Below are 57,671 nucleotides of genomic sequence, written 5' to 3' on the forward strand. Positions count from 1 at the left end.
CAAACTTCAATCCAAGCATCATAAGGATCGAGATCTGGAAACCAAGCATCTCCATTAAAAGATTCATACACCTGAGTCAAGTAAATACGCTGAGCTTTAGGCAGTGTTTGCCGATAAAGAGAAGCGCCCCCAATGATCATCATTTCTTCAGCTTCTTTAGCTACCTCTAACCCGCTTTCCAATGTATGTACTACTGTACATCCCGATGCCTGATAGTGAGGATTGCGAGTAATCACAATATTATCTCGTCCTGGTAAAACACGCCCAATGGATTCATGAGTACAACGCCCCATTAAAATAGGCTTTCCCATCGTAAGACGACGAAAGTTTTTCAGATCTGCGGGTAGATGCCAAGGCAGCTGATTATTACAACCTATAAGCTGGTTTTTATCTACAGCAGCAATTAGCGAGATAATCACATTTACAGTTTACACTGAAACTGCTGCTTTAATTACAGAATGAGGGGTATATCCTATAACTTCTAAGTCTTCATAAGCATAATCAAATAGAGAAGACGGTTTACGTTTAATGTGAAGCTGCGGTAATGGGCGAGGTTTTCTAAGCAGCTGTAGCCGTGCTAGCTCTAAGTGATTTCGATAAAGATGAACATCTCCTCCCGTCCAAATAAACTCCCCCACGCCTAAATCACATTGCTGAGCGACTAGATGAGTTAAAAGGCTATAGGAGGCAATATTAAAAGGAACACCCAAGAAAACATCGGCACTACGCTGATAGAGCTGACAGGATAAATTACCTTTGGCCACATAAAATTGAAATAAAACATGGCAAGGCGGCAACGCCATTTTATCGATCACTGCAGGGTTATAAGCCACTACGATATGGCGGCGACTATTAGGATTAGATTGTATTTGTTTAACCACCTCTGAGATCTGATCTAGAGACTTTCCATTGGGTAATGGCCAAGAGCGCCACTGATAACCATAAATGGGACCCAAATCCCCATGCTCATTAGCCCATTCATCCCAAATAGTCACCCCATGATCATGAAGATATTGGATATGAGTATCGCCTCTTAAAAACCATAACAATTCCACAAAAATAGAACGGATATGAAGTTTTTTAGTCGTGATTAAAGGGAACCCTTGCTGTAAATCAAATCGCATCTGGTAGCCAAAAATGGATACTGTTCCAGTACCAGTTCGATCTTCCCGCTCAGTTCCAATATCAAGTATCTTTTGCATCAAATCAAGATACTGTTTCATTGTTTATCTACTCACTGGTTACTCAGATAACCCCTTTATAGCTTCCTATTAACGTTTCCAATAAGCCCACCCTAAAAAACCTATACCCGCTATAATCATAGGTAAGCTTAAGATTTGACCCATAGTAACCCAGCCTAAAGTAAGATAGCCCAGTTGAGGATCAGGTACACGTACAAACTCTATAGCAAAACGAAACAAGCCATAACAGATAAGAAATAAACCTGATACCGCCATAGGGGGTCGATTTCGATTAGAAAAAAACCATAAAATAAGGAAAAAAACCACTCCTTCTAAAGCAAACTCATAGAGCTGTGAAGGATGTCGAGGAATATCACCCGCTCTAGGGTCATGAAATATCATTCCCCAAGGTAGATCCGTTGCCTTACCCCACAGTTCACCATTGATAAAATTACCCATTCGACCTGCCCCTAATCCAACAGGGATAAGTGGGGCAATAAAATCAGTGACTTGAAAAAAACTTCTACCCGTTTTACGGGCATAGATTCCCATTGCTATTAATACGCCTAGTAATCCTCCATGAAAGGACATTCCTCCTTGCCAAACTTTAAAAATACTACCAGGATTAGTGATGAGATAATCAAAACCATAAAAAAACACATAACCTAACCGGCCCCCTAATACCACTCCCAAGGCGCAATAAAATAGAAGATCATCAATTTGTTCTGGTTTCCAGCCTGACAATGGACGCTGAGCTCGAATCCGTCCCAGCCACCAGCCCCCAATAAAGCCAATGAGATACATTACGCCATACCAGTGAATTTTAATTGGGCCTAGGGAAAGTGCAACCGGGTCAATATTTGGGTAATTAATCATGTGGGCACTCAACTAAATTAAAAATCGATCATTAGTAGTCACCTTATTATAAGAAATTTATTTATTTTTTTCTTAAGATACAAAGGGCAGCTGAAATACGATCAGCTACCCTTTATCTAGAGAATCAATAGTTTAAGCTAATAACGCTTTTAATTATTAATATTTAAATAGCTACTGCTTACTCACTTCTCTTGGGAAAGGTTTAATTGCGGTTTTACAGGCCTCGTTTTCTAGCCGTTGATAGGTAATCCAGCCAAGCTCGCGAGAGACAATCTGATGAGAAGATGATCTTTTAGCATTATGTTCACTTTGAATCCAGCCATTGGGGGTAACCAAGATGGTATTATTTCGATCTAAATGATCATAGTCAGTTCGATTAAAACCAAAAGGAGCCCCATTATCCCGAAATGGTTTCTCGGCCTGACCGGCATGACACTGCCATTGATTCATCTCCCAAGGAGCGCTGCATTGATAGCGCAACTTGCGGTCTTTATTACCATAGGCCGTACTCCATACTTTTTGCGTCCAAGTCTCTTTATCAGGATTATACTGCCACTCTTCATGAAAATGAGTATTAGGCTCTTGCTTATCATTAAAGGTCACATGCTGTAGGATAAAAGTATCTTCCTCTCCATGCTTGAAACTTATCCATTCTCTGCTAGGTTTATCAACAATCCCTTCTTGATGTTTTTTAGAAAAAAGATCATGCACCCCATCTTCTGCAAAACGATAAGTAACATCGAAACATCCTGACAAATTCTCCACATTCTCTATCCCCTTAGGCAAAGGATCTGCCAAAGCAATATTTACCCCATTCCCAAATATAATTATAAACCCCCATCTTAATAAATAACGATAATTCATTATATTCTGCTCCTAGATATCACTAAATAATTCTGCTACTGCCCATCAGGTAGCACTAGCAGCATCAAGTTTGTCATTGGCGTAACAGTTATTTTTACGTCATTGCATCCTCCAATTAAAAATTAATATGTATCGCTGCACTAAAGTTACGCCCTGGCATACTGAGGCGATCAGCTGGGAGACCCCCAGTGCCCGCATCGTTAAGACCATTACCAGCAACTAAATTGCCCAGCACACCGCCATTTAAGTTACCCCAATCCCAATATTTACGGTCGGTCATATTATTAACCCCAAAATATAAGGTAACGTTTTCAATAGGCTGATAATGAGCAAAAAAATCTAATAAACCATACCCATCGGGAATGAAAGCAGGCACACTCAACTTAGGGTGACGGCGTACTAAGGTGCCTATTAATTGGGCACCCCAAGTTCTCTTATCATAAGCTAAGCCAAGCGACATCTTGGCTGGATCAATAGTGTTAAGAGGAGAATAAAAATTATTACCCGGTTCCATCAGATATCCTCTTGATATCGCACCGGCACCACGAAACGACCAGCCCTGCAAAGCCTTACTGAAAGCATCCAGCTGTAATTGGCCGCTGATCTCTATCCCTTCGATATTGGCATGTGGAGCGTTGACAGATTGGAAAAACACATTGGTAGCCGCCCCTTGTGCAATCTGATATGCCCATGAAGGTACCTGATCAGGCGCTAATGCAAAGCCTGACCAAATAAAATTGTGGTAAGTATTATAATAGGCAGCAACATTAAACCAGCCCGCTTCTCCTTGCCCACGGAAGCCTATCTCAGCGTTGTCGCTGGTTTCAGACTTTAGATTCTCATTAGGTAGAGAAGCAATATTCAAGCCCGGAACGGGTTGCTCATTCCAAGAACCAGAAAGCTCACTATAAAGCGGTGGCCGAAACCCCTGAGCGTAATTACCATAAAAACTCAATTCATCGGTAAAGTGCCACAGCAGGCCAAACTTAGGTGAAATATTATTATCTATAAAATCTCGCTGTACAAAACCGTTATTATAACGCAGATATAAAGCATCTTTCTCTGGCAAATACTCATAGCGCTGGGCCCGTACTGCAGGCGTGAGGGTTAATCGTCCCCCCAGTAAATCAATTTTATCTTCCCAAAATACGGCATAGCGATGAGTATTACTTTCTGGGATCAGGTGCAGTGGATAAGGGGTGGGCGTAAAAGGTGGACTCATGCCAGTTGCACCAGTAATCTTATCCCTACCATAACCATTGACAAGAGATCGATCATTAGCTCCTGATCCCTCAGCACCGTAAGTCATGGTCTGCTGTACTGAGCCATCACCCCCAAAATGCTTAACCCCAATCCATTTACCCCCTGCTATCCATTCTGCAAGCGGCATATTGTCGTAGAAACGAAATACTTTATTAGTATCAGTTTGAGTATTGGTGTAAGAACTGGCCTGTCGCCAATACAAGCGCCAAGTAAAAGTATCCGCAAATAAAGAATTCAGGTGGGGAAAATTCTGGCCGATACTGGCCTGCAATTGAGTGCTGCTATCCTGAGAATAGTAGAAATTTGGCGTAAAATCTGTATGGGCAACGGGTATTAAATTGGATAAACCATTCGTACGGGTAAACTGGCGGAAGACATTCACTGTAATGCGATCTGTACGACCGCTATCAGCAATATGCACATACTTACTGAGTAGACCATCGACATTATAGCCTAAAGGATCGGGCTTAGTACGCTCTGCACCAATACCGCCAACAGTGCCCATATTGCTGGTTTGGTGGCCGAAACGGTAATTAAGATTAAGCATAAAGCCATTATGTTCATTACCCACAGCAAACGTGCCGGTACTATTGTAACTACCATCTACGCTTTGGTACTGCTCTTTCAGAAAGGTATAAATAGATTTACCGGAATCTAGATAATCAGCTGGATCTTTAGTATTCAGGATCACAGACCCCGCTAAAGCATCCGATCGATATAAAGCAGAGATGGGCCCTCGAATAATTTCAACATTCTTCATAGTTTCAAGATCAATAAAATTTCGACCAGAACGAAAGCTACCTCCAGCCACATCTGCCCCAAATGAATTGATCATGGGCACTCCATCAATTTCCATATAAGTACGGTTACCCGATAAACCTCGAACATTAAAACTATCTAAGCCAAATCGACCGGTAGTACCAATTGCCGACACCCCTGGCTCGTAGCGAACTAGCTCCCTAACATTATTGACCAACTGATGATCCATTTGCTCCCGATCGATGATCGAGGCAGTACCAGGACGATCAAGCTCAAGCTCACCTTGTACTCTAGCAGGGCGATGGCTGTTACCACTTACTTGAATAGTAGGCAGATCTGTCGCTTCAGCACTTGATTTTCTGGAAGATTTTGCTGGCGCCTCTACAGCGAGGGCGGCCCCTCCCCAAAGTGGCACTATAAACATGGCGCAAGCTGCAACCGCAAAAGACCTTGAGCTAAAGGTCATTGAAAAATCTACTACTTTCCTTAAGCCCATATCCATATTTATTTAATACTAAATCTTATTTTATTATTAAACTAAATGATAATTATTTATTTTAATAAATGCAATTAATTATCGTTTAATAAATACTATGAAACTGATAACGACCTAGCAGCTTTAGAGCAGATGGGTAGATCCAATTAAAATAACTTAGCTAAAAGCTACTTTACCTAGGGAAGATGCCTTAAAATCCTCAAACGATTAAATAGGATCTAAGATCTATCCTCTATTTAGAAAGGCTAAGAAAATAATGGTCACTAAAGCAGATTTCCTCAAATATGCTGCCGATCAGGCTATAGATGAAGCTCATCGACAAAACCTAGAACCTGCAGCAATAAAAATACTAATCGCTGAGGCTCAAACAATCATTGAAGATATTTTTCTCTCCATACACTGGGCGACTCAACAAGAAGATGCCACGTATTCTAAAGAAGCGCTATCTGCTTGGAATCATCGATCTTTAGATGAAAGAGAAGCTGATTGGCGCTATCTAAGTTTTACTCAAGATTTAGAACATGCTGTTGAGCGTTATTTGCAAACCCCATGGCTTCATTGCTCCATATTAGACTGGCTAATCATTGACATCTTAATTTATAAAGACTACCTGACCATGCTGGATACTATTCGTGGCCGCACCATGCCTTTAAGTCGTTATCAATCTAAAAAATCAGGCAAAACTACCTTTAGAGTGCTAGCTGAATTATGGAGAACCGGTTTATTCATATTAAAAATTGCTGCTTGGTTTACCATATTTGCTGCCGTTTCCCCCGTCTCGCCTGCGGGGCCGTTGCTTTGGATAGCTCTAACTATCGGCTGGCTAGGGAGAAAATGGGTTATTTGGAAAAAAAATAACGCCATTTTAAAGAGGATGTTTGCTATTTACACCATTTTTAATCCAGCTCACCAAGATTGGCGTAAGCTATGGGAGGAATTAAAGCAAAGCCAAAAATTAGGCGCTCTATGGGATAACCTAGTTTACCAACTGGTCGAAAAGAAAATGAAATCGGTATAACACTCTAAATGTTCAGTTATCGCCATGCCTTTCACGCCGGCAATCATGCCGATGTTCTTAAACATATTATCCTAATACATTTGCTACGCTACCTCTCTCAAAAGGACAAACCCCTTTGGTATATCGATACCCATGCGGGGGCAGCGCTTTATAGACTAGATGAGGGGTACGCTATTAAAAATAAAGAATATGAAAATGGCATTAGCCGGTTATGGACCGATACAAATATAGCCAACGCTCTCCTAATAGACTATCTAGATCAGGTACGAATACACAATTCAAATAATCGCTTATATTGCTACCCAGGTTCCTCTCAGATCGCGACACAAATACTTCGAGAACAAGATCGACTGCGGGTATTTGAACTGCACTCCACTGAGGGGAAACAACTAGAACAGTATTTTTATTCTGCTAGCCCTCGGGTAATTGCGCAAGCTAGCGATGGTTTTAACAGCTTACGATCCTTGCTACCTCCTACCTCCAAACGCGGATTAGTGTTAATTGATCCCTCTTATGAGGATAAACGTGATTATCAACGGGTATTAACAGCACTACAAGAAGGATTAAAGCGCTTTAAAACTGGGGTCTATGTTATTTGGTATCCACAATTACAAAATCGAGAATCCTATAGATTTCCTAGCAAACTTAAGCAGCTACCAAACTCAAGCTGGCTACATGTAACCCTCACGGTAAAATCACCTGAAGCCAGTGGTTTTGGGCTATATGGTAGCGGTATTTTTATTCTAAATCCTTCTTGGAAGCTACCTGAAGCATTGGGTTTAATCATGCCGTATCTAGTTAAAATCTTAAAGCAAGATAACAATGCAGATTTCACCTTAGAGTGGAATCTGAAATAACAATTTATTAATCAATTTCTAGGTTAGGTAACAAGGGTAGGTATCTTTATCATTTTATAACTAAGAGAGAAAATTACTATGAAAACTATCAGCTATTTAATCTTACTTGGGGGAGTCTTATCCCTAGTTTCGATAACTGCTTCGGGTGCAAATTTATCTTCTTCTCAAAACACTTACCCAGCTCTAAAAATGGGGATAAACAAAGATAAAGAAATGCGTAGTGATGAAAGATTTAAAAAAATGGACAAAAATAGGGATGGAAGAATCAGTAAGCAAGAACTTAGAAGCAAAGGAGGCAATAAATTTAAGCGCTTAGACACTAATAAAGACGGTTATGTCAGCAAAGAAGAATTTGAAGCCAATGGTAAAAAACATCAAAGAAGACAAAATAAAAGGCACTCTAAAAAGGAAGGAAGTCAATTTCAAGGACAATATTAATTAAGCCTACTCTACGTTCACCCGGTATTTATTCCTAAAACTGTATTGATCAGATAAAACCATTAGTTGAAATCACCCCTATAGAGTGGCTTAAAACAAGCAATTTTTATAATCTAAGCTATTTTTAGCCTATCATACTTTTCTGAATATACTCTTAATATCAGTCACTTATTGATATTTTTAAATAAATGGCACGGAATTAGCTAGTAATTAATTAAGCTAGTTTAAAATTATGAATAGAGAAAGGAGAATTTATGAAAATTATTAAAATGATGGGTTGTTCAATACTTTTCAGTGGGGCTTTATCGCTAGCTTCAGCGCCTGTTTTCGCTGAAAACCAATCTTCCCTACAAAAAACAAATATAACCAAAAAGCAAGAAATGCACGATAAAAGCTGGTTTCAAGAAATGGATAAAAATGGGGATGGAAAAATCAGCAAGCAAGAGTTTGAGCAAGCGGCAGATAGTAGATTTGCAAGCATGGATACTAATAAAGACACTCATGTGAGCATACAAGAATTTGTAGCTTCTGCTAAGACATGGAAAAAGGAGCATGCAGGGAATTATTCACGGCACGGAAATCACAGCTTGTAGAAGGCATTAATCATAATAAGCAGGCATTATAATAAAAAAACTTATATAGTTAGTAAGGAAGTTTTAATGTATGCCCTGTCTAAGTTGTCTAGTTTGGGGTTAGGCAGGGTTTTTCTTTAAGTGTATTTGTCAGGCTCGTTCTTGGCCTAATTTCCACAGCACCAAATTCCATTCTCTTGCTCTTGATGATAAATGCTTTTATCATTTAGGTGTGTTTACTTACAGTTTTCCAATAATAGCTAGTAAAGAGATAATGTATATACAAGCCACGAATCGATTTAAAGCCCTACGGGCTTTCCTCCTAGGAGGATTTCTATCACTAGTTTTAGCTCCTGCTTTTGGCACTGGAGCTATGCCCTTTCCTGTACACCCTAACTATTGGGGAAAATTAGGGGAGGAATATAAAGAGATAGATAGGAATAAAGATGACCAGATCAGCAAAAGAGAATTTGAGGAGGCAGCAGATGTAGAGTTTGACGAGCTAGATGCTAACCACGATGGTTATATTAGCGAGGAAGAATTTAGTCACTTTGAGTGCCTAGACACTAACCACGATGGCTATATCAGCACAGAGGAATTCAAAGCCAACAGTGGTCGCCCCTGTCGCCGTTTCAGATAATATCTATCTATATTCCACGGGTAGGTTAAGGTTTTTATTTGCCCTTAGCCCTTAATCTACCCGCAGAGGCTTACTTCAATATTCCAATAGTATTTAGCTAATTTTAGCGTTTAATTCTTATTGATTTTCTTTTAGCATCTATACTTAGGTTGCCACCACCATAAGCTGCTAGTAGTAATAGCCCCCCAGCTATAGCCAAATTCTTCATAAACATGATACTTTGAATTTGATCAGTAAAATTAGCATGAAAAAGCATAGCAGCTAATAGGGAAAAAACAGCCAGTACTAAGGCTACCCACCGAGTAAAAAAACCCGCTATTAACGCTAATCCTCCACCAAGCTCAAGAAAAATCACGAGAGGTAGCAACGTTCCTGGGATACCTACTGATGCCATATAAGCCTGAGTACCCGCATATCCAACACCTAATTTAGAGATTCCAGCCATAATAAAAACTGGTGCTAACAAAAGACGGCTAACAAGGTTAAGTACTTGATCCATAAAATTTCCTTTAGATATGAAAAGATGAGTTAACAAATCTTATATTAGTTTATGATTTTCAAGATAGAAAGCTGTTTCAGCTTAGATCCAATATCTGAATTAAGCCATTTCCCAAAGCGGTATTGGCTTGAATAAACTGTCAATATAGCTCCATCCTTATTAGGGAAGCGCCTCATTACTATCCTTACGCTTGAGTTAATAAGCTCAAGCCTCACCGCCCACATGAAGGAGCAGCATAGGCTGCTAGCAATTATTAAACACCTAGTAACCTTTAAAAACAGAAAGGCCCCGATAAACGGGGCCTCTAATTAATAGCTTAAGCTCAGAGGTTACATCATCCCCATATCGCCCATACCACCCATACCACCCATACCACCATGACCGCCACCATGTCCTGGCTCCTCATCCTTAGGGGCTTCAGCGACCATAGCTTCAGTCGTAATCATTAAACCGGCTACACTAGCGGCATGCTGTAGGGCCGTTCTAGCCACCTTAGTGGGATCCAAAATTCCCATTTGAATCATATCACCAAATTCTCCTGTGGCCGCATTGTAACCAAAGTTACCTTCCCCTTCCTTAACTTGATTTACAATAACAGAAGCCTCCGCTCCAGCATTGTTCACGATCTGGCGCAGCGGTTCTTCCATAGCCCGGCAAGCAAGACTAATGCCCATATCCTGATCATGGTTAGCACCTTTAAGGTTTTTAATACCTTTCAAAGCTCGAATTAAAGCCACACCACCACCAGGAACAACGCCTTCCTCTACTGCTGCACGGGTTGCATGTAGGGCATCTTCGACGCGAGCCTTTTTCTCCTTCATCTCCATTTCAGTGGCAGCGCCCACTTTAATGACAGCCACACCGCCTGCTAGCTTAGCTACTCGCTCTTGGAGCTTTTCCTTATCATAATCAGAGGTCGCTTCTTCTATCTGCACCCGAATCTGCTCTACCCGAGCCTTGATATTTGCAGCGCTACCAGCACCATCCACAATAGTGGTATTTTCCTTGCTAGCACTAATCTTCTTAGCCCGCCCTAAATCGTCTAATGAAACCTTATCTAGGGAAAGACCTACTTCCTCAGAGATAACAGTACCACCGGTAAGCACGGCAATATCTTCCAGCATGGCTTTACGTCGATCCCCAAAACCAGGGGCTTTAACCGCACAAACTTTAACAATACCCCGGATGGTATTAACCACTAGTGTAGCCAGTGCTTCGCCTTCTACATCCTCAGCAATGATCAATAGAGGTCTACTTGCCTTAGCAACATTTTCCAATACCGGCAATAGCTCACGGATATTAGAGATTTTTTTATCGTGAACTAAGATATAGGGATCGTCCAGCTCAGCAATCATGGATTGCTGGTTATTGACAAAATAAGGGGAGAGATAGCCCCGATCAAACTGCATACCCTCAACCACTTCTAGATCATTTTCTAGACCCGATCCTTCCTCTACGGTAATCACGCCTTCCTTGCCCACTTTTTGCATCGCTTGGGCAATGATTTTACCGACCGTTTCATCTGAGTTAGCAGAGATAGTGCCTACCTGAGCAATCGCTTTATTATCTTCACAAGGTTTAGAAAGCTTCTTCAGCTCTTCAACAGCGGTATTTACTGCCTTATCAATTCCCCGCTTAAGATCCATGGGGTTCATACCCGCTGCTACTGCTTTCATACCCTCTCGCAGCATACTTTGAGCCAAAACAGTTGCGGTTGTGGTACCATCACCAGCAACATCGGAAGTCTGAGAAGCGACTTCCTTGACCATTTGGGCACCCATGTTTTCAAACCTATCCTTCAGCTCAATCTCTTTAGCGACGCTGACACCGTCCTTAGTAATAGTGGGTGCCCCAAAGCTCTTTTCCAATACTACATTACGTCCCTTAGGACCTAAGGTCACTTTTACCGCATCAGCCAAAATATTTACGCCACGGATCATGCGATGGCGTGCATCTTCGCTAAACCTTACCTCTTTAGCTGCCATATTTACTCCAATCCTCTATTGATGAATTAATTTTATTTAAAACTATACTATGATCGGTGTTTTAACCCTGAAATACTGCCATGATGTCATCTTCACGCATCACCAGTAATTCCTCGCCATCAACCTTAACCTCAGTGCCGGAATATTTGCCAAAGAGCACTTTATCCCCAGCCTTAAGATCAAGGGCGCGAACTTGTCCGTTCTCTAGGATCTTTCCATTACCAACTGCAACAACTTCACCCCGGATAGGTTTTTCAGCTGCTGTATCTGGAATCACGATGCCGCCAGCAGAGGTTTTCTCCTCTCCCATACGACGAACGATAACCCGATCATGAAGTGGGCGAATCTTCATCAACTTCTCTCCTCGTTATTTTGAGATTTAAATACTTAAATTAAAAAACAATCATATTTGTTATGGGGCTAATATTTTCAGTTTTCAAGGATAATATTAAAAATAATCAGCACTCCAACGTAACGAGTGCTAATAATAACAGTATAAATATACAAGTCAACTAGCAATCTAGAAGATCTTAAAGTGTAAAAAAAATAAACAGGAAATTAAGAGATTTAGATCAAAGATAAACGACTACTCGTCTTCCCGTTTAGCTTGACTCTCAATAATACGAGATTGCTGCTGCTGGTAATCCGAGCTATTTACCTCATGACGATAATATATTGCCCCCCTAAGCTGGTTACTCAATAGGCCATGTTCTATCACCCATAGGGCTAAAAGACGACGTAGGCTAGGGATTAATACTAAAAAAGCCAAAATATCAGTAAGAAACCCCGGGATCATCAGTAATATACCGCAAACAAACAATATCACACCCTCTAACATCTCTAGCGCAGGGACTTCACCACGAGCCATCGCTGCCTGAAGGCTGCTAAGAGTAGAAAATCCTTGCTGGCGTACCAAAATACCCCCTATTACCGCCGTAGAAATGCATAAAAATAGAGTCAAGCCTGCACCAATAATGCTACCTACAAGAATCAGTAGGTAGATTTCAATGAGCGGAAACACCAAGAAAAGAAAAAAAGGCAAACGAATCATCATTTACTAATAGCTATTAATCAATTATTTCAGTATACGCAATCTAATTTGCAATGTCTCCTTGACTTATAATGTCTTAATGGTTTTAATAGCGGCTTAATTGTATTAATATAGCTTATCTATCCGGCCAGGTAGCTCAGTCGGTAGAGCAAGGGACTGAAAATCCCTGTGTCGACAGTTCGATTCTGTCCCTGGCCACCAATGAAGCGCCCTCCAGCTATTATTAGCAATAAAAATTTTTTTTGAGTAAACCTTGCTAAAAACAGATCCCTCCTATTGCTAAGCCTAGCCTACTTATTAATTAGAATAAAGATCTTATCAAATACTTATTCCTAGTTTTAATCTATCTGTTCTAAGCTACTGTTTTTAAGCAGATATGTAAACCTGTTAAAGGATATAAGCTTAGCTAAGAATTTTCATTTTTAATTTAATGGCTTATACGAAGATAAATAAAAATATAAAGCTTTTACCCAAAAATTGAGCTATAAAGTATATGCGCTTCAAGTATTATTGAATGGAAAGGTCAATCACTTATTACTAGAAGCTAGTAAAGTTTACAAATACAAGAGAGATTTAAAAATGAGTCACGCAAAAACCTTAGCCTTCATCACCCTAATTTTAGCTGCCCCCATAGTCAATGCTCAGCAAGCATGGGGAGACAATGGATACAATCCATGGAATGATAATGTGCCTAATAACTTTGGAGGTTACAATAATTATAATTCTCCTTATGGCAATCAATACTCACCAAATAATCTACAAAATAACCAGATGATGCAGCAACAGCAAATGATGCAGCAACAACCCTATGATAATGATCTAGAAGGTGGTAATAATTATTTAGGAGACATTGATAACAATCAACAGTTGATGTTTGGTAATCCATAATAATTTAGGTAGACCGGCTTACAATTTACAATAAGGATCACCTAATAGTAGGGCTAGATCTTTAATTACATTCTCTGGAAAGCCTGCGGTTTGCCTGTTGCTTTTTATTGCATTATTAGCAGTCTCGGCTAGGTATTTCAATGAATACGCATCTCTAACAAACCCCTCATTTAGTACTTGTTCTATCTGTACTCCAACCTGTTTGCTCAAAGCTAGCAGAGAATCTCTTCAGCTAACTCCGCCCTCATCCTGCTCTGCTGAAGAGATAGCACCCCTAGAAATACATAGCGTATACTTAAAAACGTTGGCACTTCTAACTCAGCAATAGAATAGATCCCAAGGTAAGGAAATACGTCTGTAGTCGGCCTACTAGTTTGGTAACTCACTATCCATGATTATTTAGCTAGCCATTCACGGGCTACCACTTAAAGCTATCGACAACCCGCATGCGGACAGCTTTTTCTGCTTTACGCCGTATTGATGGATCAACTTCATTGGTAAGTAGTTAACGGGCAACCTCTCGTTTTACACGAGCATTAGCTAAGGGTTTTCCTTAAATACTAACGGGCACTAAAAAAGCCAGCTCCCCTATCATTCTTACTAGGGTTTCTGGCTCGTATGGATGGATATCTGGTGGCTATGGGTGGACTCGAACCACCGACCTCAGCATTATGAGTGCCGCGCTCTAACCAGCTGAGCTACATAGCCGTAAAAGATAGGAAACAAATTAAAGAAAATTAATTATACAGTAAAAATTAAAACCAGAAAAATATCCGTAATTATTACTCCCTAGTATTTGTTAACTATTACGGTAATAGGGGCAACCCCAGCGCCTTAAGGAATACGTTGTGCTGCTCGGTAGCCATCTTAATTTTCTTATCCAACAAGACCAGCTTCCCATATTCGTCCTCAACATCAATTTCCACCTCAGTTTCCGCAGTGCTCACATAGCGCGAGATATTTAGGTTGAAATCGTTCTTCTCAATGTCCTCCATAGCCACCCGCCGTGAGTAGCGCGCTTCTTCCTTGCGATATTGATAGGTATCAATAATCTTGTCAATGTGCTCAGGCAACAACTGATTTTGCCGTTTGCCCTTCTCAAAGTGTTCAGCCGCATTGATAAACAGCACATCATCTGGCTTCTTGCATTTTTTCAACACCAAAATACACACGGGAATGCCTGTAGAAAAAAACAAGTTAGCCGGCAGGCCAATCACAGTGTCAATATAGCCATCGTTAAGTAGCTTGGTACGGATGCGCGCCTCAGCACCGCCACGGAACAGCACCCCGTGGGGCAAGATAATAGCCATCACGCCATCGGGCTTTAAAAAATAAAACCCATGCAATAAAAAAGCAAAATCGGCGGCAGATTTAGGCGCTAAGCCGTAGTTTTTAAAACGGGCATCCTCACCCAATACTTCAGTGGGTTCCCAGCGATAGCTAAATGGTGGATTAGCCACCACGGCATCGAATTTTGGTATTTTGGTTGGGTTACTTTCCTTCAGCCACGCCCACTCATTAACTAATGTATCGCCATGGAAGATCTCAAACTCCGAATCCATTACTCCATGCAGCAACATATTCATGCGCGCCAAGTTATAGGTAGTGATATTCTTCTCTTGCCCGATGATCTTGCCGATACCGCGCGATCCCATGCGATGACGTACATTTAACAGCAACGAACCCGAGCCGCAGGCAAAATCTAGTACACTGTCTAGATGCTTGCGCTGGCCAGTTTCTGGCGCTTGGCTATCCAGCGTGACAATCGCCGATAAAATACTGGAAATAGGTTGTGGCGTGTAAAATTCGCCTGCTTTTTTGCCACTACCTGCCGCAAATTGGCCAATCAGATACTCGTAAGCATCCCCCAAGGTATCGCTATCGGTGGAAAAATCGGCCAACCCCTTGGCAATCTCACTGATGATCTTACACAGCTGCGCATTACGCTCGGCATAAGTCTTGCCTAGCTTTTCGGAATTTAAATTAATCTCAGAAAACAGGCCACGAAACGCGCTAGCAAAAGACTCATTTTCAATATAACTCAAGCCTTTTTGCAGCGTATCAAGTAATTCGCCATTCTGCGAACGCGCTAGCTCAGTAATACTGCTCCATAGATATTCCGCCCGAATCACATAATGTACCTTACGGCGCATTTGTTGCTCAAACTCAGCCATATCATCTGGGTTCTGTGCAGACCACACCGCCAGCGGCGCGCGGCGATCCCCTGCATCCAGCTCGGGATAATCCGACCCTAATTCCCTTTTTGCCGCCGCCTCGTAGTTATCCGACAAATAGCGCAAAAACAAAAACGCCAGCATATAATCACGGAAATCATCCGCGTTCATCGCTCCGCGTAGCTGATCAGCTATCGCCCACAAGGTTTTACCTAGTTTTTGTTTTTCAGATTCGGTCACAATATTTCTCTCTTATTCTCATTCGTAGTGACTCCACAGCCGTAGAATTTTGACTACAGGCCCATCTTCCAACACCTGATAAACCAAGCGGTGCTGAATATTAATTCGACGGGAACAGATGCCCGCCAAGTCGCCAACCAGTTTCTCAAACGAAGGCGGTTTTTTATAGGGATCTTCTAAGATTAATGCTAGCAGCTCCTGAGCCTTTGCGCGCAAGCCCCTTGCAATCAGCTTTTTTGCATCTTTCTGAGCCTGCTTACTATAAACTAGCCGCCATATCACCAACCGAGATCCTCATCGCATTCATCAATTGGGGTAGCCATACCCTCACGAATCGACTCTCCCATACCCGGCACAGAAAGCAGGAACAAAGTTTCTTGGATGGCAGCCCAATCTTCTTCAGATACCAAAACAGCCTTGTTTCGCTTGCCCATAATCACGATGGGCTGATGAGACTCAGCGGCTTCATCAATCAACCGATATAGATTGCTACGAGCCTCAGTTACCGTAATTCCGTTCATGTCATACCTCATATTTATTCAATTGATAAGTAATTGTACTTTTAAGGTGATTTTCCCAGCACCATTTGGCCTAGCGATGATGATAATTCGTTTACTCACACTCACGTGCTCATCTCATCCATGACGGGAAACAACTGCTGCATCAAGCCTTTTTTATGGCGTTTAAGGGTGTCGATTTTTTGGCGTTGGGCGGTGATGAGATCATCCAGAGAAGAGAGGCAGGCGGCAATGCGTTGTTGTTCTGGTAACGAAGGGTAGGCAATAAACAAAGCCCTAATTATTTCTGCATTAAGATTAAGTACCCCGCTACCCGCAGCATTATTTAAGAAATAGGACTGACTTGATGGAGAGAAAATTAAATAATAAAGATACTCTTTGCTTACAGATTCATGTAACTCTGTAATGGCAATCCATCCATCGTGAATACATGACTTAATTTTCATTAAATAAGGTCGCCCAAAACTCATTGAATTCGAGAGTATTAAATCGCCAAGGTTCACCTCTCTCGTCTTGCTTAGCGCTTCGGGTCGAACTCTCTCTTCTGTTCTGATGACATATTTTTCCTCTTTATCTACATCGCCAATCTTTAGCCAATTTAACCCATTAGCCTCTATGGTAAGAAAGCTGCTGATTGGGCGTGGGGAACCACCGCGTACAACGGTAGAAAGATCACCAAGATTATTCAATTCCCACTCCCCCGCCTCCTGAAATTCTGGAAAGCGTAGGCGGGGCACAGTTTCCCCTTCACGAGGGAACAGTTGTTGCATTAAGCCTTTTTTGTGGGCTTTGAGAACCTTTAGTTTTTGGGTTTCTGCCGTGATCAGTTCGTCGAGAGAGGACAGGCAGGCGGCAATGCGTTGTTGTTCTTTCAATTTCGGAACGGCAACATCGATTTTAGCTAAATCTGAAGAACTAATAGCCGGATAATTCGAGCCAGTGCATTTTTCTAGAACTCGACCGACGAAATCGTTTGTATGGATCAGCTGATATAAGAACCGCTCAGATTCAAAAGCTCTTAATTGTGCATAGCCAGTTGAGGCAACATAGTCATTTTCATCGAAGGAAAAGAAAAAATTATTTTTCTGATAAGGACGAACAATCTGATAAATAACATCCCCTATTTTCAAGAGTCGCTGCGCTCTGCTAGGTGCCTCTTCTCGCTTTATTATTTTTCTTATTTTCAGCTCTCCAGCTTCTACTGATTCTAAATCTATATATACAAATGTTTCAGGAAGTACTGAACTTGAAGGGTTTACTGTGCAAACACTATCCAACGGTTTTATTTCCCACTCTCCCACCTCCCGAAATTCTGGAAACCTTAGCCGTGGCACCAGCGCCCGCTTTTTGTGGTTCTGCTCATCCATGGCGTTCGTGTCTTTATGGCTCATAGGCGCTCAAGCCTGAGATCTCCCGCCCTTGAGCCAATTTGCGCAGCAATGGCATTAGATCTTCCATCAGCGCCAGTTCTTTTTGCGCGCGCGCTTTCCAGCCGAGATTTAGCGGGGTCATTAGTTCCCTGAGCGCCTCACCGTCGAAAATATAGCGACGTAGGATCTCATTTACAAAAGCTTGCAGCGCTTCAGAGGCTAGATCGTGCTTGCCAGCAATAGCGTTGAGTTCGCGGGTTTTTTTCTCCGCTTTGAAATGGTCATACCCAGTGCGGATTTGCTTTTCATCCAGTGCCCGCCCTAGGGGCAGGCCACGAATGTAGTCGGCGATATCTTCCCGTTCGTCAATGAACTTAGCATCGGATTGGATCAAGCCAATGAGCTGCTCGCGGTTCATCGTCATTTTATCCGGTGGTTGCTGAGTCATGCGGGCAATCAGCGCCATGATGTAGTCATAATCAATTAGCGCTGAAGCAAAAAGCACAAACTCGAAATCCAGATCCTGTACTTCAGGCGAGGGCTGATCGCGGCTCTGCTGTTCCTTAAGCCGTTTGGCTGTTTCCAGATACGCGCTTCTGAAGCCTTGTAACTGCTCAGGCGGTGCGATCTGATCAATTTGCATTTTTTGCTCTTCATTTAGATCCGTGTATTGATCTAGCTGAGTTTTGAGGCGCTGCACTTCTTTGAATAGGTTGATGAACTGGCTGCGGGCGGCATCGCCCTTGAGGTTAGCTACTTCTTCGGGCTTAGATTCTAAGTCTTGGGATTGCATGAAGTTGGTCAGCTGTTGGGTGGCTGCTTGTAAGTTGTCAATGACTTTGGGGGCTGGGTCTACTAGCCAGATTTCCCGCGGGTTGTCGGTTTTTTCGCCGGAGAACAGGGCAATGGCTTCTTCTACCAGTGTTTGCTGCTGGCGGAAATCCAGAATATTACCGTAGGGTTTACTATCGTTCAGTACCCGGTTGGTACGGGAAAACGCCTGAATCAGGCCATGGTACTTGAGGTTTTTATCCACATACAAGGTATTCAGGTACTTGGAATCAAAACCAGTGAGCAGCATATCCACCACAATAGTGATATCAATCTTCTGGGCGTGAGGTAGATCGGCATTGGGGTACTGCTGATCCTTGATGCGTTTTTGTACGTCTTGATAGTAAAGGTCAAACTCACCAATGCGGTGATTAGTGCCAAAGTGAGCATTGTAATCGGCGATAATACGGATGAGGGCGACTTTTTTGCCTTCTGGATCTTGCTGATTGTCTGCTTTTTCTTGGGGTAGATCTTCTTGAATCTGTTGTACGTCCTTGTTACCTTCAGCAGGCGGCGAGAATACGCAGGCAATGTTTAACGGCCGGAAAGTGTCATTTTTGGCCTGTTGTTGTGCTTGCAGGGTTTTGAAGGTTTCAAAATACTCAATGGCATCATTGATGCTAGCGGTCGCCAGTAAAGCGTTGAATTTGCGCTCGCTAGTGGCTGCATCGTGCTTAGTGAGAATGATTTCGATGACCTTGACCTTGGCTAGGGCTTCACCAGACTTGGGCAAATTCTTGCCTTCAGGCTTGAAATAGTCCACATGGAAGCGCAAAACGTTGCGATCTTCAATGGCGTGGGTGATGGTGTACTGGTGCAAGCAGCGCTGGAACAGGTCATTGGTGGTGCGGTAACTGGCTTGCTGACCCTCAATTTGTTGAACGCTGGCGTTTTGCGCAAAGATGGGCGTGCCAGTGAAACCGAATAGCTGAGCCTTGGGAAAAAACGCTTTGATAGCCTTATGATTCTCGCCGAATTGCGAACGGTGGCATTCATCAAAAATGAACACCATGCGTTGGTTGCGCAGAGGTTCTAGGCGTTCCTTGTAGTTGCGCTTCTTACTGGTGTCATCTAACGCCAGCCCCAGCTTTTGAATAGTGGTGACAATCACTTTATCGGCGTAGTTATCGGAGAGCAGGCGGCGCACCAGTATTTCAGTGTGGGTATTCTCTTCGACACAGCCTTCCTGAAAGCGATTGAATTCCTCCCGGGTTTGGCGATCGAGGTCTTTGCGATCCACTACAAATAGACACTTATCGATGTCTGGATTGTCCTTGAGCAGGGTAGACGCCTTAAACGAGGTGAGTGTTTTACCGCTGCCAGTGGTGTGCCAGATGTAGCCATTACCACAGTTTTGATGGATGCAATCCACGATAGCCTTGGCCGCATAGATTTGGTACGGTCGCATCATCAACAGCCTCTGCTCACTGGCCACCAACACCATGTAGCGGCTGATCACTTCACCCAGAATACATTTAGCAAGGCATTTTTCGGCAAAGCTATCTAGCTGCGTGATTTTTTTGTTATCCTCGCCGGCGAACTGGTAAACCGGTAGGAAGCGCTCATCTGTATTAAAACTAAAGTGGCAAGCGTTGTTGTTAGCGAAATACCAAGTATCTGCGCGGTTGCTGACAATGAAGAGCTGGATGAAGCACAACAGCGTCTTGCTGTAACCATTGCCGGGGTCATTTTTGTAATCAACAATCTGCTGCATGGCTCGGCGCGGACTAACGGCCAGCGCTTTAAGCTCAATCTGCACCACGGGCACGCCGTTAATCAACAGCATTACGTCGTAACGGCGGTGGCTACTATCGGTGTTAATACGTAGCTGGTTAATAACTTCAAAGTGGTTTTTGCACCAATCTTTGATGTTGACCAGCGTGTAGTTCAGTGGGGTGCCATCATCCCGCTCAAAGCTATTGGTATTGCGTAATGTTTGCGCGGCGGTATAAACATTAGGAATGATAATGCTATCAAGTAAGCGCTGGAATTCGCTGCTGGTCAGGGTAACGCGGTTGAGGGCTTCAAATTTTTCGCGAAAATTCTTCTCTAGCGCAGTGCGGTCGTGGATATCTGGGCGGTGGGTATATTTAAGATCCCTGAGTTTGGCGATCAAATCCCGTTCGATCTGATTTTCTGTAATAGTCATTACGTGAGGGCAAAAACAATAAAAATCCTATAGCCTTGCCTTAGACATTAAACCGAAAATGCACTACATCCCCATCCTGCACAAGGTAATCTTTGCCTTCAAGCCGCCATTTACCCGCCTCTTTAGCGCCTTGTTCCCCTTTACAGGCCATAAAATCTTCATAGGAAATCACTGCTGCACGAATAAAGCCTTTTTCAAAATCCGTATGGATAACCCCGGCAGCTTGGGGGGCCGTTGCTCCAATAGATACTGTCCAAGCACGCGCCTCTTTCGGGCCAGCAGTAAAAAAAGTCTGTAACCCAAGCAATTTATAGCCGGCACGGATAACTCGATTTAAACCAGGTTCTTCAATGCCAAGCTCGGCTAAAAACTCCGCTTTTTCTACTGCTTCTAGCATGGAAAGCTCTGCTTCAATAGCAGCACAGACGGGAACCACTTCAGCACCCTCCTGTAAAGCAATCCCTTGAACCTCACTTAGCCAAGGGTTATCTTCAAAACCCCCTTCAGCCACATTAGCAATATAAAGCGCCGGTTTAGCGGTGAGTAGATGTAATGGTTGCAAACTCTTTAATGCTTCTTTATCAAGATCTAAAGTACGAATTGCTTTACCCGTACTTAAGTACTCCCGTACTTTTTCCAACAGATTTTTAAAGGTAAGGGCTTCTTTATCTGCTTTTGCTGCTTTAGTCGTGCGGGATAGGGCTTTTTCTATGGTTTCCAGATCGGCAAGGGCAAGCTCGATATTAATGACCTCTATATCCCCTAAAGGGTCAACTTTCCCTGCTACATGGATGATGTTCGGATCTTCAAAACAGCGAACCACTTGGGCAATCGCATCAGTTTCCCGAATATGAGCTAAAAACTGATTACCTAAGCCTTCTCCTTGAGAGGCTCCTGCTACTAAGCCCGCAATATCCACAAAGGTCATCGTAGTGGGAATGACCTGTTGAGGGTTCACAATAGTGGCAATTTTATCAAGCCTTGGATCAGGCATGGGCACGACCCCAACATTGGGATCAATGGTACAAAAAGGGTAGTTTTGGGCTTCGATTCCCGCTTGAGTCAGAGCATTGAATAAGGTGGATTTACCTACATTAGGCAAACCCACAATCCCACACTTAAATCCCATAGATAATGATCTCCTAAACCGCGCTGTGCAGTCGATGCATGGCCTTTTCTACTTCTCCGGCGAGTACTTCAGGTAAAATTTTAATTCCGGCGGTGATAGCCACTTCAATCGCTAGCTGATCGGCTACTGAAGGGCGGCTTAACACATAACCCACCACATCCTGCCCATTTCCGGGATGGCCGATGCCTAAGCGTAAGCGCAAAAAATGTTTCAAGCCAAGACGGTTAATAATATCCCGCAAACCATTATGCCCTCCATGACCCCCCTCACGCTTAAGCCGAGCTACCCCAGAAGGTAAATCCAGATCATCATGAATAATACACAACTGCTGAGGAGGTATTTGATAGTAACTTAAAAGAGCAAGCACTGCCTGACCACTGTGATTCATAAAGGTTGTTGGCTTGAGTAGTAAAATATCATGCCCGCACCAACTCATACGGGCATAATCGCCAAAAAACTTTGCCTCTGGTTTAAAACGAGCGCCTAACTCTCTTGCTAAATTCTCTACCCACCAAAAACCGACATTATGACGGCTCTGCGCGTATTGTGAGCCTGGATTACCTAAACCAACTAGAAGCCAAATAGGGGTAGACACTTAAAAATAGGTTATCCAGCAGCCTCAGATTCATCCCCTTGAGCACTCTTAGGCTTATGAATAGCCACAACGGGTTGATTATGATCCTCGCCGAGTTTGAGCACCGGAATCTCAACGCCTGCTGGAAGTTTTAAATCAGATAAGTGTAGGGTTTCACCTATCTTCACGTTAGTTAGATCTACCTCAATATACTCAGGTAAATCTTTTGCAAAGCAGCTAACTTCAACATCATTTAATAAATGGGCAACGATACCTCCCTCCTGTTTTATGGCGAGAGCTACATCATGACCGATAAAATGTAACGGCACCTTGATAGAGAGTTTCTGTACTGCGCTAACCCGCTGTAAATCTAAGTGAACTATTTTGTTAGGATTAATTGGCGATCGTTGCAGCGCCTTAAGTACAACTTTCTCATTTTTACCATTCACATGGATAGTTAAGATATGAGAATAAAAAGCCTCATGGCTTAAATGGCGAAATAGCAGATTATGATCAAATACCAGTGAAACAGCCTCTTCTCCAGCGCCATATAAAATAGCAGGTACTTTGCCAGCGCGACGTAGGCGGCGGCTCGCACCTTTACCCCGATCGCCGCGAAGATCAGCATGTAATTCAAATAGATTTTCCATCTCTTTTATCCTCCTGTGAGTAAGCTAAAAATATCGCCCGTTATGACCTTACCTTTGCGACCAAAGCAGGTAGGGCAACAATAGAAGTGTTTTATTCTACAAATAAGGAGCTTACCGACTCCCCAACACTAATTCGGTAAACGGTTTCCGCCAGAATTTCAGCAATGCTTAATTGTCGAATTTTATTGCAGGCTTGGGCTTCTTCTCGTAGTGGAATGGTATCAGTAACTACCAGTTCATCCAGCATAGATTTATCAATATTTTCTACAGCTGATCCAGAAAGAACCGGATGGGTACAATACGCTATTACTTTGGCAGCCCCATTTTGTTTAAGCGCGCGAGCAGCTGCGCACAAAGTACCGGCAGTATCTACCAGATCATCCACCAGCAGACAAGTACGCCCCTTAACATCACCAATAATATGCATTACCTTCGCCTGATTAGGATAAGGTCGGCGCTTGTCGATAATAGCTAAATCTACCTCCATTTGCTTGGCAAAAGCTCGAGCCCTGACTACTCCCCCCACATCGGGAGAAACAACAATTAGATTAGGATATTCATGCTTCCAAATATCACCAAGAAGCACCGGCGAGGCATAAATATTATCTACGGGTAGATCAAAAAATCCTTGAATCTGATCGGCATGGAGATCCACGGTTAACACTCGATCAGCACCCACAACAGTAATCATATTGGCCACTACTTTAGCGCTGATAGGGACACGGGCTGATCTAGGTCGGCGATCCTGGCGGGAATATCCAAAATAGGGAATTACCGTCGTGATTCTAGCCGCTGATGAACGTCGAACGGCATCTACCAAGATGAGGAGCTCCATTAAACTATCATTAGTAGGGGCGCAGGTAGGCTGAACAATAAAAACATCTTTACCCCGTACATGCTCCATCAGCTCTACCATAATTTCTCCATCGCTGAAGCGACTCACTAGAGCTTTAGCTAAAGGAACGCTTAAATAAGCTGCAATATCTTTGGCAAGCTGAGGATTGGCATTACCGCTAAGGATAATCAGGCGAGAAGAAGATTCAGATAATCTATCGGAATCCCCTAAAGAATAAGTACAAAATTTCCTTATCCGTGTAACCACTATTACTCTCAGAAAAGAGAAAGAGATACTAACCTATTACGAAAGAAATGGCTGGGGTGCCAGGATTCGAACCTGGGAATGCGGGGATCAAAACCCCGTGCCTTACCACTTGGCGACACCCCAATAACTCATCACTATAATGTTTTGCTAAAAATTTACTTCCTTAAGGTAAGGTAATAATGGGGATCTATTACAGCCTTTAGCAACAACACCCTGTAAATTAGAGGGTATTTGACCTAATACCTCTAAGGCTTGCTGTCTCTCATTAAATGCTGCAAATATACTACTGCCTGTACCCGTCATTCTAGCTGGAGAAAATTGCGATAACCAATCAATAGCCTCACTAATGATTGGGTATCGGCGGAAAACTACCGGCTCAAGCATATTTCCTCCTTCACCTTCAAGGAAATTGCTTATTTTTATAGGCTTACGATCTCTTGTCAACTCAGGTGCCATAAATATTTCGCCAGTAGCTACTTGGATAGGCGGAGTAATCACTAAATACCACGGTTCTGTTAGCTCAAGCGGTTGTAACTGCTCACCCACACCTTCTGCCCAAGCCGCTTGGCCATAAATAAATACTGGCACATCAGCGCCTAGTTCCAATCCCAACTGAGCTAATTGTACTATAGATAACTTTACTGCCCATAAATAATTTAAAGCCATTAAGGTGGTCGCTGCATCAGAGCTTCCACCCCCAAGCCCCCCTCCCAACGGGAGACGTTTATAAACACGAATCTCTACCCCTTGCTTGCAATCAGTTTTCTGTTGCAAAAGCTTTGCAGCTCGATATATTAAATCTTTTTCTATCAACACGCCAGATAGCGGAGATAGGTGTACGATACGACCATCTGGACGAGGTATAAATTCTAACCAATCGCAATAATTAATAAACTGAAAGGCTGTTTGAAGCAAATGATAACCATCCTTACGTCGACCCACAACATGAAGAAATAAGTTTAATTTAGCAGGGGCGGGCCAAGCGAACATAAAATAGCTATGTTAATTTGATTTCCATCGATCAATGACGAGCCGCATCCTAACTTTTGGATTATCTAGAAAAACTTTACCTGGAAGATAATTGTCATGAATTAATTTATAATTTAAGTAACGAATTACCCACCCCCCTTGAGATAAGCGTTGCAAACGTCCCCAAGGATCTAAAACTTGCTCCGTAATAGGTAACTCTGGTGTTGGTAATCCTAACAACCAATAGCGTAAACCCGTTACAGGGAGCGACCACCCTAGGCGAATCTCAAGCAGCTCTTCAGCCGAAGTAGCCGTTACTGGCTCCTCCCTAGGTAGCCGCATAGTCACTAATTCAGGAGCACCTTTTAGCTCTATAGTACCCTGTCCAAAAGGGAAGAACCAAAAAATATCAAACTTATCCTCCTTTTGCTCCCAATGTACACTGCCTGTCCACGAATCTTGAGCAACATTAACCGCTAAACGCCCTTTTAACTCCCAGTTCTTGATTCTTTGCAAAGCAAGCTGACGCTCTTGCCATGCTAGCTTAGGATCTGAGGGCGGCTTAGGGGAGGGACGACCAAACTGGATACAACCAGCAACCAATATAGTAATAAACGTGACTATAATTATTGAAAGCGGTTTTCTATATCTTTTCATTTTTGAAAACGCTGCATAACTTCTAAGAGCACCTTATTATCTTTATTTTCTTTAAGAGAACGCTGCCATACTTTTCGAGCACCTGATTTATCGCCCTTTTGCCATAACGCTTCTCCTAAATGCGCTGCAATTTCAGGATCTTTATGAATTTTCATTGCTTTAAGCAGGTATTCCTCTGCTTGATCATAATTCCCTAAGCGATACTGCAGCCAACCCATACTATCTAAAATAAAAGCATTATCAGGCTGTAATTTCATTGCTCTTGAAATATAGTCAAACGCCTCATCAAACCGATTAGTTCGCTCTGCTAAAATATAGCCCAGCGCATTAAGTGCTTCTACATTATTAGGGCTTATTTTGATGATTCGATGTAAATCTTGCTCGGCAACATCTACTCGTCCTAGCTTTTCAGCCACTATAGCGCGAGCATAGAGCAAATTAATATCATTTATCCTATCTTTTAGAATTTGATCATAATAAGCCATCGCCTCTTTATAATTACCTGCATCAGCTAGCATTTCTCCTTCTACGAGCTGAAAACGTACTGCTTGATCAGGAAAGCGCTCGCTAAGCGCCTGCAGATGTCGCCGCGCCTCTTGCATACGATTTAGCTGAGCTAGCAACACAGCTTGTTGGATCTGAGAGTCAACTGCTAATGAACCTTTAGTAATTGATGAGTACCAACTAATCGCTGCCTGAGGATGGCCCTGCAGCTCCGCTAAACGCCCTAGATAAAACCGAGCTTGATCCGCATTCTTATCTAGTTTAAGTAAACGCTGAAAATAATCTTCTGCTTCCTTATATTTCAATTGATCTGCAGCCAAAACCCCTTGAGTCATCAAAACATCTAGGTTTTCAGGATGTTTCTGCTCTAATTGTTTAAATAAAGATCGGGCTTTAGATATATGCTCAGTCTCTATCAGCATTTGCCCATAAGCTAAACGTAAAGGAAAGGTTGCCTTTCCCTTATTTATCGCTGCTTTTAATGAAGCAAGAGCGGCCTCTTTTTTCCCCTGTTGCTGAAGTATACGGCTTCGCAAAATAATTGGCTTATCTAACTCTGGGTACTGTGAGATAATCTGATTGACTGTTTGCAAAGCAACATCTGATTGATTTAAATGTGAGGCAAGAAAGGCATACCCATAGAGTGCATCTGGATCCTTAGCTTGAAAAGCTTTAAGGTTACCCATTAATACCAGCGCCATCCCCGGATTAGTACTTCTAGCCAGTAACCCAGCTACCTTTAAAAAGACTTGATCTTTTGGTTCTGGGCTATGCACCACTAATTGCTCTAGGTAACTTTCAGCCTCCTCATATCTTTGCTGCCCTAAAAGCATAGAAATTAAAACTTGTTGCGCATCCTCATTATCTGGATTAGTTTCCACCCATAATTGAGAGGATCGGGTAGCGTAATTTATATCTCGAGCAAAAAGAGCAATACGGGTTGATCGTTCAGCAAGTCGCGGATCTCGAGTTCTCTCTGCTGCTGATAGATAACTTCTCATAGCATAACCAACCTGTCCTCTCTGACCTGCAACCTCAGCAGAGAGTAATTGGTAAAGTAGATCGGGGGTTAGCTCAACAGAGGGGTATTTTATCTCAGATACTACCGTTTTTTCTGGCTGTACTATAGAGGTGTTTTCTTCCGTTTTTACAGTAGCCCCTAAGCGGGTTCTTGATGTAGCGCAGCTTGCTAATAGTAAGAGCAATACCAGCCCAGCAGCTAATTGAAAAGGGGCCTGCTTCATCTATAATCTCCATTACTTCTAAAAACCATCCTTTAACAGGGGCAAATAATACGCTTTTTTTGGTAGTATACAGGATTAATCTATATAATATTTTTATATGTTTAAGCTTAAAGTTCTTATTTTAAGATATTATTAGATTAACTTAGAGATAAATCCCTAAAAACACATTTATCCACATCGATAGTTAAATCTTAAACGACAAAACTTATTCTTAGAATTAGCGTATTAGTTTAAAATAGTTTTTCTTTTTCTCTATGCAATTGCTTGCCCTTGGTGTTAACCATAAAACTGCATCGGTAGCTGTCCGAGAACAGATCACGTTTACACCAGAAAATCTACCTTCGGCGCTAGCAGAGTTAGTGCACCATAGTGACGCTAAAGAGGCTGCTATTCTCTCTACCTGCAATCGAACGGAACTCTACTGTGGCTGTATGCCCGGGCGGGAAGAAATCATTATTGAATGGTTACGCCAATATCATCATATAGAGCCAAAAACTCTAAAATCTTGTCTTTATACTCATCCTGATCAGCTTGCGGTACGCCATTTGCTACGGGTAGCCAGTGGCTTGGATTCCATGATCCTTGGAGAACCACAGATTTTAGGCCAGATCAAAACAGCTTATCATTATGCTTTGGAAGCCGGAACTGTTGGTCGGATATTAGGCCGTTTATTCCAGCATACCTTTTATGTAGCTAAACAGATTCGCACTGATACTGCTATTGGTACTAGCCCGGTATCAATAGCCTTTGCTGCAGTCAGCCTAGCTAAACAAATTTTTGGTAACCTAGAGGCTACAACTGCTTTCCTCATTGGTGCTGGTGAAACTATCGAGCTAGCTGCACGTCATCTATTTACCAATGGTATAGGGCGTATTATTGTCGCTAACCGAAGCCTTGAAAAAGCCCATCAGTTAGCTAGCCAATTTAATGGCTATGCTATTCCTCTTGCAGAGATGCCCAAACATTTACCAGAGGCGGATATTGTCATCTCCTCCACCGCAAGCCAGCTACCCATCTTAGGTAAAGGTGCCGTTGAGCGAGCCTTACGAATCCGCAAACGTCGCCCTATATTTATGGTAGATATCGCTGTCCCTAGGGATATTGAGCCTGAAGTGGGAGAGTTACAAGATATCTATCTCTATAATGTGGATGATTTACAGGAGGTAGTTCAAGAAAGTCTTCAGTCTCGCCAAGAAGCCGCTAAACAAGCTGAGGAAATTATTGATGCTCAGGTAGAAAATTTTATGGAATGGATTCGCGCTCAGAATGCTATACCTATTATCTGTGCCGTTCGGGATCAAGCTAACCAGCTATGCAAAGATGCATTGGAGAAAGCCCGCCGCCGTATGGCTAGTGGAGATGATCCTAATGAAATCTTAGCCATATTGGCGCATAATTTAACCAATAAATTATTACATATCCCCAGTAGACAACTACGTACCCTGAGTGCTACTGGAGATAAAACCGCTTTAGAAGCAGCGCTTAAAATCTTTGATATTAACCATTTTAAAGTTTAAAAAGATCTGTCCATGAAGGACTCTATCCAAAATAAGCTAAAAAGCCTAGCTGAAAGACAGCAAGAATTAGCTGCCCTGCTAGCTGATCCAGAAATCGCTAACGAACAGAAGCGATTTCGTGAGCTCTCCAAAGAATATGCCCAGATTGATCCTGTTATTAATTGCTTTCAGAATTTTGAAAAGACTCAAAATGCGCTCAATGAAGCTGGAGCGATTCTTAAAGATCAGGATCCGGAGCTTAGAGCTTTAGCCCAAGAGGAAATTAACGCAGCAGAGAAAAGACTCGAGCAACTTGATCGGGAGTTGCAGACGCTCCTATTACCCTCAGATCCTAATGATGAGCGTAACATTTTTTTAGAGATTCGAGCAGGAACTGGTGGAGATGAAGCCGCATTGTTTGTAAATAATCTGTTGCGTATGTACCTGCGCTATGCTGAACAACGAAAATGGGGAACAGAAATCATAAGCAATAGCCCCGGAGAGTATGGCGGCTATAAAGAAATTATCGTAAGAATTATCGGTGAAGGCGCCTACTCGCGGCTAAAATTTGAATCCGGAGGCCATCGCGTACAACGGGTTCCACAAACAGAATCTCAAGGACGAATCCATACTTCAGCTTGCACTATTGCCATTATGCCGGAAGCTGAAGAAGTCGATGATATTAACGTGAATCCTTCAGATTTACGTGTCGATACTTTTCGCGCTTCTGGTGCCGGTGGACAACATGTCAACAAAACTGACTCAGCTATCCGAATCACCCATATTCCTACTGGCATTGTAGTAGAGTGCCAAGATGAGCGCTCTCAGCATAAGAATCGCGCTCGAGCAATGGCTTTATTAAGAGCTAAGATAAAAGCAAAAGAAGAAGAAAAACTCATAGCCCAAGAAACTGCAACCCGCCGCAGCCTCATTGGCAGCGGCGATCGATCAGAACGAATTCGTACTTATAATTTTCCCCAAGGACGGGTAACAGATCATAGGATTAATTTAACGCTTTATAAGCTGGATGAAATCCTAGAAGGCCACCTTGACGGGATTATTAACCCATTAATTGCTGAATATCAAGCTGATCAATTAGCTGCATTAAGTAATTAGGAGATAAAAACACCAAAACTTTGTTTTTTATTCTTGCCTTTCTATGGTTATCTCTGTATAAAAAGCCAGTCTTTTAATTTAATTTCTACTGGCCTTCAATCTTAAAGTAGCTCTCAGGCGAAATACCGCTCTATGCCACCCCTAGCTTTTAATTCAAAGCGCGCTTTTGAGCTAAAAGGTGAGCTTTTTACACTAAGCGTACTTCAATTACAAGATACAGACATAGAACATATAACGCACGAGCTTATTGCCAAAATTAGAACTGCGCCCGGATTCTTTTCTAGTACGCCTATTATCATAGATCTTAAAAATTTAAATAATAGGGAGAGCTTAATCGACTTTAACGCGCTTAAGGCTGTGCTTATTGAACATGGTTTAGTGCCTGTAGGCGTACGTAATGCTCGATCTAAAAATCAGATTGCCGCTGCTCAAGCAGGACTAGCGTTACTTAGAAGTGAGCCTATCGAGGATACCTTCTCTGAAAAACAGAATAACGCTAAACATCAACCCTTTCAGATCAATATTGATCATACTGATCCATACTCCCCTCACAAGAGTATAATAATTACGCGCCCGGTACGCTCAGGACAGCAAATTTATGCCCAAAACTGTGATCTTATACTACTAGCGCAGGCCAGCCCAGGTTCAGAATTATTAGCAGATGGAAGCATCCATATTTATGGCCCTTTGCGAGGGCGCGCGCTAGCAGGTATTCATGGAGATAGAAAAGTGCGAATCTTTTGCCAAAGCTTAGAAGCAGAATTAATAGCTATTGCTGGGAATTATAAAGTAATAAACGATATAGAACCCACGCTAAAGAGCCGTCCTGTTCAGATCTATCTACAGGGAGATCATTTAATGGTTTCAGCACTATAATCTACAATACAGATCCACAGGTTAGGGAGATCAACAGTGACTAAGATAATCGTCGTCACATCCGGAAAAGGTGGTGTAGGTAAGACCACCACAAGTGCCGCATTTTCCATGGGGCTGGCCATGCAAGGCTATAAGACTGCAGTTATTGATTTTGATGTGGGGTTACGTAATCTTGATCTTATTATGGGATGTGAAAGACGCGTAGTCTACGATTTTATCAATGTTATTAATCACGAGGCACAGCTTAGTCAAGCATTGATTAGGGACAAACGCATTGAAGATCTTCATATACTCCCTGCCTCTCAAACCCGCAATAAAGAATCTCTTACCCGAGAGGGAGTAGCGGAGGTTTTAGCTGAGCTACAGAGCTTAGGTTTTGAATATATCATCTGCGACTCACCGGCGGGTATCGAGCATGGCGCATTTATAGCGCTCTATTTTGCAGATGAAGCACTTGTAGTAACCAATCCAGAAATTTCTTCAGTACGAGACTCTGATCGAATTCTTGGTATTATTCAAAGCCAATCTCAACGAGCTGAGCGGGGATCAGAGCCGATGAAAGAACACCTAATTATCAGTCGCTATAATCCTGAACTGGTCGATCGCGGCGATATGTTAAGTGTTGATGATATACTTGATATTCTCGCAATCCCCATGCTAGGCGTTATTCCTGAATCTAAAGCAGTTTTACAAGCCTCTAATGCAGGAATACCCGTAATTATGGACGAGACTACCGATGCCGGACAGGCTTACTGGGATATAGTATGCCGATTTTTAGGTGAAGATATTCCACATCGTTTTATCAAACGTAAGCCCTTATTCAAACGAATTTTCGGATAAATAAAATGAGTTGGATTAACTATTTTCGAATAGCACGGAGCAATTCAGCACGCACTGCTAAAGAACGATTACAAATTGTTATTGCCCATGAGCGGATAGATCGAGATAGCCCTTCTTATCTTCCTAGGTTAAAGCGAGATATCCTTGAAGTCATCCGGCGATATATAGCGGTTGATGAAGATCAGGTCAAAATTCAAATGGAGCAAGATGGAGATATGGATATACTTGCCCTGAATATCCAGCTACCTGATGTTGATTATTTTTCAGAACACTACACCCAACAAGCTTCTGAGCAATGATATATTTAGCTTCCAGCATCTGCGTTGTATAAATTCTTTCTATAGATGGATTCTTTTTTATATGCCCTCAGCCCCTCTTTAAATTTAATCATACATAAAATTTTTACTAAAATTAATTAAACAGTAGGCCCTATTATCTGTGATGGAGATTTTACTGTAGAGAGAGAGGTTTTTTGAGCAACTACATTGGGTAAAATAAGTTTAGCTGATTCTCTAATAGCACCACCAGTGCTCATCGATAGCCCTTTGTTATAACATTTAAGGGCTGCGTCTAAATCCCCCATTTTTTCAAAAACTTCACCCAGATCATGATAAGTCTCAGGTCTTGGAGCATAAGTAATGCTAGTCTCTAAATACTGCCGTGCTTTTCCCCATAAGCTGTTATGTTTAGCTATTCGTCCAAGGGTGAGCAGTAGCCACGGATTATTTCCATATTCAGAGACCCAAGCCTCCGCCCATGCTAACTGGGTTGTTTGATCATCTGATTGAATAATACCATAAAGATAAATTAGCTCATCACTCCAATTCTTGTTCAAGGCCTCTTGGAGAATCGGTTCCACTAAACCTTGATCGCCTCGGTCAAGTAGTGCATAAACATAAGCAGCTACAATTTGTGGGTGTTTTTGCAGATTGACGGGGATTGATTTCCACTCCTCTGCTAAATATACGCCGCTTCCACTACGTACTGCTTCCTGTAAGAGTTCAACATGCGCCATTACTTCTAATGACTGGGATTCTTCCTGATCTACTAAATGTCTCTTACGTAACTCAGGCAGTAATCTAAGTAGCTGTCCCCAATCTTGCTGCTGCAAATAAAGAGATTTAAGCAGTTTAAGCGGCTGAGGATGTCTTGGATCTATTGCTCTTAAATGATTAAGCGTAGCTAGTGCCTGATCAAACTGATCGCTATTGATTTGCAGTTCTGCCTGAGCAAGCTCAATGGCAAAATTAGCAATAGGCGCAGTTTCCCGAGCTAAGCTTAGATAACGATCCCGCCGTTCATAAGCTCCTTGATTTTGGGCAGCACGAGCAGCAGTAATATAATTAAATATTGGGGCACTACTATAAGTAATATCCTTAACTAAGGTATGCTCCGCTCGCTTCCAATTCCCTTCTTCTAGATCAATTAAACCTTCAATCAATAATTTATCTGCACGAGTAGCCCGCCACCGCTGCCGCAGTTCTCCTAGCCGCTGAGGCACATGCCATGTCTGAGCAATTAAACGTAAGAGAAAATATCCGCCAGTAAACACTAATCCTAACATGATTGCGGCTAAAACTAGGGTCATCTCCATCATCCATTGGCCATATCCCACAATAATATAGCCGGGATCATCACGAGCGATCAGACCTAAACTCACGCCCAAGATTAGAGCCATCAAGGCAAAAATGACTGTTTTCACGCCTCGCCTCCTTTGTGATCTATAGTAGGCTGTATTCCAGTCTGACTCCGTAAATCATTGAGTATTTTTAAGGATTGAGAGATATCGGGTAATGGAGGTTTTATCACTATCTTTTCTAGCTTCGTGAGGGTATTTCCCATAGCCTCAGATTCAGCTCCTTGGAAGTAATCCTGTAACCAATTTTTAGCTTGCCTAAGACTCTGTCGAAAACCACCCTCGTTTTTCTGTAGCAAGCTCAGCCGAGCTATCTCCAATTCAAATCGTAAATTTTGATAGAGAAAGTACCGCTCCTTTGGCAACAATATTAGCGCTCCTCCTTCCTTTTTATCTCGCTGCTTTACCACCACTAAATGCTGAAGATCACTCCAAATAGTGTATAAAAACTCCTTAGCTTTCCCAGCATAATCATTACTATCTGATTTTGCAGTCCGATCCTTATCAGTCGTTGATTTAGGTGCTGATTGATCTAGAATTATTTCTTTAAGCTTTAGCTCTTTCACCCGCCCGATAAGGCTATTGAGAGATAAAACCATACCATCTATATCAGGGATAGGGATTGCTTTTAAGGCATTAATCTCCTCCGTTAGCGTAGCTCGTACTGAAATTAAAGCCGGATCTGATGCATGATGAATAATTTGATCAGCCATTTGTAAAGCAGTTATAGCCGTTTTTACATCCTCCTCCAAATGCAATCGTTCGTTTGCAATACGAAGAAGGTAGGCAGCTTCAGCGATATCCCAATCTTCCGATTTCGAAGTTTTTCCTGGCTCCTTGCGAATAGCACGTAAATTAGATTCTAAGGCGGCTACTTCCTCCCGAATTATTTTAAGGCTGGCGCTAGTTTTAGTAGATTCATCTTTTAGATGGGTAACCTCTTGCTGAATTAAATCTTCCTTTTTCGATAAATGCGCTTCTACTTCAGTGGTTATACGTTGTTTTATTTGCTTATTAACCTGATCAAGTAATTCCTTGGATAAAGCTTCTCTCGCTCCTTGCTCTTTTTGAGCGAAAGATTGCGCATAGTAAGCCCCACCAGCAGCTACTAAAATTAAAGCAATAGCTAATATTAAAATTGCAAACCATAGGAAAAATTTACCTCGACCTGAAGGCATTCCTCCAAGTGCCGGTTGCTTCGTATATCTAACACGTGGAGCCTTTGGAAAAGAAATATCTTCCTCCATAGAATTATTATCCCCTGCTGACTCTGTTTTTGGTATTTCTGACTCTGATTTCGAGGCTGGTAAGTCGCTTTCCTCTACTATAGGCGCATCAGTTTTATTAAATGTTAGCTTTGCCAATGATATGGCTTTATTTTTCCCTTCATTTCGATATGCCGTTTTTGTATCTTGAGGCTCTAGAGAATTTTCTTCTTTATCGCTCATAGTCTATCCTCATGTTTAATCATAGCTTCTACAAGAGCAGTATCAGTGGGTTCTTGTGCCATCCAAACTTGAGTAAATCCAAGCTCTTTTGCTCGCTGCACTTGTCGAGTACCAATAACTACCAGAGGAGTCACATAAAGCTTCTCTAGTAAAGAATCATCAAGGAGACAGCAAAGATTCTCTAAAATAGTTTTACTCGTAGTCACAGCTATATCTACAGGACTATCGAGTAGATTTTGATGAAAATCAGCTACCGCTGCTGGAGAAGGCAGGCAGCGACGGTACACCTCTGCATATCTAACTTGAGCACCTCGCTGAATCAATGTTTCTGCCAAAAGTTCTCGTCCTCCATTACCGCGGAAAATAACAACTTGTTCTCCCTCCATATGCTGCCATTTCTCCATCGCTAGCAATGCCTCACTATCATAGCCAGAAGTAGGGCAAAGATGAGGATATAGCCTAAAAGCTGCTAAAGCTTGGGCTGTACCTTGCCCTATCACCGCAATGTTTAAATTCTTAGGCAGATCCCTTTGAGAAAATATGCGCTGCAACCCTTGTTCAACCGCATTAATACTTACAAATATAGCCCAATGAAAACCATCTAAGCGGCGAATAATTTCATCTACTGTAGAAAAATCCTCAGGATCAGAGATCTCTATTGTTGGAAAACGTAAAGCTTGCCCTCCCTCAGCCTCAATGAGCTGACATAGCTTTTTAGCCTGCTTCTCTGGTCGAGTCACTAATACCCGTAAGCCACAAAGCCGCCTTCCAAGTAGAATCTCTTTTTTAGTCACTATAGACCTCTGCCAAGATTTTATCCGCCCCTCGTTGTAGCAAATCCTCAGCCAAGGATATACCTAAATTTCTTGCTTCTTCAAATGTTCCCCACACTTCTCCTCGGATAACTTTACTCCCATTCGGCTGCCCTACTAAGGCTCGTAGCCGTAATTGCTTGCCGTCAATTTCAGCATAACCCGCGATAGGAACTTGACAGCCACCGGCAAGCCGTTCATTTAATGCTCGTTCGGCGGAAACTGTAATCCGGGTTGGAATATGTTCCAGTGGTGTTATCAGTTGTTCTATGGCGATATCATTTTTTCGGCATTCAATCCCAATAGCTCCCTGTCCAATAGCAGGAAGACTCATCTCAGGCATTAATATCTCTTGGATACGATCAGCTAAACCTAAGCGCTTTAAGCCTGCTGCTGCTAAAATTATGGCATCAAATTCATTATTATCTAGCTTAGATAAGCGGGTATTTACATTACCGCGTAGATCTAGTATCTGAAAATCAGGACGATGTTCATATATCTGGCTTTGTCGACGTAAGCTAGAAGTCCCCACCCGAGCCCCTTGTGGTAAGCCATTAAATTGCTGCCAATGGTTTGAAACAAAAGCATCTCTAGGATCTTCTCGCTGGCAAATGACTGCTATATGAAGATCATCAGGTAAGACTACCGGCACATCTTTCATAGAGTGAACGGCAATATCCGCTTCTCCATTGAGTAAGCCTTGCTCCAATTCCTTAACAAATAGCCCTTTACCCCCTACCTTAGCCAGAGGCGTATCTAAAATTTTATCCCCTTGTGTACTCATGCGAATAAATTCTATGCGCAAGCCAGGATATAGCTGGCATAATGAATTAGCCACATATTCAGCCTGCCATAAGGCAAGAAGGCTTTTACGGGTGGCAATACGGAGACAAGTCTTTGTACTCATAATAAAATAAACACTATTTCATACTAGCTTAGAGAATTAAAATAAAATCAATAATGGCATTAAAAAGCTTAATCAATAAAACCTTAAACCTAAAATTAGGCTACTAAGTAAAGCTTAAGCTTTTTTCAGCAAGACTGCTCATAAAATCCCTGAAAAACACCTCTATTGTAGTCATTTACTTTTCCACTTCAGCACACAAAGAGTATTATCTTATGAATCATAACACTGTCTATGATAAACCGTGGTCTGGCCGCTTTAAAGAGTCTACCGATTCCTTTGTTGAAAAGTTTACTGCCTCTATTAATTTTGACCATCGGCTGTACCAACAGGATATTTTAGGATCTATTGCCCATGCACATATGCTAGCTAAAGTAGAGGTACTCTCTACAGAAGAGCGTGATGCTATTGTGACAGGTCTAAAAACAATTGCACAAGATATTGATCATGGGAATTTCTCTTGGTCCGTAGCTCTTGAAGATGTGCATATGAATATTGAATCTGCACTGATTAAGCGTATTGGCCCAGTAGGAAAAAAACTTCATACCGGTCGCTCCAGAAACGATCAAGTCGCTACTGATATCCGTTTATACTTACGAGATGCTATAGATACTATTAACTCTCAACTGCTCCATCTGCAAAGATCCTTGCTCACTTTAGCTGAGCGTGAAGCGACAACAATTATGCCCGGATTCACTCACTTACAAACAGCACAACCCGTTACTTTTGGCCATCATCTTATGGCTTGGTTTGAGATGCTAACAAGGGACGCTGAACGATTTACTGATTGTCGCCGCCGGGTTAATGTCTCACCCTTAGGGGCAGCTGCGCTAGCTGGAACTACTTTTCCAATCGATCGTGCTTATACCGCTGAGCTGCTAGGGTTTAATGAAGTTGCGGAAAACTCATTAGATGCCGTTTCTGATCGAGATTTTGCTATTGAATTTGCCGCTGCGGGCGCACTTCTAATGACTCACCTATCTCGTTTTTCGGAAGAATTAATACTATGGTCCTCAGCTCAATTTGATTTTATTACCTTACCAGATCGCTTTTGTACTGGTTCCTCTATTATGCCGCAGAAGAAAAATCCTGATGTTCCAGAATTGGTAAGAGGAAAAACAGGTCGAGTTAATGGCCATTTAATCAGCCTTTTAACACTCATGAAAGGGCAACCCTTGGCCTACAATAAGGATAATCAGGAAGATAAGGAGCCTGTATTCGACACTATTGACACCCTTCTTGGATGTTTGCGAGCTTTTATCGATATGATTCCCGCAATTAAAACTAACCCTACCAAAATGCGCGAAGCCGCTACTAAAGGTTACGCTACTGCCACTGACTTTGCAGACTATCTAGTACGCAAAGGAGTTTCATTTCGAGATGCCCATGAAATAGTAGGAAAGGCCGTAGCCCTTGCTATTGATCAAGAAAAAGATCTATCAGCTCTTAGTTTAAAAACCTTCCAAGATCTTACCCCAGTTATTGACGAAGATGTTTTTAAAATCCTAACTCTAGAGGGTTCAGTAATGGCAAGAAATCATTTGGGAGGAACAGCCCCTACTCAAGTACAAGAGGCTATAAAACGAGCACATAAGAAATTAAATGCTATAGAAGAATATCAACTTAATCAGCCAAGTGTACTGCTTAGCCTATAAGTTCTTCAGGAAGACAGGAGCGACCATTACGAACAAACGGTGGCTTAACAATAATAGCAGGTACAGCTCGATCTCTAATCAAAACCTCACAGCTACTAGCACCAATAGGTACTTGAGCAAGTGCGATGGATCTATCTAAACTTGGAGAAAATCCACCACTTGTGACTACCCCTTCACCTAAATTGGTATTAACAAGCTGCCCATTACGCAATAGCCCTTTACCCTGCAGTAGTAATCCTACTTGTTGACGGGAGAGATGTTTTGCCGCAGTTTCTAGGGCGTGACGGCCTATAAAATTTCGATCGGCTGGCGCTAAAGCCACTGTCCAGCCCAGCCCTGACTCCAAGGGAGTCGTCTCTTCATTCATATCCGTGCCATAAAGGGACATTCCCGCTTCTAATCTCAAAGTATCCCGCGCTCCAAGACCACAGGGCGCTACAGTGTTATTTACCATATGCTGCCACCAATCTTGAGCGACTACCCCCGGTAATAGCAGCTCATATCCATCTTCTCCGGTGTAGCCAGTGCGGGCAATAAACAAATTATCTTTCCAAATAGCGTGAAACCGTTTAAGATTTACCGCTTTTTCCTTTAAATCTGCCGGTAACTGTTCATGAACCTTAGCTCGTGCCTCTGGCCCTTGTATTGCAATCATGGCCAAATCAGGGCGCTCTTCAATCTGTACCTTAAAGGGAGTGGCATGAGATTTGATCCAAGCTAAATTCTTATCCCGAGTGCCAGCATTAGATACTATGCGGAATTCCTGCTCAGCTATGAAGTAAACAATAAGATCATCAATCACCCCTCCACGCTCATTAAGCATGCAACCATAAAGCGCAGCACCCAGGATAGTTAAGCGATCTACGTTATTTGCCAGCAGCTGGCGTAAAAAAGGCCGCACCTGCTCGCCCTTAAAATCAATAATTGCCATATGAGAGACATCAAATATTCCAGCATTTTGGCGCACTTGATGATGCTCAGTCACTTGGGATCCATAATGCAGAGGCATCTCCCAGCCAGAAAAATCGACTATCCGAGCACCCGATGCGCGATGTAGATCAAATAACGGTGTACGTTTTCCCACTGCCAATCCTCCTTCCTAGTATATTATTTAGTAAATCATTCAAAGCTATTACCATTATACTGTTTGGAGTTTCGCCATGACTAGCTGCGGCTTAGTCCATCTTCGCCTTGCTAGTCTAGAGAATTCGCGTTTCTTAGCAGTCCTTGAGCGGCAGCTAGGCCGCAGCTCTTGGAGTCTTTACCGCTCCACGCGCTTTATCAGTTCCGGCGCTCCCCGCTGTATCAAACATCAAATTTTTAGCCGCGTTAATATCCCTATCGTGTGTCTTCCCACAATCAGGACAGCGCCACTCACGTATTTTAAGAGCATCTCCTGCTGATACAATCCGCACCCGCTACAGGTTTTGCTAGTGCGGTCCACGATAATCACCTCACGACCAGTCCATTGAGCTTTATATTCAAGCTGTCTTCTCAGTTCATACAAGTCACTATCGGCCACTGCTTTACTCAAGCAACGATTCCTCAACATCCCTTTGATATGCCAATCTTCCAGTGTAATACAATTGGATTGCAAAATGGCAAGAGAAATGTTAAACGTCCGTATCAACTCCGACCTCAAGAAGCAGCTCCAAGCACTAGCGAAGAGGGAAAACAGGCCGCTGTCCAATCTGGTCGAGACGGTGCTGATACAGTACGCGAAACGCGAATTTATGGCGAAACAGCACTAAATTCAACTAAACTCCCCTTTGCTGTCCAGTAATAATGATGTCAAATATATCCGGTCATTCATCATTGATAGCCACGAGGAATGTTCGTAAGTGTTTCTATAAAGAAAACCACTTGTTACAGTGTTATAGGGTGGGTCTATATGAGAACATCTAACATTGCCTTTATACCGCTCCTGCAATAAATTCAATGCCTGAAAGTTTCCAGAATGAATGAGCAAACCATCGCACTGCTCATCAAAATCATCGATGCTGGCAAGTAGTTAGGCTTTAAAGTCTTCATCAAAAAAACGGGTGTCGAGCACGAGGTTTTGATTGGCCTGTAAAAACTCCAGCGTAAGTATCACTATGAGCAGGCCTAGTTAAATCGCTTTGTATTTCATCAATGGCAAATAACTCTATCCATGCTTGCCAGCTGGGCTTCGTTAACAGTTAGCGGGTACAGCGCTTGGGGCATGCGATTGGGGGTGATGCAGTAGTGGGTTTCAATAATGAATTTTTTCTTCAGCCAGAGCTTTTTCTGAAAATCCTCAAGCTGGGCCAGAAAGTCGATGAGCTTATGGGCAATTTTGCGCAGCACCTTAACTTTGGCCAGATAGCTTTCAACTGTCGGGGCATTGGCGTTCTCAATATCGTCGAGGCGCATCATGAAGCTTTGATCGTCAAAATGGGCATGATCTTGCAATATATGCCGAGTGACGGCCCAAAATAAACAGCCAATACGATCCAGCTGCGCCTGAGTGCTAGCTAGATTCACTTTTAGGCGGTTATGTACATCTTCATCGAAATGCTCCAAGAGCATTTTCCAATCGTCATCAATCTCTTCATCGGAAATCAAAAAATCTAAAATGTTCGCATTCTCCTTAGCTTCGCTCTTTAGCTTCAGTAGGCGATTACACATGACCTCAAATGTTCTGGCAACAGCATGGGGTGAGGATGCAAGTACTTTTCGAACAATCAGTATGATCAGGTGTTTTTGCTCAGATGGAAGTCCATAGGTGTCATCGCGCATGAGATAGCTGGAAACCGCTTCATACAGCTGGTGCTCTTGCCTCCGTAGGCTTGAACGGTCGGGTAATAAGTTTGCGCTCGGTGTAATGCACAAACTCATTGACTTGGCTACGTAGCGAACACCAGCAGAACGTGTCCAAGCGTTCTCGTAGACTAGAAATATCCCTGCCATTACTAATGTATTGAGTTTTGAAAGATGCTAAATCACCAAATAGCCGCTCATCGATCAGGGTTGAAAGGCCATAGAGTTCGAGTAGGGATTTTGTAGCGGTGTCGCCGTCAGAAGGAGTTTTTTACGATTTTCTGTCGCCCAGCGAATACGCTGGCCTAATCGATTACTTTCACGATAAACGTTGCGGAGCTTATGGGCTTCATCAATGACTGCTAGATCCCAACTGATTTGTTTGAGCTCTTCTGCTTTGCTAGCGGCAAAGTGCATGAAACAAATGATGATTTGCTTGTCCCTGAACGGACTCGGAACGCCAAGCTTTTGCTGGTCTTTATAGGTTTTAGCATCCAGAACAATGGATGGCAGGTTGAACTTTTCGGAAAGCTCCAGTGTCCACTGCTTCCGGAGTGAGGCGGGGCTGATCACGAGAATATTCCGCCTGCCCTCGGCTCAGCATTGGCATAGCACCAGATCGGCTTCAATGGTTTTACCAAGGCCAACTTCATCAGCAAGCAACACCCTTTGATACGGCATAGTGATGGAGCCTTTGCAACCTGTACAAACTTACCGCTTGTACCTTTCAACATTGCACTCGCACCGACAACTATCCCAATGTAGGAACTCTTTATGCACTACTGTGTCCCAGTATATCGGCTAACATAAAAATAGCATCAAGCAACTTGGTTTCCCTAGCTTGATAGAGTCAGTTATAATCAACTACAGCAGATAAAGATAGAAAATATTCTTTATTCCACAGTTACAGACTTAGCAAGGTTACGAGGTTGATCCACATCTGTTCCCTTAATAATAGCTACATGATAAGCCAATAACTGCAAAGGAATTGTATGGACAATAGGTGCGGTTTCATCTTCTACAGGTAGCATCTCTAAGACTTTCATCCCGGTACTGGATTTGACTTTTGCAGTATGATCAGCAAATACATAAAGTCGCCCGCCCCGAGCTTGGACTTCCTGTAAATTAGATTTTAATTTCTCCAACAGCTGATCATTAGGTGCCACAGCAACTACAGGTATATCTGCATCTATCAAAGCTAGCGGACCATGCTTAAGCTCTCCAGCGGGATATGCCTCAGCATGAATATAGGAAATTTCTTTAAGCTTTAATGACCCCTCCATGGCAATGGGGTAATGCGCTCCGCGCCCTAAGAATATAGCATTGCGAATCTCTGAAAACTGCCCAGAAAGCTCTTGGATAGCTGGGTTTAATTTCAGTGCTTGTTCCACTCGAGCCGGTAGCACAACGAGGTGTGATACAAGGCGGGCTTCTTCTTCCGTTGTTAGCTTGCGTCGGCGCCCTAAAACAATAACCAGTAATAATAACGCTACCAACTGGGTAGTAAAAGCTTTAGTAGAGGCCACACCAATCTCAGGACCTGCGCGGGTTATCAATGTTAAATCAGATTCCCGTACCAGTGAGCTTTCTGGAACATTACAGATACTTAAGCTGGAACCAAACCCTAATCGCTTCGCCTCTTTAAGCGCCGCAATGGTATCTGCGGTTTCACCTGACTGAGATAAAGCGACTACCAAAGTATGATCGGTAACTACTGGAGAGCGGTATCGAAATTCACTGGCGATTTCCACTTGACAAGGGATATTTGCGATGGATTCCAGCCAGTAACGGCCTACCATACCCGCATGGTAGCTTGTTCCACAGGCCAATATAAGAACAGATTGAGTGTTATCCAATATTTCTGCTGCTTTAGGGCCAAAGGCTTCATCTAAAACCCGATGGCCGCTAATTCGACCCTCTAAGGTTTCACTAATTGCCCTTGGCTGCTCAAAAATTTCTTTGAGCATATAATGGCGAAATTGGCCTTTCTCTACCGCATCTGCCTGTAATTCACTTTCCCGGATTGGCCGGTCAACAATCTGACCGTTAGCGTTATAAATAGTAATACGCTCCTGAGTCAGCTCTACGACATCCCCTTCTTCTAAAAAAATAAAACGCTGAGTTACTGGAAGCAATGCTGCCACATCTGAGGCAATAAAGTACTCTCCAATACCTATCCCAATAACCAAAGGACTACCTCGACGAGCAGCGACTAAATGATTAGTATCTTTGGCTGAAATTACACCTAATGAATAAGCGCCTTTAAGGTCCTTAAGCGTATGTTGAACCGCGGCTAAAAGGCTATCGTGATGATTTAGGTAATGGTAAATCTGATGAACAATGACTTCTGTATCTGTATCTGAAGTAAATTCAAAACCTGCCACCTGTTGCTGAGATTTTAATTCTTCGTAGTTTTCAATAATACCATTGTGAACTAGAGCAACTGTCTGACGACAAATATGAGGATGAGCGTTAGACTCACTTGGCTTCCCATGGGTTGCCCAACGGGTATGAGCAATACCAGTATTGCCATTAAGTGCTGCATCCAAAAGACCTTTCTCAAGCTCAGCTACTTTTCCTTTCCGTCGCACCCGCTGAAAGCCAGCGCTCTCTCCATCAATAACGACCATTCCAGCAGAATCGTAGCCACGATATTCTAGACGCCGTAACCCCTCCAAAAGAATCGGGACTACATTTCTCTGCGCAACTGCCCCGACGATACCACACATTATCCTTACTCCTCTTTTGCTATCAATAAAGTTGATTAACTTTTATCTACTTAAAACTCTATTTCTAAACTAGCAGCTACTCACTATAGCGTCTTAATTTCTTTTATCTTTAGTAGGCCGCTTCCATTTAGGACGTGTTTGCTGCGATGATCGACTTAATGTTAGCTCTCCTGGCGGAGTATCACGGGTAATAGTACTACCTGCACCAATAGTGGCGCCTACTCCAATTTTTACTGGGGCTATTAGCTGAGTATCCGAGCCGATGAAAGCATTATCTTCAATGATTGTATGATGTTTATTAGCGCCATCATAATTACAGGTAATAGTACCAGCGCCAACATTGACTTCTTTACCCACAGTAGCATCACCAATATAACTTAGGTGGTTAATCTTTGAATTTTTGCCAATAGCTGATTTCTTAATTTCTACAAAATTACCAATATGAGTTTTCTCACTCAGTACTGTTTCAGGTCGAATACGGGCAAACGGGCCAATTCGAGCCTGGGTATCAACAATAGCCCCCTCAATAACACAGTTAGCGAACACTTCAACCCCCGCTTCTAATACTGTATCGCGAATATAGCAATTTGGTCCAATTTTAACGTTATCCCCAAGCACTACTTGACCTTCAAGAATTACATTAACATCAATATAGATATCTTGCCCAGCCTTTAATTCACCCCGTAGATCAAAACGCTCTGGATCGCTAAAACTGATGCCCTCTTGCATTAAACGAGTAACTTCTCGTGCTTGATACGTACGTTCTAAATGCGCAAGCTGCTTGCGATCGTTCACACCCATTACTTCTATAGAATCTGATACTGATACTGTAGTGACTCTGCCGCCTTCAATAATAGTTTGCTCTATAGTGTCTGTAAGGTAGTATTCTCCTTGAGCGTTATTATTACTAATTTTAGGGATAATTTGCTCTAAATAATGAGATTCAATAGCCATAATGCCGGTATTAACTTCCCGTACCTCGCGTTGAGCTGCGTTAGCGTCAGCTTCTTCAACGATCTTAGCAACCTCTCCAGATTTATCTCTAATAATTCGGCCATAACCTGTCGGATTAGACAATTCAACAGTAACTAACCCCACTCTTCTCTCACCCACTACCGTAAGTAGCTCTTGCAGAGTCTCAACCCCAACCAAGGGAACATCGCCATAAAGCACTAAGATCATCGAATTTTGATTTATATAAGGCAAAGCTTGAGCCACAGCATGCCCTGTACCGAGCTGCAACTCTTGTTGTACCCAAATAATATCTTTCTCACTGATAGCCTTTGGAACAGTCTCTCCACCATGGCCATACACTATAATAATCTGATCTGGGTTTAACTGACGCGCCTTTGTTATTACATGGCTAAGTAGTGGTCGCCCTGCTAACCGATGAAGTACCTTTGGCAAAGTAGAACGCATTCGCGTCCCTTGTCCTGCGGCAAGAATTATGATGCTAACAGCCATTATTCCCCCATTAAATCTTAAAATATTTTCTAATACTTTAAAGAAAAATAAGCTTATTTATAGAAATTAGTCCTTAAAAGTAAAAAGGCTGTCAGTTGACAGCCTTTTATCCAACATAATAATTAACTACCTACCTTCTATGGCCTAGCTGCTTACGAATTCTCTCAATAGCCCTAAGCTGGGCAATAGCTTCAGCTAGCTCTGCTTGAGCTCGAGCATAATCCATCTTACCTTTTTTATCTCTAAGTGCATCTTCCGCTCGCTGTTTAGCTTCTAAAGCAGCTGCCTCATCAATATCCGCAGCTCGCTGTGCAGTATCAGCTAATACTGTTACTACATAAGGCTGAATCTCGAGTAATCCTCCCGAAATATAAAAAAAATCTTCTTGGCCATTAGCGCCCTGAACACGGACTTCTCCGGGTTTGAGGCGAGTCAGCAGAGGGGTATGCTGAGGCATAATACCTACTTCTCCCATCTCTGCTGGTGCAAATACCATACTAGCTGTTCCAGAAAAGATCTCCCGTTCAGCACTTACAATATCAATCTGCATTACCGCGGCCATTCTTCTCTCCTACCTATATTTCATCTAGATCTTCTTAGCCTTTTCTACCGCTTCATCAATAGTACCGACCATATAGAAAGCTTGCTCTGGTAGGTGATCATACTCTCCTTCAACGATACCCTTGAAACTCTGAATTGTTTCTTTAAGGGGTACGTATTTTCCTGGGCTACCTGTAAAAACTTCAGCCACAAAAAAAGGCTGGGAAAGGAAGCGTTGGATCTTTCTCGCTCTGGCCACTATGAGTTTATCCTCCTCAGACAACTCATCCATGCCAAGGATGGCAATAATATCCTTAAGCTCTTTATATCTTTGCAAATTACCCTGTACAGTCCGTGCTACTTGATAGTGCTCCTGCCCAACAATAAGAGGATCAAGCTGACGACTAGTAGAATCAAGAGGATCTACAGCAGGATATATTCCTAGCTCTGCAATCTGACGGGACAACACTACTGTAGCATCTAAGTGAGCAAAGGTAGTCGCTGGAGAAGGATCAGTAAGATCATCTGCAGGTACATACACTGCTTGAATAGAGGTAATAGATCCTGTCTTAGTTGAGGTAATACGCTCCTGCAAAACACCCATTTCCTCAGCAAGTGTAGGTTGATAACCCACCGCAGATGGCATTCTACCAAGAAGTGCAGAAACCTCTGTACCTGCTAAGGTGTAACGGTAAATATTATCTATAAACAACAATACATCACGGCCTTCTTCACGGAAATACTCCGCCATAGTAAGACCTGTTAATGCAACTCTTAGGCGATTTCCAGGCGGCTCATTCATCTGCCCATAGACTAGAGAAACCTTATCTAATACTTGGGATTCTTTCATCTCATGATAAAAATCATTACCTTCTCGAGTACGCTCACCAACCCCTGCAAATACTGAATACCCAGAATGTTCAGTAGCAATGTTGCGGATAAGCTCCATCATATTAACCGTCTTACCCACACCAGCACCTCCGAAGAGGCCTACTTTACCCCCTTTTGCAAATGGGCAAACTAAATCAATAACCTTAATACCTGTTTCTAATAACTCAGTAGCTGGAGCTAGCTCCTCATAAGCAGGCGCTTTTCGGTGAATTGGCCAACGTGCCTCCTCTCCAATCACTCCTACTCCATCTACTGGGTTACCAAGTACATCCATTATTCGCCCTAGAGTTTTATTTCCAACAGGTACTGAAATAGGCGATCCAGTACTAGTTACTACCATTCCACGGCGTAAACCATCAGAGCTTCCCATTGCAATAGTGCGTACTACCCCATCCCCAAGCTGTTGCTGTACTTCTAGAGTCAGACCAACTTCATCAATACTCAAGGCATCATGAACTTTTGGTATAGCTTCGCGTGGAAATTCCACATCAATTACTGCGCCAATGATTTGCACAGTTTTTCCAATGCTCATAATCTATTTTTCCTCTTAGCGATAATTAGTATATCTCTGTTATCTTATTTATAACTTGGGTTTATGGCTGGTATCAAAGAGCAGCGGCACCACTCACAATCTCTGAGAGCTCCTGCGTAATAGCTGCCTGTCTAGCTTTATTATAAGCTAACTGAAGATCGCCAATAAGGCTTCCAGCATTATCCGAAGCAGCTTTCATAGCAACCATTCTAGCAGCCTGTTCACAAGCAATATTTTCTACCACACCTTGATAAACAAGTGATTCTATATATCGAGCTAGTAACTGATCCAAAATTTGGTTAGCCTCTGGCTCATAGAGATAATCCCAATAGTGTTTTAATTTCTCATCTATCTCTATAGTATTAATGGGCAATAGCTGCTCTATGATTGGGCGTTGGGTCATCGTATTGACGAACTCATTGAACGCTAAGTAAAGACGATCAATATTCTCGTCTTGATAGCTATTAAGCATTACCTTGATAGTCCCGATAAGATCTTCTACTCGAGGGCTATCTCCAAGATGAGTTGCTTGTGCTACAATCTGTCCACCAAACCGACGAAAAAAAGTGCTGGCTTTTTGGCCAATAGTACATAACTCAATTGGCACTCCTTTTTCATCCCACTCCCGCATAGATCTTAAAAGAGTCCTAAATAAGTTAGTATTTAAGCCGCCACATAACCCTCTGTCGCTGGATGTAATAATAAACCCTACCTTCTTTAGCTCACGGCCAGCTAAATACGGATGCCGGTACTCTGGATGAGCTTGAGCTAAATGATGGATTACATTGCGAATTTTTCCTGCATACGGGCGAGATGATCTCATTCTGTCCTGAGCTTTACGCATTTTACTCGCTGCTACCATCTCCATGGCTCGAGTAATTTTTTGCGTATTTTTAACACTAGCAATCTTACCGCGTATTTCTTTACCGCTAGCCATGGATTATGCTCCTACTTACCAAGTGCTGGTGGTTTTAAAATTCTCAATAGCAGCCTTAATGCTAGTTATAATTTCATCATTATAATCACCTGTCGCAGTAATCTTATCTAAGAGTTCTGAGTGGTTAGCTTTCATATAGTCATGTAAGGCAGATTCAAAATCTTGAACTTTATCTACTTCAATATCATCTAGAAACCCTTGGTTAGCAGCAAATAATGATACTGCCATTTGCCCCACACTTATGGGTGAATATTGGAGCTGTTTCATCAGCTCTGTCACTCGTTGACCACGCTCTAGCTGTTTACGTGTTGCTTCATCAAGGTCAGAAGCAAATTGGGAAAAAGCAGCAAGCTCGCGGTATTGAGCAAGATCTAAGCGAACACCTCCGCCCAGTTTCTTAATTATCTTAGTTTGAGCAGCACCTCCCACTCGAGATACTGAAAGGCCCGCATTAATTGCTGGGCGAATACCCGCGTTGAATAGATCCGTTTCCAGAAATATCTGGCCATCAGTAATAGAAATAACATTAGTGGGAATAAAAGCAGAGACATCACCCGCTTGAGTCTCAATAACTGGTAGGGCTGTTAAGGAACCTGTCTTACCTTTAACTTCTCCATTAGTAAAATTTTCTACATATTCAGCATTAACTCGAGCAGCCCGCTCTAATAGTCGAGAATGCAGATAGAATACATCCCCTGGAAAAGCTTCTCGGCCTGGAGGGCGGCGAAGTAACAGAGATATCTGGCGGTAGGCCCAAGCTTGCTTTGTAAGGTCGTCATAAATAATAAGAGCGTCTTCTCCCCGGTCGCGAAAATACTCACCCATTGCGCAGCCAGCATAAGGTGCAATAAACTGTAGTGCGGCTGACTCAGAAGCGTTTGCAGCAACAACAATCGTATGCTCAAGCGCCCCATGTTCTTCTAGTTTACGTACTACGCTAGCAACAGAAGAAGCTTTTTGGCCAATTGCAACGTAAACACATTTAATACCGGTGCCTTTCTGATTAATAATGGTATCTATAGCAACTGCTGTTTTTCCAGTCTGCCGATCTCCAATAATTAATTCTCGCTGGCCTCGGCCAATAGGTACCATAGAATCAATAGCCTTTAAGCCCGTCTGTACTGGCTGCGAGACTGATTGGCGAGTAATAACTCCAGGAGCAACCTTCTCAATAGGTGAGGTAGCTTTCGCCTCAATTGCACTACCCCCATCAATAGGGGCGCCTAAAGAATTTACAACGCGGCCTAAAAGAGATTCACCAACAGGCACCTCTAGAATACGCCCAGTACATTTAACTCGATCGCCTTCAGAGATATGCTGATAAGGCCCAAGCACTACGGCTCCAACTGAGTCTCTTTCCAAATTCATAGCTAAACCGTAAGTATTGCCTGGAAACTCAATCATTTCACCAAACATTACATCGGTAAGCCCATGGATACGAACAATACCATCAGTCAAGCTGACAACTGTACCTTCTGTACGAGCTTCTGTCCTTGCCTCAAAACCTTCAATACGTTTTTTAATGAGTTCGCTAATCTCTGCAGCGTTAAGTTGCAGTTGCATAGACTATATCCTCTTGTTCAACCTGCTTTTTTAATAAAATAATGCGGAAGCTAACTGTTTAAGCTTACCAGTAGCAGAACCATCAATAACTAAATCACCTACACGAACAACAGCACCGCCCAATATAGAATCATCAGCCCTGCAGGAAAATCTAATCTCACGCCCAAATCGACGTTTAAGAGCAGTAGCAATATCCTTCAGTTGATCCTCAGATAACGGCTTAGCTGAAATTATTTCAGCCTCTAATGTTTCTTCCACTTCAGATCTAAGCTGTTTAAATAGAAGATCAATTTCAGGAAGAATAAATAAACGATCATTATCAGCTAACACTTTGAGTAAATTTTTAGCTGTATCAGTAATAAGATCCCCATCTTTAACTTCAGCAAAAAAATTAATAATCTGTGTAGAAGTATAGCTAGGATCTTCAATCAAGATCTTAATTTTTGGATCTTTAACAACATCTGCGAATGCACTCAACACTTGAGACCATTCATCATAGCTGCCCTGTTTTTGAGCTAACTCGAATAGTGCATTAGCGTATGGTCGAGCAATAGTTATTTTTTCAGCCATTAATTTAATAAGACCTTAATGATAACACTCTTTATCCTAAATCTGAGATACTAGCTCTTTTACCAAATCCTCATTTGCCTGCTCGTCAAGCTCACGTTTGAGAATCTTACTAGCCCCAGCAACAGCAAGTGATACAACCTGCCCCCGTAAATTTTCACGAGCACGATTTATCTCCTGCTGAATACTTGCGTTAGCAGCAATTTTTAACCGATCCCCTTCTGCATTGGCAGCCTCCTTAGCTTGCTCAACAATTTCATGAGCACGCTTTTGCGCCTGAGCAATAATCTCAGCAGCTTTTTCTTTAGCTTGATGCAGAGTCTCCTTAGCGTTTTTTTCTGCCTGCTCTTGACTATGCCTTCCCTGCTCTGCCGCAGCTAAGCCATCCGCAATCCGCTTTTTTCTTTCTTCCATTAGGTTAGTCATTGGCCCCCAGAGGTAGCGGTTAACAAACCAAATGAGAATCCCAAAAGCTACCATCTGGCCGATGAGGGTAGCAGTTACATTCATGGTAGCACTCCTCTCAGATCTTAATGGTTTTATATTACTTTTTTATCCTCCCAGCGCAGTTTTAACTGCACCGGCGAAGGGGTTAGCAAATACAAACCACATAGACATACCAAGAATAATCATAGGAAATGCTTCCATTAGCCCACCTGTAAATAACATCTGCCCCATTAACTGAGGCCGCATTTCAGGTTGCCGTGCAATGCCTTCAATATACTTAGAGCAAATTAAACCCCAGCCTAATGCAGATCCTAAACCTGCAGCAGCTAGAATAATACCAACACTAATAGCGGTGGAAGAATAAATAGAAACAAGTAGTTCAGGACTCATTAAACCTTCTCCTCGTAGTAGAAAAAGTAAAAATTTTAAAACAAAAATTAATCAATGCTCTTCCTTAGTATGGGCTATACTGAGGTAAACAATAGTTAATAGCATAAAAATAAAAGCTTGAAGGGTAATTATTAGAATATGAAAAATAGCCCATAAAGTATCTAATATAATCTGTGGCACCCAAGCAGCTCCATAACCCGCTAATGATAATAAGGCAATAAGTAAGAAGATAAGCTCTCCAGCAAACATATTACCAAACAAGCGTAGCCCTAGAGATACCGGCTTAGCAAGCTCCTCAATGGTTGTCATTATAACATTAATAGGGATTAGATATTTACCAAAAGGATGAAACAGAAATTGTTTTATGTAACCAACTAATCCTTTTACTTTAATATTATAATAAACTATAAGGGCAAAGACAGTTAGCGCCAAAGCAAAGGTGGTATCTATTTCAGCAGTAGGTACTGCTCTAAGGCTGTGAATCCCTACCCCTCCTGCTAACTTAGGTAGCAAATCTACAGGGATTAGATCCATAGTGTTCATCAAGAACACCCACACAAAAATAGTAAGAGCAAGTGGCCCAATAAGTAGATTACGTCCTGGGAAGATATCTTTAATTTGCTGATCTACAAACTCAACAACTATCTCAATTACATTTTGTATCCCGCTTGGTTTTGATAAGCTGAGATCACGCCCCACGCGATAGCCGATATAAATCAATATCACTGCTATGCCAAAGCTTATAAAAAGAGTATCAAGCTTAAAGCTCCAAAAGCCCATATTCTCACATTGACCCACGCAAAAATTCTGGAGATGATGGCTAATATATTCACCCGGATTACTTTCAGTACTCAATTTTTTTTCCTATCTGCTAGCTATAACTATAAATAGCTCTATATGTTTCAGTAAATAGCAATTAATTAGAAGCCCGATTAATCTGATGACCCAGATAAACATAGCCTAGGTGAGCGATGCTAAAGCTGATCAATATTGCTAATGGATTCAACTTCAATACCCCCATACCAATGCCCATTAAAAACAAAGTACTTCCAAAGCTAGCACTGATACCTGAAAGAGCTGCTAAAGTTGACTTATTGCTAACCCTGCTTACTCGCCAAGCCATGATTATTCCATTAATTAAAGTAATCCCTCCTCCATACCCAGCTGCTAGTGCACTATTGCTACCCTCAAGATAGGCATAAACAAGCATTACTAAAAACACTAAAATCAGCTGAGTTATTAGTAATTTTTGTAAAGCTGTATATAACAGCCTAACCGCATAGCTCATAAAATATACTGCTACAAATTAATAGGAATGAAGCGTTTAGCTTCTTTACCAGAGATAGCTACAGTGATGATTTTATTACTACTTACGAGGCGTGCAATTATAACGGCTAGAATTCTCAGGGTCAATGAAATAGCTTTTCTATTAGCTGCTAATCTAAGTCAATAATAATCTTATACTCGTAATCCTACTTATTCTTTGTTATTAACACAATACATAATAAGATGCATTTCATTTTATGTGAGCCAGTATACCATCTAATTCATCAAGGCTATGGTAGTGTATTACAATTTTACCTCCATCCCCAGATGCATGTTGGATCTGAACTACTGCCCCTAGTCGCTCTGCTAGATTGTTCTCTAATTGCTTAATATTTGGATCAGCTGATTTATTTTTCGAAGCTCTACGATTAGAGTTCTGTTGTAAGCGACGCACCAAATCCTCTGTTTTCCGTACTGATAACCCTTGCTCAGCAACTGTACGTGCTACTTTTCGCTGAAATTCACCACTAAAAGCTAATAGAGCCCGGGCATGACCCATATCTAGATCGCCATTTTCTACCAGATGTTTAACTTCATCATCTAATGCTAACAAGCGCAGTAAATTAGACACTGTAGATGGAGAACGACCTACCGCCTCAGAGATATCCAGATATGTCATTCCAAATTCATCAATAAGCCGTTGAAAAGCATTAGCTTCTTCAATAGAGTTAAGATTCTCCCTTTGAATATTCTCAATCAGCGCCATAGCAATAGCGGCTTTATCAGGTACATCCCGTACCAAAGCTGGTATTTCACTAAGGCCCGCCATCTGCGCTGCTCGCCAACGTCGCTCGCCAGCAATAATTTCAAATGTACCATTACTTCTAGGACGAACTACAATTGGCTGGACAATCCCTTGAGCACGGATAGAAGCCGCTAATTCTTCTAGAGCTGCAGAAGATATCTCTATTCTTGGCTGATATTTGCTACGCTGGATCTGATCAAGAGGAAGACGTCGTAGCTCCTCTTTAATCTTAGTTTCGCTAACATCAACGGAAGATAGATTAGTGATGCCTAATAAAGCATCCAAACCACGTCCTAACCCCCGCTTCTTTACAACCATAGCGCAATTATCTCGCTTCTACTAACATTGACTCTTTCCTCGTCTCTCGCATTAGTACTTCTTTTGCCAAAAATAAATAAGCTACAGAACCTCGCGAAGCCTGATCATACGTCATAATAGGTTTACCATGACTAGGAGCCTCAGCTAAACGAACATTACGTGGAATAATAGTGCTATAAACCTGCTGTCCAAAATGGTTAATTAACTGATTAGAGACTTCGTTAGCAAGATTATTTCGAGGATCAAACATTGTTCGAAGTAAGCCAGCAATATGCAATTGAGGATTAAGACGCTGTCGGATACCCTCAATAGTACTCAATAAGGCAGATAATCCCTCTAAAGCATAATATTCACATTGAACTGGAATAATCACTCTGCCAGCCGCCGCCAAAGCATTAATAGTCAGCATATTAAGTGCTGGAGGACAATCGATAAGAATTTCATCATAATTATGATAGATTTCCTGAAGGGCTAATCGCAGCCGATGCTCTCGATTTGAAGCAGAAAGCAGCTCAACCTCAGCAGCAGTCAAATCACCGTTAGCAGGTAGCACAGAGTAGCTAGCTTCATCCATCTTAATTAAGGCGTTTTTAGAGGTAAAACCTCCTAGCAATACATCGTAAATTGTCGCTGATAAGGAAGATTTATCAATACCACTACCAGTGGTAGCATTTCCTTGAGGATCCATATCAATAAGCAGCACACGGCGTTTATGAGCAGCCAGAGAAGCCGCTAAATTGACGCTAGTTGTTGTTTTACCTACCCCTCCTTTCTGATTAGTTACTGCAATAATACAGCTCATCCTAATGTTCTCCTGCCCTACCTAATTTCACTAAATGCCGCTGGGCACTTAGCCCTGGTATTGATAAGGAATATACTTCTATAACTTTATAGGTTAGGGGTAATGCCTTAAGCTCCTCTTCCGGAAAAACCCCTTTCATTGCAAGTAAATATCCTAGTGAATTGCACAAATGATCTGTTAGAGCAACAAAACAAGCTAACTTAGCAAAAGCTCTACTGACTATCGTGTCAAATAAGCAAAAAGGTCGGTAAGTTTCAGCTCGATCACAAATAATCGAGGTATTAGATAATTTTAATTCTATAGATACTTGAGTTAGAAATCTAATTTTCTTAGCGCTACTATCAAGTAATGTAAATTGATGATCAGGATAAACTATGGCTAAGGGAATACCTGGTAACCCAGCACCGCTACCTACATCTAAAATATAATGACCCCACAAATAAGAACCAATGCTCAGGCTATCAAGCAAATGTTTTGAGATTATTTCTGTAGGAGTTCGAATAGCTGTAAGATTATAATGTCGATTCCATTTCTCCAGTAGCTGAGTATATTGCAGTAATTTCTCTACTTGATCTTGTGTAAGCTTGAACCCTAAGGTAGATCTTCCTTTCTCGGAAAGTTCTTCCCTCATTAAAGTCAAGTTTTTTTCTTTGGTATAAGAATCCATTACATTACTCAGGCCTAAGTTTTAAATTACTCCCTAAGCCTCCTATACGTTTTAGATATACTAACAATAGCGATCCGGCAGCAGGAGTTATCCCTGGTATTCGCATAGCCTGCCCTAAAGTAGTCGGTCGTACTCGAGAAAGTTTCTCTTGAACCTCTGTTGAAAGCCCTCTAACCTGATCATAATTTAAATCTAAAGGTAAGCGTAAACTCTCATAGTGTTTTTGGCGAGCAATCTCTTGCTGTTGGCGATTGATATAGCCAGCGTATTTAGCCTGAATGTTAATCTGCTCTGCTACTATTGGATCTATTGTAACCAACTGTCCAATTAAACCCATTAATTTTTCATAATTTACTTGAGGTCGCCGTAACAACTCCATGAGAGAGTACTCACGACTTATAGTTTCGCCTAATACATTAATGGCTTCCTTCTCGTCAATTTGAGCTGGCCCAACCCATTGTTGAGCTAATCTCTGGCTTTCTCTTTCAATTGCTTCCCATTTAGCGCTAAATTGCTTCCAACGAATATCATCTACTAATCCCAACTCTCGGCCTTTAGGAGTTAGGCGTAGATCAGCATTATCCTCACGCAATAGTAGGCGATATTCAGCTCGACTGGTGAACATCCTATAAGGCTCCATAGTCCCGCAAGTAATAAGATCATCAATGAGTACGCCTATATAAGCCTCATCTCTTCTTGGCCACCACGGTTCTTGATCTCGTACCTGAAGTCCAGCATTCAGCCCAGCAATTAGTCCTTGGGCTGCTGCTTCCTCATACCCCGTTGTTCCATTAATTTGCCCAGCAAAATAGAGTCCTCGTAAATAATTAGTTTCCAAGGAAGGTTTAAGATCACGAGGATCAAAAAAATCATACTCAATAGCGTAGCCTGGGCGAGTAATATGGGCTTTTTCAAATCCTACAATGGAACGGACTAACTCTTCCTGAACATCAAAAGGTAAGCTGGTAGAAATTCCATTAGGATAGATTTCAAAGGTATCTAACCCTTCAGGTTCAATAAAGATCTGATGGGATGTTTTATCCGAAAAACGAACCGCTTTGTCCTCGATAGAGGGGCAGTAACGGGGTCCAATTCCTTCAATTTTTCCGCCATAGATAGGAGATCTATCTAAATTGGCAAGGATAATATCATGAGTCCGAGAATTTGTTCGGGTAATATAGCAAGATACCTGTTGTGGATGATCCATTGCTGAGCCAAGGAAGGAAAATACCGGCACTGGTTTATCTCCAGGCTGTTCTTCTAGCAAGGAGTAATTGATACTACGCCCATCAATACGTGGAGGGGTTCCGGTTTTTAGCCGGCCAACCCGAAATGGAAGCTCTCGCAAACGAGCAGCTAACGTATTAGCCGCAGGATCGCCTGCTCTTCCTCCCTCATGGTTAGCCAGCCCTATATGGATTCGACCGCCAAGAAAAGTTCCAACAGTAAGTACTATCGCTGGAGCATAAAAGGATAATTCTAGCTGCGTTTTTACACCAACAACCTGATCCCCTTGTATTAAGAGATCGCTAACCACCTGTTGAAATATGGATAATTTAGATTGCTGCTCTAAAGCCTTACGTACAACTGTTTTATATAAGATTCGATCTGCCTGAGATCGGGTAGCTCGTACCGCTGGGCCTTTACGGGCATTAAGTATACGGAAGTGAATCCCGGCCTGATCCGCCGCCCGAGCCATCAACCCACCAAGGGCATCAATCTCTTTAGTTAAATGCCCTTTGCCAATGCCGCCAATAGATGGATTGCAACTCATCTGCCCTAAGGTTTCAATATTATGGGTTAGTAATAATGTCCGCACACCTTGTCGAGCAGCTGCTAAAGCAGCTTCAGTTCCAGCGTGACCGCCTCCTACAATAATCACATCATACTGACAAGAATAGGCCATAGGTTATTTACCAATACAGAAAGTAGAAAATATTTCACCTAGTAGATCATCTGAATAATATTTGCCTGTAATTTCTGACAAAGCATTTTGAGCTAAACGTAATTCTTCAGCAAGCACTTCTTCAACGCCTACTTGGAGTGTTTCTCTTGCTATCGCAATAGCTGACCTCGCTCGATTCAGTGCTTCTAAATGACGCCGTCGAGCTGAAAAACACCCAACTCTTTCCCCCGTATCAAATCCAGCACATTCTTTAAGCCGTTGTTGAATTAGATTCATTCCAGCTCCAGTAAGGGCAGAAACTCGTAATACTACTCCCCAAGATTCTTGTTTACGCTCAATAGGTGCATTATTGATATCAATTTTATTGAAAATAACTGTATAAGTAACACCATGGGGTAGTTCATCCAGAATTATATGTTCTGCTTCTGTTAAACCTGTCTGATCGTCAGCCACCAATAGCACATGATCGCAATTAGCAAGCCCCTCACGAGTACGACGCATCCCCTCTTGCTCAACAACATCCATGGAATTATGAAGACCTGCCGTATCAGAAAGATATATAGGCAAACCATCTATAATAATATGCTCACGCAGCAGATCCCGAGTCGTGCCAGGTATATCAGTGACAATGGCTGCTTTAGATCCTACTAACTGATTATATAGACTAGATTTACCAACATTAGGCCGACCAATAAGCATTACCCTTATTCCTTCCTGTAGTAGAGCCCCCTGTTCAGCGCTATGGTAAATAGCTTTTAATGTGGATTGAACGATCTCTAAACGCT

At 42.3% G+C, this 57,671-nt stretch carries 58 protein-coding genes, 3 tRNA genes and 1 pseudogene (2 of these 62 cut by a window edge); 14 read left to right on the forward strand and 48 right to left on the reverse strand.

The features are described 5' to 3' along the window. The 5 genes from folA to TAO_RS09185 all read right to left on the reverse strand — a co-directional run. A protein-coding gene (folA, locus tag TAO_RS09165) for a type 3 dihydrofolate reductase (RefSeq protein ID WP_096527620.1) crosses the window boundary here: on the reverse strand, positions 1-419 show its 5' portion. The gene continues 88 nt to the left of window position 1, outside the view; only the first 419 of its 507 coding nucleotides appear in the window; its start codon is at positions 417-419; the stop codon falls past the left edge of the window. A 9-nt stretch (positions 420-428) separates the two neighbouring features. After that, positions 429-1,223, reverse strand: a complete 795-nt coding sequence (locus tag TAO_RS09170; protein WP_096527621.1) for a thymidylate synthase — start codon at positions 1,221-1,223, stop codon at positions 429-431. A gap of 48 nt (positions 1,224-1,271) precedes the next feature. Continuing rightward, positions 1,272-2,057 (reverse strand): prolipoprotein diacylglyceryl transferase, encoded by a 786-nt coding sequence (gene lgt / locus TAO_RS09175; RefSeq protein ID WP_096527622.1) that lies wholly within the window; start codon positions 2,055-2,057, stop codon positions 1,272-1,274. A gap of 171 nt (positions 2,058-2,228) precedes the next feature. Continuing rightward, positions 2,229-2,921, reverse strand: coding sequence for a DUF6607 family protein (locus tag TAO_RS09180; RefSeq protein WP_096527623.1), 693 nt, complete (start codon positions 2,919-2,921; stop codon positions 2,229-2,231). A gap of 115 nt (positions 2,922-3,036) precedes the next feature. Next, on the reverse strand, positions 3,037-5,409 hold the full coding sequence (locus TAO_RS09185; protein ID WP_172419092.1) for a TonB-dependent hemoglobin/transferrin/lactoferrin family receptor: 2,373 nt from the start codon (positions 5,407-5,409) through the stop codon (positions 3,037-3,039). Between the two features lie 286 nt (positions 5,410-5,695). Between TAO_RS09185 and TAO_RS09190 the strand changes: the two genes are divergently transcribed. The 5 genes from TAO_RS09190 to TAO_RS09210 all read left to right on the forward strand — a co-directional run bounded on the left by TAO_RS09190 (position 5,696) and on the right by TAO_RS09210 (position 8,964). Continuing rightward, positions 5,696-6,457: a hypothetical protein gene (locus TAO_RS09190; RefSeq protein ID WP_096527625.1), complete on the forward strand. Its 762-nt coding sequence runs from the start codon at positions 5,696-5,698 to the stop codon at positions 6,455-6,457. Between the two features lie 8 nt (positions 6,458-6,465). Then, on the forward strand, positions 6,466-7,314 hold the full coding sequence (locus tag TAO_RS09195; protein WP_096527626.1) for a 23S rRNA (adenine(2030)-N(6))-methyltransferase RlmJ: 849 nt from the start codon (positions 6,466-6,468) through the stop codon (positions 7,312-7,314). Positions 7,315-7,392: 78 nt separating this feature from the next. Further along, on the forward strand, positions 7,393-7,752 hold the full coding sequence (locus TAO_RS09200) for an EF-hand domain-containing protein (protein WP_096527627.1): 360 nt from the start codon (positions 7,393-7,395) through the stop codon (positions 7,750-7,752). A 254-nt stretch (positions 7,753-8,006) separates the two neighbouring features. Continuing rightward, positions 8,007-8,345: an EF-hand domain-containing protein gene (locus tag TAO_RS09205; protein ID WP_096527628.1), complete on the forward strand. Its 339-nt coding sequence runs from the start codon at positions 8,007-8,009 to the stop codon at positions 8,343-8,345. A 253-nt stretch (positions 8,346-8,598) separates the two neighbouring features. After that, positions 8,599-8,964, forward strand: a complete 366-nt coding sequence (locus TAO_RS09210; protein WP_096527629.1) for an EF-hand domain-containing protein — start codon at positions 8,599-8,601, stop codon at positions 8,962-8,964. Between the two features lie 103 nt (positions 8,965-9,067). Here TAO_RS09210 and TAO_RS09215 read toward each other — a convergent pair whose 3' ends face one another. The 4 genes from TAO_RS09215 to TAO_RS09230 form a co-directional block, all read right to left on the reverse strand. Beyond that, on the reverse strand, positions 9,068-9,463 hold the full coding sequence (locus TAO_RS09215; RefSeq protein ID WP_096527630.1) for a DoxX family protein: 396 nt from the start codon (positions 9,461-9,463) through the stop codon (positions 9,068-9,070). 329 nt (positions 9,464-9,792) lie between these two features. Further along, the gene (gene groL / locus TAO_RS09220; RefSeq protein ID WP_096527631.1) at positions 9,793-11,448 is read right to left on the reverse strand and encodes a chaperonin GroEL; all 1,656 of its coding nucleotides are present in this window, start codon (positions 11,446-11,448) and stop codon (positions 9,793-9,795) included. A gap of 61 nt (positions 11,449-11,509) precedes the next feature. Then, positions 11,510-11,800: a co-chaperone GroES gene (groES, locus tag TAO_RS09225; protein WP_096527632.1), complete on the reverse strand. Its 291-nt coding sequence runs from the start codon at positions 11,798-11,800 to the stop codon at positions 11,510-11,512. A gap of 234 nt (positions 11,801-12,034) precedes the next feature. Further along, a complete protein-coding gene (locus TAO_RS09230) occupies positions 12,035-12,502 on the reverse strand; it encodes an FxsA family protein (protein WP_231910648.1) in 468 nt (155 codons plus the stop codon). A 122-nt stretch (positions 12,503-12,624) separates the two neighbouring features. Between TAO_RS09230 and TAO_RS09235 the strand changes: the two genes are divergently transcribed. Continuing rightward, positions 12,625-12,700 (forward strand) — tRNA-Phe (locus TAO_RS09235). A gap of 378 nt (positions 12,701-13,078) precedes the next feature. Further along, positions 13,079-13,387 carry a hypothetical protein gene (locus tag TAO_RS09240; protein WP_145955159.1) on the forward strand — a complete coding sequence of 103 codons (309 nt, stop codon included), beginning with the start codon at positions 13,079-13,081 and terminating at the stop codon, positions 13,385-13,387. 631 nt (positions 13,388-14,018) lie between these two features. Here the strand turns inward: TAO_RS09240 and TAO_RS09250 are convergent. The 14 genes from TAO_RS09250 to TAO_RS09315 all read right to left on the reverse strand — a co-directional run bounded on the left by TAO_RS09250 (position 14,019) and on the right by TAO_RS09315 (position 27,498). Next, a tRNA-Met gene (locus TAO_RS09250) sits at positions 14,019-14,095 on the reverse strand. A 98-nt stretch (positions 14,096-14,193) separates the two neighbouring features. Then, positions 14,194-15,801 (reverse strand): type I restriction-modification system subunit M, encoded by a 1,608-nt coding sequence (locus TAO_RS09255; RefSeq protein ID WP_096527635.1) that lies wholly within the window; start codon positions 15,799-15,801, stop codon positions 14,194-14,196. A gap of 18 nt (positions 15,802-15,819) precedes the next feature. Further along, positions 15,820-16,083, reverse strand: coding sequence for a Txe/YoeB family addiction module toxin (locus tag TAO_RS09260; protein ID WP_096527636.1), 264 nt, complete (start codon positions 16,081-16,083; stop codon positions 15,820-15,822). Further along, complete coding sequence (locus TAO_RS09265) at positions 16,080-16,322, reverse strand: type II toxin-antitoxin system Phd/YefM family antitoxin (protein WP_096527637.1); 243 nt, start codon at positions 16,320-16,322, stop codon at positions 16,080-16,082. Before TAO_RS09265 ends, TAO_RS09260 begins: the two co-directional genes overlap by 4 nt. A 101-nt stretch (positions 16,323-16,423) precedes the next feature. Beyond that, entirely contained in the window at positions 16,424-17,710 is a 1,287-nt protein-coding gene (locus TAO_RS09270) for a restriction endonuclease subunit S (RefSeq protein WP_096527638.1), read from the reverse strand. Continuing rightward, positions 17,700-20,669 (reverse strand): type I restriction endonuclease subunit R, encoded by a 2,970-nt coding sequence (locus TAO_RS09275; protein WP_096527639.1) that lies wholly within the window; start codon positions 20,667-20,669, stop codon positions 17,700-17,702. The genes TAO_RS09270 and TAO_RS09275 overlap by 11 nt, the downstream gene beginning before the upstream one ends. Before the next feature lie 40 nt (positions 20,670-20,709). Next, a complete protein-coding gene (gene ychF / locus TAO_RS09280) occupies positions 20,710-21,798 on the reverse strand; it encodes a redox-regulated ATPase YchF (protein WP_096527640.1) in 1,089 nt (362 codons plus the stop codon). A gap of 13 nt (positions 21,799-21,811) precedes the next feature. After that, entirely contained in the window at positions 21,812-22,393 is a 582-nt protein-coding gene (pth, locus tag TAO_RS09285; protein WP_096527641.1) for an aminoacyl-tRNA hydrolase, read from the reverse strand. Between the two features lie 11 nt (positions 22,394-22,404). Beyond that, positions 22,405-23,022 (reverse strand): 50S ribosomal protein L25/general stress protein Ctc, encoded by a 618-nt coding sequence (locus TAO_RS09290; RefSeq protein ID WP_096527642.1) that lies wholly within the window; start codon positions 23,020-23,022, stop codon positions 22,405-22,407. A gap of 91 nt (positions 23,023-23,113) precedes the next feature. Beyond that, positions 23,114-24,049 carry a ribose-phosphate diphosphokinase gene (locus TAO_RS09295; protein WP_172419116.1) on the reverse strand — a complete coding sequence of 312 codons (936 nt, stop codon included), beginning with the start codon at positions 24,047-24,049 and terminating at the stop codon, positions 23,114-23,116. A gap of 123 nt (positions 24,050-24,172) precedes the next feature. Next, positions 24,173-24,247 (reverse strand) — tRNA-Gln (locus tag TAO_RS09300). Positions 24,248-24,271: 24 nt separating this feature from the next. Next, positions 24,272-25,114: a 4-(cytidine 5'-diphospho)-2-C-methyl-D-erythritol kinase gene (gene ispE, locus TAO_RS09305; protein ID WP_096527644.1), complete on the reverse strand. Its 843-nt coding sequence runs from the start codon at positions 25,112-25,114 to the stop codon at positions 24,272-24,274. 12 nt (positions 25,115-25,126) lie between these two features. After that, positions 25,127-25,750, reverse strand: coding sequence for a lipoprotein insertase outer membrane protein LolB (gene lolB, locus TAO_RS09310; RefSeq protein WP_096527645.1), 624 nt, complete (start codon positions 25,748-25,750; stop codon positions 25,127-25,129). Then, a complete protein-coding gene (locus TAO_RS09315) occupies positions 25,747-27,498 on the reverse strand; it encodes a tetratricopeptide repeat protein (protein ID WP_096527646.1) in 1,752 nt (583 codons plus the stop codon). The genes lolB and TAO_RS09315 overlap by 4 nt, the downstream gene beginning before the upstream one ends. Positions 27,499-27,752: 254 nt before the next feature. Here TAO_RS09315 and hemA point away from each other — a divergent pair, with 254 nt between their 5' ends. The 5 genes from hemA (at position 27,753) to minE (ending at position 32,125) form a co-directional block, all read left to right on the forward strand. Next, the gene (gene hemA, locus TAO_RS09320; RefSeq protein ID WP_096527647.1) at positions 27,753-29,015 is read left to right on the forward strand and encodes a glutamyl-tRNA reductase; all 1,263 of its coding nucleotides are present in this window, start codon (positions 27,753-27,755) and stop codon (positions 29,013-29,015) included. A 12-nt stretch (positions 29,016-29,027) separates the two neighbouring features. After that, the gene (gene prfA, locus TAO_RS09325) at positions 29,028-30,110 is read left to right on the forward strand and encodes a peptide chain release factor 1 (RefSeq protein WP_096527648.1); all 1,083 of its coding nucleotides are present in this window, start codon (positions 29,028-29,030) and stop codon (positions 30,108-30,110) included. Positions 30,111-30,242: 132 nt separating this feature from the next. Next, positions 30,243-30,986 carry a septum site-determining protein MinC gene (minC, locus tag TAO_RS09330; RefSeq protein ID WP_096527649.1) on the forward strand — a complete coding sequence of 248 codons (744 nt, stop codon included), beginning with the start codon at positions 30,243-30,245 and terminating at the stop codon, positions 30,984-30,986. A gap of 36 nt (positions 30,987-31,022) precedes the next feature. Then, positions 31,023-31,826 (forward strand): septum site-determining protein MinD, encoded by an 804-nt coding sequence (minD, locus tag TAO_RS09335; RefSeq protein ID WP_096527650.1) that lies wholly within the window; start codon positions 31,023-31,025, stop codon positions 31,824-31,826. 5 nt (positions 31,827-31,831) lie between these two features. Further along, positions 31,832-32,125: a cell division topological specificity factor MinE gene (gene minE / locus TAO_RS09340; RefSeq protein WP_096527651.1), complete on the forward strand. Its 294-nt coding sequence runs from the start codon at positions 31,832-31,834 to the stop codon at positions 32,123-32,125. Between the two features lie 116 nt (positions 32,126-32,241). Here minE and TAO_RS09345 read toward each other — a convergent pair whose 3' ends face one another. Genes TAO_RS09345 through hemC form a run of 4 tightly spaced genes read right to left on the reverse strand, consistent with a single transcriptional unit; the run spans position 32,242 to position 36,629 of the window. After that, positions 32,242-33,528 carry a heme biosynthesis protein HemY gene (locus tag TAO_RS09345; protein ID WP_096527652.1) on the reverse strand — a complete coding sequence of 429 codons (1,287 nt, stop codon included), beginning with the start codon at positions 33,526-33,528 and terminating at the stop codon, positions 32,242-32,244. Continuing rightward, positions 33,525-34,910 carry a uroporphyrinogen-III C-methyltransferase gene (locus TAO_RS09350; RefSeq protein WP_096527653.1) on the reverse strand — a complete coding sequence of 462 codons (1,386 nt, stop codon included), beginning with the start codon at positions 34,908-34,910 and terminating at the stop codon, positions 33,525-33,527. The genes TAO_RS09345 and TAO_RS09350 overlap by 4 nt, the downstream gene beginning before the upstream one ends. Continuing rightward, positions 34,907-35,704 (reverse strand): uroporphyrinogen-III synthase, encoded by a 798-nt coding sequence (locus TAO_RS09355; protein WP_096527654.1) that lies wholly within the window; start codon positions 35,702-35,704, stop codon positions 34,907-34,909. Before TAO_RS09355 ends, TAO_RS09350 begins: the two co-directional genes overlap by 4 nt. Further along, a complete protein-coding gene (hemC, locus tag TAO_RS09360) occupies positions 35,697-36,629 on the reverse strand; it encodes a hydroxymethylbilane synthase (protein ID WP_096527655.1) in 933 nt (310 codons plus the stop codon). Before hemC ends, TAO_RS09355 begins: the two co-directional genes overlap by 8 nt. A gap of 212 nt (positions 36,630-36,841) precedes the next feature. Between hemC and argH the strand changes: the two genes are divergently transcribed. After that, positions 36,842-38,281 carry an argininosuccinate lyase gene (gene argH / locus TAO_RS09365; RefSeq protein ID WP_096527656.1) on the forward strand — a complete coding sequence of 480 codons (1,440 nt, stop codon included), beginning with the start codon at positions 36,842-36,844 and terminating at the stop codon, positions 38,279-38,281. Here argH and gcvT read toward each other — a convergent pair. The 3 genes and pseudogenes from gcvT to TAO_RS10180 all read right to left on the reverse strand — a co-directional run. Next, positions 38,271-39,365, reverse strand: coding sequence for a glycine cleavage system aminomethyltransferase GcvT (gene gcvT, locus TAO_RS09370; protein ID WP_096527657.1), 1,095 nt, complete (start codon positions 39,363-39,365; stop codon positions 38,271-38,273). The genes argH and gcvT overlap by 11 nt on opposite strands. 154 nt (positions 39,366-39,519) lie before the next feature. Then, positions 39,520-39,696, reverse strand: coding sequence for a zinc ribbon domain-containing protein (locus TAO_RS10105; protein ID WP_269459397.1), 177 nt, complete (start codon positions 39,694-39,696; stop codon positions 39,520-39,522). 35 nt (positions 39,697-39,731) lie between these two features. Beyond that, positions 39,732-39,779: pseudogene (locus tag TAO_RS10180) on the reverse strand (hypothetical protein); the annotation flags it as partial. A gap of 63 nt (positions 39,780-39,842) precedes the next feature. Here TAO_RS10180 and TAO_RS10185 point away from each other — a divergent pair. Beyond that, positions 39,843-40,064, forward strand: coding sequence for a hypothetical protein (locus TAO_RS10185; protein ID WP_456297765.1), 222 nt, complete (start codon positions 39,843-39,845; stop codon positions 40,062-40,064). 347 nt (positions 40,065-40,411) lie between these two features. Here TAO_RS10185 and TAO_RS09785 read toward each other — a convergent pair whose 3' ends face one another. From TAO_RS09785 to mnmE, 18 genes are all read right to left on the reverse strand, one after another. Continuing rightward, the gene (locus TAO_RS09785) at positions 40,412-41,140 is read right to left on the reverse strand and encodes a hypothetical protein (protein ID WP_197702540.1); all 729 of its coding nucleotides are present in this window, start codon (positions 41,138-41,140) and stop codon (positions 40,412-40,414) included. 126 nt (positions 41,141-41,266) lie between these two features. Next, the gene (locus TAO_RS09790) at positions 41,267-41,635 is read right to left on the reverse strand and encodes an SNF2-related protein (protein ID WP_197702541.1); all 369 of its coding nucleotides are present in this window, start codon (positions 41,633-41,635) and stop codon (positions 41,267-41,269) included. A 320-nt stretch (positions 41,636-41,955) separates the two neighbouring features. Next, entirely contained in the window at positions 41,956-43,791 is a 1,836-nt protein-coding gene (gene glmS / locus TAO_RS09390; protein ID WP_096527659.1) for a glutamine--fructose-6-phosphate transaminase (isomerizing), read from the reverse strand. Between the two features lie 93 nt (positions 43,792-43,884). Further along, positions 43,885-45,255 (reverse strand): bifunctional UDP-N-acetylglucosamine diphosphorylase/glucosamine-1-phosphate N-acetyltransferase GlmU, encoded by a 1,371-nt coding sequence (gene glmU, locus TAO_RS09395; protein WP_096527660.1) that lies wholly within the window; start codon positions 45,253-45,255, stop codon positions 43,885-43,887. Positions 45,256-45,385: 130 nt separating this feature from the next. Beyond that, on the reverse strand, positions 45,386-45,817 hold the full coding sequence (locus tag TAO_RS09400; RefSeq protein WP_096527661.1) for a F0F1 ATP synthase subunit epsilon: 432 nt from the start codon (positions 45,815-45,817) through the stop codon (positions 45,386-45,388). 24 nt (positions 45,818-45,841) lie between these two features. Next, on the reverse strand, positions 45,842-47,218 hold the full coding sequence (gene atpD / locus TAO_RS09405) for a F0F1 ATP synthase subunit beta (RefSeq protein ID WP_096527662.1): 1,377 nt from the start codon (positions 47,216-47,218) through the stop codon (positions 45,842-45,844). 73 nt (positions 47,219-47,291) lie between these two features. After that, the gene (gene atpG / locus TAO_RS09410) at positions 47,292-48,155 is read right to left on the reverse strand and encodes a F0F1 ATP synthase subunit gamma (RefSeq protein ID WP_096527663.1); all 864 of its coding nucleotides are present in this window, start codon (positions 48,153-48,155) and stop codon (positions 47,292-47,294) included. Between the two features lie 15 nt (positions 48,156-48,170). After that, positions 48,171-49,718, reverse strand: coding sequence for a F0F1 ATP synthase subunit alpha (gene atpA / locus TAO_RS09415; protein WP_096527664.1), 1,548 nt, complete (start codon positions 49,716-49,718; stop codon positions 48,171-48,173). 30 nt (positions 49,719-49,748) lie between these two features. After that, positions 49,749-50,288: a F0F1 ATP synthase subunit delta gene (locus TAO_RS09420; RefSeq protein WP_096527665.1), complete on the reverse strand. Its 540-nt coding sequence runs from the start codon at positions 50,286-50,288 to the stop codon at positions 49,749-49,751. 36 nt (positions 50,289-50,324) lie between these two features. Further along, positions 50,325-50,795: a F0F1 ATP synthase subunit B gene (locus tag TAO_RS09425; RefSeq protein WP_096527666.1), complete on the reverse strand. Its 471-nt coding sequence runs from the start codon at positions 50,793-50,795 to the stop codon at positions 50,325-50,327. 42 nt (positions 50,796-50,837) lie between these two features. Beyond that, on the reverse strand, positions 50,838-51,122 hold the full coding sequence (atpE, locus tag TAO_RS09430) for a F0F1 ATP synthase subunit C (RefSeq protein WP_096527667.1): 285 nt from the start codon (positions 51,120-51,122) through the stop codon (positions 50,838-50,840). 51 nt (positions 51,123-51,173) lie between these two features. Beyond that, positions 51,174-51,977, reverse strand: a complete 804-nt coding sequence (atpB, locus tag TAO_RS09435; RefSeq protein ID WP_096527668.1) for a F0F1 ATP synthase subunit A — start codon at positions 51,975-51,977, stop codon at positions 51,174-51,176. Between the two features lie 61 nt (positions 51,978-52,038). Beyond that, a complete protein-coding gene (locus TAO_RS09440; protein WP_096527669.1) occupies positions 52,039-52,410 on the reverse strand; it encodes an ATP synthase subunit I in 372 nt (123 codons plus the stop codon). A 228-nt stretch (positions 52,411-52,638) separates the two neighbouring features. Further along, a complete protein-coding gene (locus tag TAO_RS09445) occupies positions 52,639-53,511 on the reverse strand; it encodes a ParB/RepB/Spo0J family partition protein (RefSeq protein WP_096527670.1) in 873 nt (290 codons plus the stop codon). A 7-nt stretch (positions 53,512-53,518) separates the two neighbouring features. After that, positions 53,519-54,313, reverse strand: coding sequence for a ParA family protein (locus TAO_RS09450; RefSeq protein WP_096527671.1), 795 nt, complete (start codon positions 54,311-54,313; stop codon positions 53,519-53,521). Between the two features lies 1 nt (position 54,314). Continuing rightward, the gene (rsmG, locus tag TAO_RS09455) at positions 54,315-54,953 is read right to left on the reverse strand and encodes a 16S rRNA (guanine(527)-N(7))-methyltransferase RsmG (protein WP_096527822.1); all 639 of its coding nucleotides are present in this window, start codon (positions 54,951-54,953) and stop codon (positions 54,315-54,317) included. A gap of 31 nt (positions 54,954-54,984) precedes the next feature. After that, on the reverse strand, positions 54,985-56,886 hold the full coding sequence (mnmG, locus tag TAO_RS09460; protein ID WP_096527672.1) for a tRNA uridine-5-carboxymethylaminomethyl(34) synthesis enzyme MnmG: 1,902 nt from the start codon (positions 56,884-56,886) through the stop codon (positions 54,985-54,987). 3 nt (positions 56,887-56,889) lie between these two features. After that, positions 56,890-57,671, reverse strand: the 3' portion of a protein-coding gene (mnmE, locus tag TAO_RS09465; protein ID WP_096527673.1) for a tRNA uridine-5-carboxymethylaminomethyl(34) synthesis GTPase MnmE. 604 nt of this gene lie beyond the right edge of the window; the window shows 782 of its 1,386 coding nt (coding positions 605-1,386); its start codon lies beyond the right edge, outside the window; it ends in the stop codon at positions 56,890-56,892.

Origin of the sequence: Candidatus Nitrosoglobus terrae (assembly GCF_002356115.1) — a bacterium.
GTDB classification, from domain to species: domain Bacteria; phylum Pseudomonadota; class Gammaproteobacteria; order Nitrosococcales; family Nitrosococcaceae; genus Nitrosoglobus; species Nitrosoglobus terrae.

Excerpts from the sequence above, each read along its gene's own strand:
- ychF (WP_096527640.1), bottom strand. The coding sequence starts at position 21,798 with ATGGGATTTAAGTGTGGGATTGTGGGTTTGCCTAATGTAGGTAAATCC.
- TAO_RS09190 (WP_096527625.1), top strand. The coding sequence starts at position 5,696 with ATGGTCACTAAAGCAGATTTCCTCAAATATGCTGCCGATCAGGCTATA.
- atpA (WP_096527664.1), bottom strand. The coding sequence starts at position 49,718 with ATGCAACTGCAACTTAACGCTGCAGAGATTAGCGAACTCATTAAAAAA.
- TAO_RS09200 (WP_096527627.1), top strand. The coding sequence starts at position 7,393 with ATGAAAACTATCAGCTATTTAATCTTACTTGGGGGAGTCTTATCCCTA.
- TAO_RS09350 (WP_096527653.1), bottom strand. The coding sequence starts at position 34,910 with ATGAGCGATAAAGAAGAAAATTCTCTAGAGCCTCAAGATACAAAAACG.
- TAO_RS09315 (WP_096527646.1), bottom strand. The coding sequence starts at position 27,498 with ATGAAGCAGGCCCCTTTTCAATTAGCTGCTGGGCTGGTATTGCTCTTA.
- lolB (WP_096527645.1), bottom strand. The coding sequence starts at position 25,750 with ATGAAAAGATATAGAAAACCGCTTTCAATAATTATAGTCACGTTTATT.
- TAO_RS09445 (WP_096527670.1), bottom strand. The coding sequence starts at position 53,511 with ATGGTTGTAAAGAAGCGGGGGTTAGGACGTGGTTTGGATGCTTTATTA.
- glmU (WP_096527660.1), bottom strand. The coding sequence starts at position 45,255 with ATGGCTGTTAGCATCATAATTCTTGCCGCAGGACAAGGGACGCGAATG.
- hemA (WP_096527647.1), top strand. The coding sequence starts at position 27,753 with ATGCAATTGCTTGCCCTTGGTGTTAACCATAAAACTGCATCGGTAGCT.
- minC (WP_096527649.1), top strand. The coding sequence starts at position 30,243 with ATGCCACCCCTAGCTTTTAATTCAAAGCGCGCTTTTGAGCTAAAAGGT.
- hemC (WP_096527655.1), bottom strand. The coding sequence starts at position 36,629 with ATGAGTACAAAGACTTGTCTCCGTATTGCCACCCGTAAAAGCCTTCTT.
- TAO_RS09230 (WP_231910648.1), bottom strand. The coding sequence starts at position 12,502 with ATGATGATTCGTTTGCCTTTTTTTCTTTTCTTGGTGTTTCCGCTCATT.
- TAO_RS10185 (WP_456297765.1), top strand. The coding sequence starts at position 39,843 with ATGCCAATCTTCCAGTGTAATACAATTGGATTGCAAAATGGCAAGAGA.
- atpE (WP_096527667.1), bottom strand. The coding sequence starts at position 51,122 with ATGAGTCCTGAACTACTTGTTTCTATTTATTCTTCCACCGCTATTAGT.
- glmS (WP_096527659.1), bottom strand. The coding sequence starts at position 43,791 with ATGTGTGGTATCGTCGGGGCAGTTGCGCAGAGAAATGTAGTCCCGATT.
- atpD (WP_096527662.1), bottom strand. The coding sequence starts at position 47,218 with ATGAGCATTGGAAAAACTGTGCAAATCATTGGCGCAGTAATTGATGTG.
- TAO_RS09270 (WP_096527638.1), bottom strand. The coding sequence starts at position 17,710 with ATGAGCCATAAAGACACGAACGCCATGGATGAGCAGAACCACAAAAAG.
- TAO_RS09195 (WP_096527626.1), top strand. The coding sequence starts at position 6,466 with ATGTTCAGTTATCGCCATGCCTTTCACGCCGGCAATCATGCCGATGTT.
- lgt (WP_096527622.1), bottom strand. The coding sequence starts at position 2,057 with ATGATTAATTACCCAAATATTGACCCGGTTGCACTTTCCCTAGGCCCA.
- TAO_RS09420 (WP_096527665.1), bottom strand. The coding sequence starts at position 50,288 with ATGGCTGAAAAAATAACTATTGCTCGACCATACGCTAATGCACTATTC.
- TAO_RS09440 (WP_096527669.1), bottom strand. The coding sequence starts at position 52,410 with ATGAGCTATGCGGTTAGGCTGTTATATACAGCTTTACAAAAATTACTA.
- TAO_RS09265 (WP_096527637.1), bottom strand. The coding sequence starts at position 16,322 with ATGAACGGAATTACGGTAACTGAGGCTCGTAGCAATCTATATCGGTTG.
- TAO_RS09785 (WP_197702540.1), bottom strand. The coding sequence starts at position 41,140 with ATGAGTTTGTGCATTACACCGAGCGCAAACTTATTACCCGACCGTTCA.
- groES (WP_096527632.1), bottom strand. The coding sequence starts at position 11,800 with ATGAAGATTCGCCCACTTCATGATCGGGTTATCGTTCGTCGTATGGGA.
- TAO_RS09210 (WP_096527629.1), top strand. The coding sequence starts at position 8,599 with ATGTATATACAAGCCACGAATCGATTTAAAGCCCTACGGGCTTTCCTC.
- prfA (WP_096527648.1), top strand. The coding sequence starts at position 29,028 with ATGAAGGACTCTATCCAAAATAAGCTAAAAAGCCTAGCTGAAAGACAG.
- mnmG (WP_096527672.1), bottom strand. The coding sequence starts at position 56,886 with ATGGCCTATTCTTGTCAGTATGATGTGATTATTGTAGGAGGCGGTCAC.
- atpG (WP_096527663.1), bottom strand. The coding sequence starts at position 48,155 with ATGGCTAGCGGTAAAGAAATACGCGGTAAGATTGCTAGTGTTAAAAAT.
- TAO_RS09290 (WP_096527642.1), bottom strand. The coding sequence starts at position 23,022 with ATGGAAAATCTATTTGAATTACATGCTGATCTTCGCGGCGATCGGGGT.
- TAO_RS09185 (WP_172419092.1), bottom strand. The coding sequence starts at position 5,409 with ATGACCTTTAGCTCAAGGTCTTTTGCGGTTGCAGCTTGCGCCATGTTT.
- TAO_RS09180 (WP_096527623.1), bottom strand. The coding sequence starts at position 2,921 with ATGAATTATCGTTATTTATTAAGATGGGGGTTTATAATTATATTTGGG.
- argH (WP_096527656.1), top strand. The coding sequence starts at position 36,842 with ATGAATCATAACACTGTCTATGATAAACCGTGGTCTGGCCGCTTTAAA.
- TAO_RS09275 (WP_096527639.1), bottom strand. The coding sequence starts at position 20,669 with ATGACTATTACAGAAAATCAGATCGAACGGGATTTGATCGCCAAACTC.
- TAO_RS09425 (WP_096527666.1), bottom strand. The coding sequence starts at position 50,795 with ATGAATGTAACTGCTACCCTCATCGGCCAGATGGTAGCTTTTGGGATT.
- ispE (WP_096527644.1), bottom strand. The coding sequence starts at position 25,114 with ATGTTCGCTTGGCCCGCCCCTGCTAAATTAAACTTATTTCTTCATGTT.
- TAO_RS09240 (WP_145955159.1), top strand. The coding sequence starts at position 13,079 with ATGAGTCACGCAAAAACCTTAGCCTTCATCACCCTAATTTTAGCTGCC.
- minE (WP_096527651.1), top strand. The coding sequence starts at position 31,832 with ATGAGTTGGATTAACTATTTTCGAATAGCACGGAGCAATTCAGCACGC.
- TAO_RS09400 (WP_096527661.1), bottom strand. The coding sequence starts at position 45,817 with ATGGCCGCGGTAATGCAGATTGATATTGTAAGTGCTGAACGGGAGATC.
- TAO_RS09170 (WP_096527621.1), bottom strand. The coding sequence starts at position 1,223 with ATGAAACAGTATCTTGATTTGATGCAAAAGATACTTGATATTGGAACT.
- TAO_RS09205 (WP_096527628.1), top strand. The coding sequence starts at position 8,007 with ATGAAAATTATTAAAATGATGGGTTGTTCAATACTTTTCAGTGGGGCT.
- TAO_RS09215 (WP_096527630.1), bottom strand. The coding sequence starts at position 9,463 with ATGGATCAAGTACTTAACCTTGTTAGCCGTCTTTTGTTAGCACCAGTT.
- groL (WP_096527631.1), bottom strand. The coding sequence starts at position 11,448 with ATGGCAGCTAAAGAGGTAAGGTTTAGCGAAGATGCACGCCATCGCATG.
- TAO_RS09450 (WP_096527671.1), bottom strand. The coding sequence starts at position 54,313 with ATGAGCTGTATTATTGCAGTAACTAATCAGAAAGGAGGGGTAGGTAAA.